We start from the raw sequence: 56,599 nt of genomic DNA on the forward strand, positions 1-56,599 counted from the left end.
CGAAAACCCTACCATCCCCCCGCCCTAGCCGGGCCCCGGGGGGGCGGCGGGGGGTGTGCGCTTTTTTTTTTGTTTTTCTTTTGGCGCGCCCGCCTTGGGGGGGCCCCGGGGGACCTCGACCTAAGACGGCAGCAATGAGAAGCTGATGATCTTGCCATGAGACACCATCGCCCAACAGGACAGCGTGTTATCATCAGACGAGATGTATCGTCATTAAATGATCAGCCGTTCACCGAGTCCTTGAGAGCCTTTGCCGGCTGGAAGATGATCTTCTTAGATGCGGCGATCTTGATCGTGGCGCCAGTCGACGGATTGCGGCCATCACGTGCTGGTTTGTTCTGTACCTTGAACTTGCCGAAGCCATTGAGGCTGATTTCCTCGCCCTTGGCAGTGGCTTCCGCAATGCCCTTCAACACATCCTCGACCACGGATTTCGCTTGGGTTTTCGACAGGCCGTGCGCGTCTGCAAGGCGTTCGGCAATATCGATCGTGTTTACAGCCATCGTTTCCATCCCTTCTGAGTTGGTTCAACGATTGGCCTTATGGCACAGGCAATTCCACACTGTCATCGCGTCAAGGAAGGGAATCCGGTGCAAACCAACGCTCAAACCGGGAATTTCCACCACTCTTATCGCGAAAGTCACGCAGCGCATCACCTCGGGATCAGACGCCCGGTGTGGAGGCGACACTTTCCCAGCAATGCCTCACCGTGCGTGAGGCGTGACCGCAGCGGGAACATTCGGCCATGCGGTGGAGGATCAGGTGTGACGCGGCTATCCTCGCCTTCGATCTCAAATCAGACTTGCACCGAATCGACGTGAGACAGGAAATCGTCGCGCTCCTTGGCGGCTTGGAAGCCGCTGCCCTCAGCAATCAATTGGTCGCCTTTGTAAGCCGCCCCGAACGCGATGACGATTCAGCCCAAAGATTAGGGAAATCGGACGTCCCTTCTTCACCGGTTGGAGTAGGACCAACACCGCCCTGGCGCGGGAGGAAGCGTCTTTGACCGAAATAGAGATGCGCAGCGGCGCAAGCGACAATGGCCGTGACTGATCTTTGCCACTGTGGCGTTCCTTCCGCGTATTCTTTCCAAGCCACGCCACGGCGTCCTCGAATGGATTGGGTCTGACCGAAGACCGCCTTCGCTGTGCTCAGTCTCGATCGTCTTCCCGCAACGACGGCGCTGCGTTTTCTTCCCCTGTCCGCTGCGCGTCCATTCCTCGCGATCCAAGAAAGCCTCGCGTCGCCGTCTTCCACTTCGTTTCAGCCCCTTCGGGGTGCGGACCGATCGTCTCCGGTCTCACGACCACCATCGAGGCCGCGATGGGCGCGGCCCGAGAAAACAGAAGGAACCACCACAATGGCTACGATCGGCACTTTCTCCCGCACCGCGAACGGCTTCTCCGGCTCGGTCAAGACCCTCAACCTTAACGTCAAGACGGTAACGTTCTCCCCGGCCGACGGCGACAACGAAAAGGGTCCGGACTTCCGGATCTTCGCCGGCGCCACCGAATTCGGGGCGGCATGGAAGAAAACCTCGCGCGAGGGCCGCGACTACCACTCCGTCAAGCTCGATGATCCAAGCTTCCCCGCTCCGATCTACGCGAGCCTGGTCGAGACCGACACCGAGGGCGATTTCTCGCTCATCTGGTCCCGCCGCGCCGCCGAGTGATCCGGCCACAAAAAGAAGCCTCGCCGCAAGGCGGGGCTTCTCCGTGTTCAGGTTCGCCACACCATGGCACCGTTGCCAGGTGCAGCATGCTAGGCCTTGGCGGCTGCCTTCCTTGCTTTCTTTACCGGCGACTTAACCGCTGTCGAGGTGGTTGTCGCCGCTGCGGCGCGAGCCGCTCGCTTTGGCTTCTCTGCCGCGGCTGGTGTAGGCGTCGTCGCCTTGCGCCCGAGCCCTATTGATTTCGCCAGAGCCGAGCGGGTGGCCGCGTAGTTCGGCGCCACCATCGGGTAATCGGCCGGCAGGTTCCATTTCTGCCGGTATTCGTCGGGGGTGAGGTTAAAATGCTGAAGATGCCGCTTGAGCGATTTGAATTTCTTTCCGTCTTCTAGGCAGATAATGAAGTCCGGCGTCACCGACTTCCTGACCGATACTGCCGGCTCCTGCTTGATCACAGGTTCTACCGCCGGCGTGCCGATGCCTTTCAGAGCGGCATGGATGTCGCCGATCAACTTCGGCAACTCGCCGACTGGCAATGGATTGTTCGACACATAGGCGGCGACAATGTCGGCCGCTATCGACACGGCACCCAGTTGGCCGTCTTGTTGGAGAGCAGTGGTCATGTAACTTCCTCTTATTGTGTCGGACGAATAGAGCGACGATTGATTTCCCCGTCCCGCCACCGAGGCAAATAGTACGTTTCTCTGTAAAAGCCAAATCTCGTGCACAAAACTGTAAGAGTAAGCTTCGCTTTCATCGTCCCGATCGACTGCGGATCCCCTTTTCGACCCGATGGAAGCGAGGAACTTCCCCTCGCTTCCCCGCCAATGCCGCCTGTGCAGAGCAGGGTCGCAGGCTCGCAAAGCGGTCGACTGCAGCAAAAGTGGCCATCAATTTCCATCCGCTGCGCTCGACCTTGCAACCCGGCTCCGCGCGCCGGCATTGGCCCCCATCACTCCCGCGCGCTCACGCGCCCCCGGAAGGCATGCCGGGGGACATGCCTTCGGCATTGACGGAAAAGGAGTGAGCACAATGAACATGAGCACCATTATCAACAGCGAGAGCAACAGCCAACAGCAGGCGATTTCCAGCGGCTTCCGCGTGGACATCTCGCGCGGCGAGCGGATCGGGCGGGTTTCCTCGGAATGGTTTTCGCGTCCCGATGACGAGCGCTTTTTGAGCCTTACTGAACTTTACGACGCTGTAAAGCAGCGAGCCGACCGTGCCACGGCCCGCACTATCGAGAGCCGTGCGGTTCGCGTGGAGGCTACCCGCGACAATGCAGAGCGGCTATCGATTGTCATCCCCGGACAAGAGCAACCGATTGCTCCCACGCATTGGTGTTTTGGCCAGCTTTGCAGCCTTGTCGGCGCGCCGGCAACCTACATGCGCCAGCTCCCTGCACCGATGGCAGGGATCAATTTGCAGCACGGCCTTTTGAGCCATCGGGCTGAATTGATGAAGACCCTCGAGACGGAGGACGGGCGCCTTGAGCTTCGCGCAGTGACCGGTCCTGACTATGGTCGCATATGGGATCATGAGCTTGTCGCTGCCGTCATGAAGATTGCGGGTAACGGAACCGGCAACACGATGTGGAAGGTGCCGGGCGTTCTGGACTGGGCGACCATGACCCACAATCCATGCGTGGACATCACCAAGGACACCACGACGCTTTACGCCAGCGACCGAGACGTGTTCCTGTTTCTGGTGGATGACACGCATCCGATCGAAGCCGGACGCCTTCCGAGTGGAGAGCCGGATTTGTATTTTCGCGGCTTCTACTGCTGGAATTCGGAAGTCGGCAGCAAGACGCTGGGAATTGCGAGTTTCTATCTCCGCGCCGTTTGCATGAACCGCAATCTGTGGGGCGTGGAGGGCTTCGAGGAAATCAGCATCCGGCATTCGAAGTTTGCAGCACTTCGTTTTGCTCATGAGGCAACGCCCGCCTTGACGAGCTTCGCGAACTCAAGCCCGGCGCCGTTCATCGCCGGCATCAAGGCCGCGCGTGAGAAGATCGTGGCTCGCACCGACGAGGACCGTGAAGCCTTCCTGCGCAAGCGCGGGTTTTCCAAGAGCGAAACGGGCAGGATCATCGAGGCAGTTTTGCAGGAGGAGGGCCGCCCGCCGGAAAGCATCTTCGATTTCGTACAGGGCATGACCGCGCATGCCCGCACCAAGGCGCATCAGGATAGCCGATTGGAACTCGAAGGCAGGGCGAAGGCCTTGTTGGAACGGGCGGCATGATCAAACGAAAGGCCGCGCAGCGAACGTCTCGCCGCGCGGCCTATCAGGTCCGCCGTGTCAACGAAACCGTCATAGCATAGCAATAACAATCGACCAGTAACCCGGATTGACGTATGCGCCCGTACCGAGATACGGGGGCCGCTCGCCGGGCTCCGCCCGGCTCGCGGTGCTACTGCTGTCATTGATGGCAACAATGAGCAGGTTTATTAGGGGGCGCCCAATCCCTGCACCCAAAGAGAAAATTAGTGAGAATGCGCGTTGAGGAGTTCCGCGCAACGTGTTTGCTATTTCTTGCCCTTTGGCTTGTCCGGCGACTGGGTGAGCACCGATCCGGCGAGCTTTTTGCTCTCGGCAAGGGTGGGCTTCTTTGCGCCGCTCAAGACCTTGGCTGCAAGCGTTGACACTTTCGAAGACGATTTCTCATTCTTTGGCATGAGGGCATCCTTTTACCGACTCAGGGAGGGGTATATTACACGCGACTGACCGCTTTGCTTTTCGCTGATCTCAGATGGGACTGTTCCGGTGGGAAAGAAACAACGGTGGGATAACTGCGCCTTGTGCGGCAAGTTTCGTCTGACGACACGTGAACACGTGGTGCCAAAGGGCCTGTATCCAGAGTCCAAAGGCGCGACCAGCACATTCCAACGGATTACCATCGCAGCATGCTTCGATTGCAACAACGGCACCTCGGACGACGATGTGCATTTCCGCAACGTTGTGGCGATGTCCGGTGACGCGAACCCGAGTGTCCGCGAAGTTTGGGAGGGGCCAATACGGCGAAGCTTTGAGAAAGTCGACGGTCGACGACGTGCACTCGATCTCTTCAAGCTAATGAAGCCCGCCCTCGAACTGGAGGGCGACAGATATATGATCTACCCTGGAAACGATCCAAGGGTGATAGGCACGATACGGAAAGTCGTTCGAGGGCTTTGTCACCATCACCAGCTGTTGGCCGTCGTGAAGAACGACAAGGTTTGGGCCGACGTGCTTAAATACGCAGTCCCGACAGAGTTTGCGGAGGCTATGGTCATTGCCCATGCCGAGCCGGACATACTGGACTACAAATACTTGGTCGTTGACGAGGGTGAGTTGCACTCGTTTTGGCTTCTTCGCTTTTACGAACGGACGACGTTCATCGCAGTTGTATTTAACACATCGATGGGGATTGAGGAGCCGGTGTCGATGTTGGAAGGCGCCTGTTAGTCCCACTCGTCAGAGGGCAAGGCGCAAGACCATCCTCCCGCTAACTCGATCAAGCCAACATTTCCCAGCGATCAGCGAGTTCGGGTCAGCGAACGCTGTCACCTGGGCACGGCTGCGGATCGCCGGAACGGCAATACTGTTGCGGCAACAAGGGACCAAAATTCCGCTACTTTGTGTCGCGAAACGGAGGTCGCCTTAGAAGGTCCGCAGCCTCAATCCCGAGAACATTTGCCAGCTTGTCAACGACGTCGATCGTCGCGCCGTAGACGCTGCGTTCTAATGCGCTGATATAGGTGCGATCGACTTCGGCGCGGTGGGCCAGCTCTTCTTGTGAAAGCCCAGCCGCCTGCCGATGCCGCCTCAGATTGCGGGCAAACACCTCACGTATTTCCATGCACGGGAGTGCAACGCCTTGTCGAGTATTCAACCACGGAGTATTCTCGACAAAATGCGTTCAACGATGGAAATCGCGCGTGCTCAAACCACTGCTTGATCCCGATGTTGCCGATGTTGCGCCAGACGCCTCGATCTTGACCGCGTATGATGAGGAGCGATTGCTCACCTATATCCGCCTGCTCGACGCGGCAGCTGAAGGTGCGGACTGGCGCGAGGTGGCCCGGATCGTTCTACATATCGATCCTGAGCAGGAACCGGAACGCGCATTCAGATCGTGGGAGACGCATCTCGCACGCGCCCGGTGGATGACGACGAACGGCTATCGATATCTCCTGGCGGGCGGTGCGCCCCACTGAGCTCAGCCTGCCCCTCACCACGCTTTGCTGAATCAGCACAGCGGTTTGCCGACTCTCTGACTACCCAATGTCCGTATCGCCCTCGATGCTGATTGCAAGGCCTTGGGGTCTGGTGCGGGCATCGGGAGAGGACTTGGCGCATTGCAAGGGGATTGGACCGATTCGGAAGCCTATGTGCACATGCAAGGCTACATGCCTGCACAGTTCGCTGCCGAGTATCTGATCAGGAATGACGACTTCATCGCCGAGTGCGGCCAGCTGTCGTCAAATCTCCCAGGTTCTGCAGAACCTGTTGGTCCGCCCGACTTCATCGCTCGTTGGGGCGCGCGATTTCACAGTCACCGGTGACGGGCTTCCACTAGCTGATAGCATCGTCTGGACGGAACAGGCCTCGCCGCGCGTGCTGCGAGCCACGCAAATCCGGTCCTCAGTCAGCCCTTCGCAACAGACTGTTCAACTTTCGAGAGGCAGCAGCGCCGCCGTTTGGCAAGCAGACGAGCTTCATATTCTTTGGCCGGCATCGGCCGGAACAAATAATCTCGTCACCGACATCCGCAGCGGCGCGACCGAATTCAACGCCATCGTCCTGCCACTGGATGCGGCATTCGAGACACGGCTCGATGCAGCGCGGCAGTTCTGGCGGGCGCTGAACGGCCGGCCGCCGGCGCCTGCATACGGCTCACTGCCGAAGCAAACCAAGACGAGGCACATCCTCAATCTGCGCGCTCATGACGCCCGTCGCGCAGGGGCCACCTACCGCGAGATCGCGGAGGTGCTTTTGTCGCGAGAGTCGATCGCGCCTCGAGACTGGCGCGATCATCATCTCCGGCACAAGGTTCGGGCGATCCTGCGAAGGGCGGATCGTCTTGCGGCTGGCGGCTACCGCGACCTTCTCTTCTATCCACACAGCCGCAGCCGAAAAGCCGACCACTGAAGCCCTTCTTCGCCGGGGTAGCAAAAACACATCCTCCAATCTTTGCCCTCCCTCGTCTTTTTCATTTCGACCATCGTCCGTTTCGCGCGTCCCGGCAGGCCAGGACGACAGCAGAACCGAATGGAGATCGAGCGATGTCGAAGGGTCCCGCGGACGCGCCCCAAAAATACCTGCGAACGAAGGAGGCGGCGCCAATCGTCGGCCTTTGCGCCCGCACGCTGGAAAAGCACCGGACCTATGGTACCGGACCAAAATACCGAAAGGTCGGCGGTCGCGTCCTCTATGACATCGACGATCTGCACGCCTGGATCGAGCTTGGTGCGCGCACGTCCACCAGCGATGCCAACGCGACCTTTGTTCCGCCTGCCAAGCCGCATGCCGCCCGCGCACCAGCCTATGCCGGCCGGCGCCATCGCGCCTCCTGATTCTGCGGGGCAAAGAAATGCAGCTTCGCTCGACCGATCAGGGGCAGCTTGATCTGTTCCGCGCGCGCCCCAGCGTGATCACGCCACGCGATGCGCAAGACCTGATGTCGTGGCCGTTTTTCTCACTCGCCAAATCCCGCCGCGTGACACCAATCGACTTTCGCATGGGCGAGGTTTCGATCCGCGTCGAGGCGACGATCGAACATGGCATGGCGACGATCTGGGACGCCGACATCCTGATCTGGGCAGCCAGTCAGATTGTCGATGCACGTGACAAAGGCCTTCGCACGTCGCGTCTGATGGCGGCCACGCCGTATGAGATCCTTGCCTTCATCGAGCGTGGCGACTCCGCCCATAGCTACGACAGACTGAAGGCAGCGCTGGACCGCCTGCAATCGACGACGGTCGCCACTTCGATCCGCCAGTCGTCCGAGCGGCGGCGACATCGCTTCTCCTGGATCAACGAATGGAAGGAGCGAATGGACGGCAGTGGGCGCCCGCTCGGGATAGAACTCATCCTGCCGGACTGGTTTTATGCCGGAGTTCTCGACGATGCCCTTATTCTCACGATCGACCGCCAATATTTCAGCCTGACGGGTGGATTGGAGCGCTGGCTGTACCGTCTCGTTCGCAAGCACGGTGGCCGCCAGACCTATGGTTGGAGCTTTGATCTCAGCCATCTCCACGTGAAGTCCGGCAGCCTGTCGCCCTTCAAGCGCTTCACCTTCGACTTGCGCGAGATCGTGCGTCGCCAGCCACTGCCGGGCTACCGGCTGGCTCTCTCGGTCGATCCCGACGGTCGGTCACGCCTGAACTTCCAACTCAACCCAGCCGATCCACTCGCGAGCGCCAGCGCAACGCCGTGCGCGCCACGTGGCCGCACCAGTAGGGCTGTGAAATGACTGTGGACAGGCCCGTGCTATCAAGAACCGCGACTCCCGTGCCATCGGGAACCCGATTCCCGTGCTATCAGGAACCGGAATCGGGCATAAGTCATTGCAGCGATTGCCGAACCCGCTCCTCTAACGTTTCTAACTGTGAATCCTTCGGATTCTTTCTAACGGAAAGCGCCGATCAGCGAGGCTGTGGACGGCAGCGGCGACATGATCATTCGGCTAGGCCGAGAACGATCGACGCCCGTTTTCCTTCCCGAAGCACGGCTGATTTCTCCCCTGCTCGTTTCGCCATGCTGACTGCTGACCTCAGGTCACGGGGGCCAGCATGAGCGATCTCACCCACGTCGAGCTGGTGTGGCTGAAGAAGCGGATCGAGAACTACATCCGGTTCGGCAAGGTTGCTTCCAACAGGAACATCGACGGTAGCCGTCGTGTCGTCTCCTTTACGCCAGGCAGCATCTTCGGCTTCGTTCGCTGGACCGCAAACGACTTCGGCACTGTCGCTTCCCGCATTGATATCCTGCGTGCGGTCGACATCGGCGGTCGCTGCTCGACCGTTGCCTATGTGCGGCCTGGTGCCGACATCCTGCTCACGGCGATCGGATGGCCGAATGTCGAGAAGGTGCTGAAGATCATCGACGCGATCGAAGCGGTCGGCATCGATCCCATTGATGTATCGCCGGACTACTGGCGGCATGCTCACAGCCGGTTTGCTGCGCGCGAGGCGCCCAGGCCCTACACACGCCAGCGCCATGAGGCATGGCTCCTCCGCCGCCGAGTTGAGCCATGAGCATGCGCGCAACGATCATCGTCGCTATGTTCGGCGGCGCTGTCCTCGTCGCCGCGCCGGCATGGATCGACCATCGACCGCAGTTGATCTGGAACGCGTCCGCCAGCGTCCCGGTCGGGCTCTACCGCGTCGAGCCGATCGACAGGATCGGCGTTTCCGATATCGCCGTTGTCGTGCCACCTAAGCCACTGGCGGATTTGCTTGCCCAACGCGAATACCTGCCGAACGGTGTGCCGCTGCTGAAGCATGTGTTGGCACTCGGAGGCACGATGGTGTGCCGGCGAGGCGGCTACATCATCGTCCATGGCGTGGCCTTTGGACGCGCGCTCGATCGTGACAGTCGTGGCCGGCCGTTGCCCGGCTGGCAGGGCTGCCGCATCATTGCCGCTCGTGAAGTCTTCCTCATGAACTGGAACTCGGTCGACAGTTTCGACGGCAGGTATTTCGGCCCACTCCCGCTCAATTCGATCATCGGCCGCGCGGTCCCGGTCTGGATCACCGACCGCACTTCTCCCGGCACGGACAGCTCCGTCGAACAAGTTTCCCGCGAGCCGTGACGGCTCACATCAAACCCTCGTCAACGCTCATGAAAGGAGCAACACAATGGCCCAGATCGGCACCTTCACCCGCAACGATGACGGCTTCTTCGGCAACGTCTCTACGCTGACGCTCGACGCGAAACTCGCCATCCTGCCTGCCGAGAAATCGGACGTCGAAAACGCGCCAGATCATCGTGTATTCTGCGAAGGCATGGAGGTCGGCGCGGCATGGGATCGCACCGGCGAGAAAGCTGGCGCCTATCTCTCCGTCTCCATCGATGACCCATCCTTCACGCAGCCGATCCGCGCCAATCTGTTCCAGTCCGATGCCGAGAAAAGTATCTGGGCATTGCACTGGAGCCGGCAGGCGAAGCGCGACGAACGAGGCTGATCGGATGCTCCGATTTCGCCTCAGCGGCCATTCTGAGCCAAACCCTTTGAACGATTGGGCGCCGGTCAAACCCTCCGACCCGATCGCCTGTCAGGCGGCCACCGCGCGCAGCGAAGGTCAAGGGCGGCCGGACGCTTGCCCGTCGTTCAGGACGTCCATGGCGCCGCAGTTTGCGGCATGCAAGTCCGGCCGGCGAAGCCTTGCCCTCGACGGAAGCGAGCACGGTGGCAGGCTGCAGGCGCGTCGGGATCGTGGTGCAGGTGCTTTTATCTGCCGAGGCATTGCAGCGCTGTCTGCAAGCGTCATGCTCGCCCTTACGGCGTCCATTGTCTGTGCCGAGCCTTCCGCGCATCGTGAGCGGCCGGCGCACTTCAGCAGTACCATCTCGTCCGCTGATCCCTGGTCGTCGCATATCCGGGAGGCGGCCAAACACTTTGCCATTCCCGAGCGACTACTTGGCGCCGTCATGCATGTCGAGAGCGTTGGTGATGTTCATGCGGTGTCGAGAAAAGGCGCAATGGGCTTGATGCAGATCATGCCGGCGACATGGGACGATCTGCGCGCCAAATACCGCTTCGGTGACGATCCTTATCAGCCACGCGACAACATTTTTGCAGGTGCAGCGTATCTGCGCGAGATGCTCGACCGCTTCGGCCGCAACGGCTTCCTCGCTGCTTACAATGTCGGTCCTGGGCGATACGAAGAGCATCTTGCAACTGGCCGGCCGCTGCCGCGCGAGACGATCGACTACGTCAGGAAACTGGCGCCCCTGATCAATGGTTCGGTTCCCATTCCGATGCGCGCACGTCAAGGAGCGGGCAGGGCGAGCGCACTCGAAGCGGCGATTTTCGCGCACGTCGCGAATACACGGAATAGCTCGGCGCCGCAGGGTGAGCGCGAGACTAATCTTCCCGTAGAGACCGTCTTCACGGCGATCCGTTCACCCAGCGTGCGAGCACCGGTGGACAAAGGGGTCACCGATCTTACGGCGCTCGTACCGCAACCGGACGGCTCGCGCAGTGAAGGCGCATCAGTTCTGAACTCCGCTATTCGTAGTGCGTTTGTGCAGACCTTCGCCGCGACTCCACAATGATCGTTGCATTCCTGGTCAATCGCATTCCGGCCTGTTCCGTCGTGGAAATTGCGGCGGGAGGGTTGGCCGTGAGAGAGGACGAAGAGGGATGGCAGGATAAAGGGCCGCGATGTGCGGCTCGGTCGGTTGTTTGTTTTTCTTATGGTTTTCGTCTGGCTTTGCAATGTGGCTGCCCAATTGGCGATGTGCGCACTCGCAATTTTGGCAATCTTTTCAATAGAAATCACACCTCGTGCCAAATGGGCCATGAGCAGGGATGATGATTTACGTGTCCGGCCTGGTCGCATCCGCTCTCGCGCGGGCCAGCGCGCACGCCCTTTCATCGTTCAGGCGCTTGTGGCCGCACAACGAGCCGGCGGCCGCATCTCGCGCAAGGGTAGGATCATCTCGCCGCGCGCCTCGACGTTCGGCCGAGGCAGATCGGCGAGCATCCGGGCCAATCGCCTTATCACCGGCCGCTCGCGCGGCACCGTCATCAAGGCTCGCGTCGTCCGACAGTTCAGGGGATCGGTGCCGCTCGCCGCGCATCTCAAATATCTCCGTCGCGAAGGCGTGACTCGTGACGGCGAGAAAGCAAAAATGTTCGGGCCGGACAGTGACGAGGCCGATCACGACGTCTTTGCAGATCAGTGCAAGGACGACCGGCACCATTTCCGTTTCATCGTATCGCCCGACGACGCCCACGAGTTGGGCGACCTCAAAGGCTTTGCCCGAGACCTGATGATAGACATGGAGCGCGATCTCGGCACGAAGCTCGATTGGATCGGCGTTGACCATTGGAACACCGAACATCCGCACGTTCATATTCTTGTGCGCGGCGTTTCCGACGATGGCGAGAACCTTGTCATCTCACGCGACTACATCCGCCAAGGCATGCGCGACCGCGCAAGTGACATCCTCACCCAGACACTCGGGCTACGCACCGACCACGACATCCGTCGGACCATCGAGCAGCAGATCGACACCGAGCGCTGGACGCAACTCGACCGTCAGCTCGTTCGCGACGCAGATCGCCATGGCATTATCGATCTCGCACTTCACCCCGATAGCCAGCCGGACGAATTTCTGACGCTCAAGGTAGGGCGGCTCCGCAGGCTTGAAAGCCTCGGCCTCGGCAGCGAGGTCGGCCCGGGCCAATGGATCATGGCGGATGAAGCCGAACCCACCTTGCGCGCGCTTGGCGAGCGCGGTGACATCATCAAGCGCATGCATCGCAGCCTAACCGGCCATGGCATCCACAAAGGCACAGCCGATTATGTCCTTGCGGCCGAGCAGATCGACAAACCTATCATCGGTCGGCTGTTGGAGCGGGGCCTCGACGATGAGCTACAGGGCTCGGCTTATGCCATCGTGGACGGTATAGACGGTCGTGCCCATCACATCCGGTTTCAAGATCTAGACGCTACCGGCGATTCCGCCCAGGGCTCGATCGTCGAGCTTCGTCGCTACGAGGATGCGAAGGGCCGCGGCCGCGTTGCACTCGCCGTCCGCTCCGACCCCTCGATTGAAGAACAAATCCACGGCCATGGCGCGACCTGGCTCGACCGTCAGCTTGTCGCCCGTGCACCCTTCGAAGTTGGGGAGGGCGGCTTCGGCAGGGAAGTGAAGCAGGCGCTAACGGATCGCGCCGATCACCTTATTGAGCAGGGCCTCGCACGGCGCGAAGATCAACGCATCGTCTTCGGTCGCAATCTGATCGACACGCTACGCGACCGTGAGGTGGACGCCTTCGGCGCTCAGCTCGCTGCCAAGATCGGCCTGCCGTTCACGAAGGCTTCGGAAGGCGACCAAATAGCTGGCATCTACCGGCAGCGCTTCTCGCTCGCCTCCGGCCGCTTCGCGATGATCGACGATGGGCTCGGTTTCAAGCTCGTGCCATGGGCGCCATCGCTCGACAAGCAACTAGGCGGCCTTGTCACGGGCGTTGCCCGATTCAAGGATGGCGTCGATTGGAATTTCGGAAGGAGGCGAGGAATCGGGCTTTGAGCGATCCCAAGTTGAGGTTTGGTAGAGATTGGAACCCACTCTGAACGGCATACCTTAGGCAAGTCTTTGTACGTCAGCACTCGACCAGTTGCCTTGATCGCCCATTTCTTCTTGCGTGCGCGAGGTCCCAACATTTTCTATCCGCTCCTGACCGTTCAGCCCCGGAGACGAAAACATGCCGGCAACCAAGATATTGTGGGGTCAAGTCCTCACCGTCCTTCTGATCGTGCTCGCCACCACTTGGTGCGCGACGCAGTGGACGGCATGGCGGCTCGGCTTCCAATCGCAACTCGGCTCGCCATGGTTCGACCTTGCCGGCGAATCCGTCTATCCGCCTCTCGCATTTTTCTGGTGGTGGTTTTTCTACGACGCCTATGCGCCAGAGATTTTCCTGGAGGGTGCACTGGTCGCGGTGAGTGGCAGCTTCATTGCGATCACTGTGGCCATCGGGATGTCGGTGTGGCGGGCACGGGAGGCGAAGAACGCAGCCACCTATGGTTCGGCACGCTGGGCGACGCGCAAGGAGATCCAATCCGAGGGCATGGTCGGTCCGGATGGCGTTGTGCTTGGAAAACTCGACCTCGACTATCTCCGTCACGACGGTCCTGAACACGTTCTGTGCTTCGCGCCGACCCGAAGCGGCAAGGGCGTCGGCCTCGTCGTTCCGTCCCTGCTGACCTGGCCGGGCTCGGCGATCGTCCACGACATCAAGGGTGAGAACTGGGAACTGACGGCCGGATGGCGGTCGCGCTTTGGCCGCGTGCTGCTGTTCGATCCGACCAATCCCGCATCGGCTGCCTACAATCCCCTGCTGGAAGTCCGGCGAGGCGAATGGGAAGTGCGAGATGTGCAGAACGTGGCCGACGTGCTCGTTGATCCCGAGGGGTCGTTGGAACGCCGGAACCATTGGGAAAAGACCAGCCACGCGCTGCTGGTCGGCGCCATCCTGCATGTTCTCTATGCAGAGAAGGACAAGACACTCGCCGGCGTTGCGAACTTCCTCTCCGATCCGCAACGGGCGATCGAAACGACATTGCTCACCATGATGCGCACGCGGCACATGGGTGAGGGCGGCCCGCATCCGGTCGTGGCATCGGCGGCGCGAGAACTGCTTAACAAGTCGGAGAACGAGCGCTCTGGCGTGCTGTCCACTGCCATGAGTTTCCTGGGTCTCTACCGCGATCCGGTCGTGGCCAAGGTGACGTCTCGTTGCGAATGGCGCATTTCCGATCTTGTCGAGGGCGAGCGGCCGACGGCGCTCTACCTCGTTGTTCCACCATCGGACATCAGCCGCACAAAGCCACTGATCCGCCTTGTGCTCAACCAGATCGGCCGCCGGTTGACGGAGGATCTCCATGCGAAGGATCGACGGCAGCGTCTGTTGATGATGCTCGACGAGTTCCCGGCGCTCGGGCGACTTGATTTCTTCGAAAGCGCGCTGGCCTTCATGGCGGGCTACGGCATCAAGTCTTTCCTGATCGCGCAGTCGCTCAACCAGATTGAAAAGGCCTATGGGCCGAACAATTCCATCCTCGATAATTGTCATGTGCGGGTGAGCTTTGCCACCAATGACGAACGGACGGCCAAGCGCGTGTCGGACTCGCTGGGAACAGGAACCGAGATGCGAGCCATGAAGAACTATGCCGGGCACAGGTTATCGCCGTGGCTCGGACATCTCATGGTCTCGCGGCAGGAAACGGCGCGTGCGCTGATGACGCCGGGCGAGATCATGCAACTTCCGCCGACCGATGCCATCGTCATGGTGTCAGGCCTGTTCCCGATTCGGGCGAAGAAGGCGCGGTACTTCGCCGATCCGCGCCTTGCCGAGCGTGTCCTGCCGCCGCCGAAGCCTGGAGAGAGCAAAAACACGTCACGAGCCGACGATTGGACTGGCGCATCAGTTCCCGCGGCACCGGAAGGCAATTCTCTGCAATCGAAGCCCTCCATAGGTCTACAGGACGAGGATCCGGCAAATGGCGGCATACGCCGCCAGCCCGAGATTCCCGAATACGAAGACATCGCGCCGGAGCAAACAACACAACGCGACGATGAGTTCGACCTTGACCGGGACGAACCTGACGACGACGCCGTCCGTCGGCGCTCGGTCGACCAGGTCATGCGGCGCGCCGCACGGCAGGCCGCCCTTGACCCCAATGACGGCATTGAGTTGTGAAGAACGCGAAGAAGAAACGGCTCTCGGCCTATCTCGATCCAGACGTCATGCACGCGCTGGCCGACTACGCCGCGCGCCGCGACGTCTCACTGTCGCTGATCGCCGAGGCTGCAATCGCCTCCTTGCTTTCGCCGGATGCGGACGAGCGAAAGGAAGCAGCGATCACCCGACGCCTGGACCAGATCGACCGGCGCGTGCAGCGCGTCGAGCGCGACGTCGGCATCGCCATCGAGACGCTGGCGCTATTCGTCCGCTTCTGGCTCACCTCAACTCCGGCTTTGCCGGAATCCGCCCAGGCTGAAGCCCGCGCGAAAGGCCTGCAGCGCTACGATGGTTTTGTCGACGCGCTCGGTCGCAGGCTGAGCAAAGGACCAAAGCTCCGGCAGGAAATCGCTGACGACGTCCCGCCGGCACTGCCGGCCGATGAGGATGAATCGCAGCCGAGATAGACTGTCAGAGGAAGCCGGCGATGTCGCCGCATCGAATTTTGCAGGTCAATTCGCGTCGCATCACGATCGCCCGTTTTGCTTGTTGCAAGGCCGGTATTCCTGCCTCTTCTAATCATCCCCGACCGCGGCCGAACCAGCTCGCCGCAAGGAATGGGGACCATCGTGACAATCAATCATCAGCCTGGCAGGGAAGCGGTATCCCGCAGCGCGCGCATGCTGCGCACGGCCCTTGGTCCCGCCATTGCCGGCTTCCTTGAAGATCCTGATATCGTCGAGGTGATGCTCAATCCGGACGGGCGGCTCTGGGTCGATCGGCTGAAGAGAGGGCTTGTCGCCACCGACGAAATCCTTATCCCGGCCGATGGCGAGCGGATCGTTCGGCTGGTCGCGCATCATGTCGGCGCGGAAGTACATTCCGGCAGCCCCCGTGTTTCGGCCGAACTGCCGGAGACCGGGGAGCGTTTCGAGGGCTTGTTGCCGCCGGTTGTCACGGCGCCGACCTTTGCTATCCGCAAGCCGGCCGTCGCTGTGTTTACGCTCGAGGATTATGTCGCGGCCGGCATCATGACAGAGAGCCAAGCCGGCGTGCTGCGGCTTGCGGTCGAAAGGCGGAAGAACGTGCTCGTCGCCGGTGGCACGTCGACAGGCAAGACCACGCTGGTCAACGCGCTGCTGGCCGAGGTGGCGAAGAGCCCCGACCGCGTCGTGTTGATCGAGGACACGCGCGAGCTGCAATGCGCCGCCCCGAACCTTGTGGCGTTACGCACCAAGGATGGCGTCGCCTCGCTCTCTGATCTGGTGAAGTCGTCGTTGCGGCTTCGCCCCGATCGCATCCCGATCGGCGAGGTGCGTGGTGCTGAGGCACTTGACCTGCTCAAGGCCTGGGGCACCGGCCATCCGGGAGGGATCGGCACCATCCATGCCAGTTCCGCCCTTGGCGCACTGCGCCGGCTCGAACAACTCGTGCAAGAGGTCGTCGTCACGGTCCCGCGCGCCCTCATTGCGGAGACGATCGACATTGTTGCCGTGCTCGCCGGCCGAGGCTCGTCCCGCCGCCTCGTTGAAATCGCTCTCGTAGACGGGCTCGATCCTGCCACCGGCGATTACCGCACGCTCGAGGCAAAGCTCGAGACCACACCAATCGCGAATCCCCAGTCGCCCATGGAGTTCCAAAATGAATCCGATCCGCTTCACTTCGTCATCTATCCGTAAGCTCGGTGCGGTGCTCCCGCTGGCCACTGCGACTGCTGCGGTCGCGGCCATAATGATCGCACCCGCCCACGCGGCAGGTTCTTCCATGCCGTGGGAGCAGCCGCTTCAACAAATCCTCGAATCCGTCGAAGGACCAGTCGCCAAGATCGTGGCGGTGATCATCATCATTGTCACCGGGTTGTCACTCGCCTTCGGCGACACGTCGGGCGGATTCCGCCGGCTGATCCAGATCGTGTTCGGACTGTCGATCGCCTTTGCGGCGAGTTCGTTCTTCCTGTCGTTCTTCTCCTTCGGCGGCGGAGCGCTCGTCTGATGGGAGGCTCCCTGCTGGAAGACGACGACATCCGCGGTTTTTTCGCGCCGGTACACCGGGCGCTCACCGAACCGATCCTGCTCGGTGGCGCGCCGCGCGCGGTCGCCATTACGAACGGGACGCTGGCCGGCGCGATTGGGCTTGGCCTCCGCCTCTGGATCGCGGGCCTCCTCATCTGGGCGGTCGGCCATTTCGCGGCTGTCTGGGCAGCCAAGCGCGATGCGCAGTTCATCGACGTCGTTCGTCGGCACCTGCGCTATCCCGCACATTTTGGCTGTTGAGAAGTTTTGCTCATGATGAACCTCGCCGAATACCGCAAACGCTCATCCGACCTCGCCGACTATCTGCCGTGGGCTGCGCTGGTCGCGCCGGGCGTTGTATTGAACAAAGACGGCTCCTTCCAGAGGACCGCCCGTTTTCGCGGTCCCGATCTCGACAGTGCGACGCCGGCGGAACTGGTCGGCACGACGGCGCGGCTGAACAGCGCGTTGCGCCGTCTCGGCTCCGGCTGGGCGATCTTCGTCGAAGCCGTTCGGCTTGCCGCGCAACACTATCCCGAAGGCCTTTTCCCCGACAGCGCCTCGGCGTTGGTCGATCTCGAACGTCGTGAACAGTTCGAGGGTGAGGTCGATCAGGAATCGTCCCAGTGGGGCGGTCGCCGGCCGAACGGTGAGCTGTTCGAGAGCAGCTACTTTCTCACCTTCGTTTGGATGCCGCCCGCTGAGGAAGCTTCTCGCATCGAGAGCTGGCTGTACGAAGGTCGGGAGAAGAGCGGCGTCGATCCGTGGGAACTCCTGAACGGCTTTGTCGACCGCACCGACCGGGTGCTGAACCTGGTCGAAGGTTTTGTCCCGGAGGCCGCATGGCTCGACGACGCCGAGACGCTGACCCACCTGCATTCCTGCATTTCCACGAAGCGGCATCGGGTCCGCGTGCCTGAGACGCCGATGCATCTCGATGCGCTGCTGGTCGATCAGCCGCTTGCGGGCGGGCTGGAGCCGAGGCTCGGCGATTTCCATCTGCGGACGCTCACCATCATTGGGTTCCCGACGGCAACCTTTCCGGGGATCCTCGACGATCTCAATCGGCTTGCCTTCGTCTATCGCTGGTCGACGCGGGCGATCATGCTCGACAAGTCAGACGCCACGCGCCTGCTGACGCGCATTCGCCGTCAATGGTTCGCCAAGCGCAAGTCGGTCGCCGCCATCCTCAAGGAGGTAATGACCAACGAGGCATCCGTTCTTTTGGACACCGACGCCGCCAACAAGGCGGCCGATGCTGACGCCGCCCTTCAGGACCTCGGCTCCGACCAGATCGGCCAGGCTTATGTCACCGCGACGGTGACGGTGTGGGATGCCGATCAGTCAATCGCCGACGAGAAGCTTCGGCTGGTGGAAAAAATCATCCAGGGCAGGGACTTCACAGCAATCGTCGAGGGCGTCAACGCCATCGAAGCATGGCTCGGTAGCATTCCAGGCCACGTCTATGCGAACGTCCGCCAGCCGCCACTGTCGACACTGAACCTCGCCCACATGATCCCGCTCTCGGCGGTCTGGGCGGGACCTATCGAGGACGAGCATTTTGGCGCCCCGCCACTGTTCTTTGCCAGGACGGAGGGTGCTACGCCATTCCGGTTCAGCCTGCATGTGGGCGATGTCGGCCACACCCTCGTCATTGGCCCTACCGGCGCCGGTAAGTCAGTCCTGTTGGCGATGATGGCGCTGCAGTTCCGGCGCTACGAGAACAACCAGATTTTTGCGTTCGACTTCGGCGGCTCGATCCGCGCTGCCATGCTCGCGATGGATGGCGACTGGCACAATCTCGGCGGCAATGCGTCGAGCGGGCAAGGGCCGGACGATCCGCTCGCTCTGCTCACCTTGGCGGACCTGTCGGATGACGTCGACGCCGTTTCTCTACAGCCGCTTGGCCGCATCCATCATACACCTGAGCGTGCATGGGCGGCCGACTGGCTCGTCGATATTCTTGTGCGAGAAGGCGTCCCCGTCACGCCGGAGGTGAAAGAACATCTGTGGTCGGCGCTGACCTCGCTGGCCAGCGCGCCGGTCCAGGAACGGACGCTGACCGGCCTATCGGTGCTGCTGCAATCTTCGCCACTGAAGCAGGCACTCCGGCCTTACTGTATCGGCGGTCCCTATGGCCGGCTGCTCGATGCAGAGCACGAGCGTCTTGGTGATGCTTCCGTCCAGGCATTCGAGACCGAAGGCCTGATCGGTACTGGTGCGGCGCCCGCCGTACTTGCCTATCTCTTCCATCGGATCGAGCAGCGGATGGACGGGCGGCCGACGCTGCTGATCATCGATGAAGGTTGGCTGGCGCTCGACGATGGTGGCTTCGCCGATCAGCTCCGCGAATGGCTAAAAACCCTTCGCAAGAAGAACGCTTCAGTCATCTTTGCTACGCAATCGCTCTCCGATATCGACGCCAGCAGGATCGCGCCCGCCATCGTCGAGAGCTGTCCGACGCGGCTGTTCCTTCCGAACGAGAGGGCGATCGAGCCGCAGATCACCGAGATCTACCGGCGCTTCGGTCTCAACGATCGCCAGATCGAGATCGTGGCCCGCGCGACGCCGAAGCGTGACTATTACTGCCAGTCGCGGCGCGGCAACCGGCTATTCGAACTGGGCCTTGGTCCGATCGGGCTGGCGCTGTGCGCCGCATCGTCCAAATCCGATCAAGCGGCAATCGACCGGATCATCATCGAGGGCGGTCGAAAACATTTCCTCGAGGCCTGGCTCACCGACCGCGGTCTCGGCTGGGCCGCCGACCTCATTCCCGATCTCACCAATGTCATCGACCAATCCGCCAAGGAGATCTTGTCATGAATTGCCTCCCGAAGAATCTTCGCCTCCGCCACATGACAGCGGCGAGCGTCATCGCCATGGCAGTAAGCCTGTCGTCGCAGCCGGCATCAGCGTTCATCGTCTTTGATCCCACCAACTACAGCCAGAACCTTCTCCAAGCCGCTCGCGCCCTGGAGCAGATCCAGAACCAGATCACCTCGCTTCAGAATGAGGCGCAGATGCTGATCAACCAGGCAAAGAACCTCACCTCGCTGCCGACCTCGCTGCTTGGCCAGATCGAAGGCAATCTCTCTCAGATGAAGAGCCTGCTCGGTGAGGCCGACAAGCTCGCTTACAGCGTCCAGGACATCGACAGCCAGTTTACCTCAACCTACGAGAATTTCGGCTCGGACCTTTCAAGCCAGCAGCTTGTCGATGGCGCGCGCGAACGCTGGCAGACATCGGTTTCGGCCTTCGAGCATTCTATGAAAGCCGGAGCCGTCGCTGTCGATAACATCGAGGGGACACAGGAACAGACCAGCGCGCTGGTCGGCGCCAGCCAGTCGGCTGTGGGCGTGCTGCAGGCGACGCAAGCCGGCAATCAGCTTCTCGCCGTGCAGGCAAAGCAGGTCGCTGATCTCACTGCGTTGATGGCAGCGCAGGGACGCGCCAACGCACTGGAGCAGGCGAGGCGGGCGGCTGCACAGGAACAAGCACGTGAACAGTTCAGCCGCTTCATGACGGGTAGCGGTTACAGCCCGTCATCCGTGAAGATGTTCCACGATTGAGGCCTGTCGCCATGGATCTCAAGATCGCGGCCCGGATGACAGCCGTTCTCGCCCTTGTCGCCTCCATGACCGCCGTCTTCATGGCGTTGCGCGGCGACGGCTCGCAGGACGCGTCCTCCCCGCGCTCCGCACATCCGGGCGGCGAGCCGGCAGGAGTCGAACTTGCGCGATGCCGGAACATCGGCATGGCCGCCATCGCCGACGAAGCCTGCAGGAAGGCCTGGGCGGAAAACCGCCGGCGTTTCCTTTGGCCGGCACAGCACGTGTCACCATATGCGGCTCCTTCGGTCGACAAGGACCAGAGCCGGCTCCTGCCCCTTCAGCCGTCGGCGCCGCCGGGCGCAGAAGACCAACGCCGCCCGAACACGGTGGCTCCATGAACGATACTGGCGTCATCGATCGCTTCCTGGAAACCTTCACTCATTACATCGATTCAGGCTTTGGCCTGCTCGGTGGGGAAGTCGCGTTCCTCACCTCCACGCTGATCGTCGTAGATATCACGATCGCCGGGCTGTTCTGGGCCTGGGGCGCGGACGAGGACGTGCTGCACCGGCTGGTGAAGAAGACGCTCTATATCGGCTTCTTCGCCTTCATCATCGGCAACTTCAATCGTCTCGCCGGCATCGTCTTCGAGAGTTTTTCCGGGCTCGGCCTGAAGGCCGGAGGATCAGCACTTTCGGGTTCCGCGCTGCTTCAACCGGGACGCGTCGCGCAGGTCGGCATTGACGCCGGCAATCCGATCCTTGAGGCTGCCAGCCAGTTGATGGGCTACGTCTCCTTCTTCGAGAATTTTGTTCAGATCGCCGTGCTGATGATCGCTTGGGCAATCGTCCTGATCGCCTTCTTCATCCTCGCCGTGCAGATCTTCGTAACCCTGATCGAATTCAAGCTGACCACGCTTGCCGGCTTCGTGTTGATCCCCTTCGCCCTATTCAACAAGACCGCCTTTCTCGCTGAAAAAGTGCTCGGCAACATCGTTGCCTCCGGCGTCAAGATCCTGGTGCTCGCCGTCATCGTCGGCATTGGCTCGGGTCTCTTCGGCGAATTCACCCAAGGTTTTGGGGCTGAACAACCGACGATCACGGATGCGCTGCCGCTCGTTCTCGGCGCTCTGTCCCTGATGGGGCTTTCGATCTTCGGTCCCGGCATCGCGACCGGCCTGGTTTCCGGCGCACCACAGCTTGGCGCGGGTGCTGCTGTGGGCACCAGCCTCGCAGCTGCAGGCCTAGGTGCCGCCGGCGCCATGGGCGCCCGCGCCGGATTGAGCGGCGGCGCAAGTGCAATCAGTGCAGGTGGGCGCATGTCGGCGGCCGCCGCGCGTGGCGGCGCGCATTTAGCCGGCAGCACCTCGACAGCTTACGGCCTCGCCGCCGCAACATCCGGACAGAGCGGTGCAGGCTCGATCGCCGCCGGCATTGCTGGTGTCGCCAAGGCCGGCGCCGGCGCAGCCGTTCAGCCGGTGAAGCAGGCAATGTCGCGCGCGGCTTCAGCCCTGTCTTCCAGCCAGCAGGCTGGCCGCTCGGCCGCATGGACCGCAACGGGTGGAGAGCAGCCAGCAGCAGCTGCTGCTTCAGGACGTGCGTCGACGGCTGAAACCAGTGCAGGATCGCCGCCGGCATGGGCCAACCGCATGAAGCGCGGCCAGGCCATGAGCCATGGCGCGAGCATGGCCGCGCATTCCGTCCGCTCCGGCGATCACGGCGGCGGCTCCATGAATGTTTCCCTCAATCAGGACGACCGCCGATGAACCTCTTCAAACGACCTTCCGTTCGCTACGGAAAAACGCATCAGCCACAGACGCCGTATCAACGTGCTGCGCAAGCCTGGGATGACCGCATCGGCGCGGCCCGTGTGCAAGCGAAAAACTGGAGGCTGATGGCCTTCGGGTCGTTGATTCTAGCCAGCGGCTTCGCTTCCGCCTTGGTCTGGCAGTCGACGCGCGGCACGATCGTGCCCTGGATCGTGCAGGTCGACAAGCTCGGCGAGGCACAAGTGGTCGCTTCAGCTGTCGCCGACTATCGGCCGACCGATCCGCAGATCGCATGGCATCTCGCCCGCTTCATTGAACAGGTCAGGAGCATCCCAGACGATCCCGTCATTGTCCGCCAGAACTGGCTGCGCGCCTATGACTACACGACCGACCGCGGCGCCATTTCTCTGAACGACTATGCCCGCCTGAACGACCCTTTTGCCAAGGTCGGCAAGATTCAGATGGCGATCGAGGTGTCCAGCGTCATCCGCGCCTCGCCAGACTCGTTCCGTGTCGCCTGGATCGAACGTCGATACGAGAACGGCAGCCTGGGCAGCACCGAGCGCTGGACCGCGATCCTCACCATCGTAATTGAACAACCCCGCGATGCCGACCGGCTGAAGGCCAATCCGCTCGGCGTCTATGTCAACGCCATCAACTGGTCGAAGGAACTTTCATGATGTGTGCGGCACGAACAGACAAGAAGACGGAACATACAGCGCGCTCCATGACGAAGGCGCGTGTGCTTGTCCTGGCACTGCTGTCGGCGACAGCACTCGCCGGCTGCGCCTCGAAAAAATACATTTCGCCGGAGATCCAATACGACGATGCTGTGCCTGCCGTGCAGAGGGCCGATCCGCCTGGTGCGGTGAAGGTGGTGGAGCTGCCGAAACCGCTTCCGCTGCCCGGCCAGTTGAAGCCGATAGAGACCAGTAAGGCTAAGGCGGAGCCGGCCGATCCCAAACAGAGGATCAGCCAGGCCAATGAGGCCGCACGAATGCAGCCTGTCCGCGATGGTTTTATCAACGCGATCCAGCTGTATCCCTGGAGTGAAGGCGCGCTCTATCAGATCTATGCCGCGCCCGGCCAGGTCACCGACATCGCGCTGCAGCCGAGCGAGCAGCTTGTTGGCTCCGGTCCTGTCGCTGCCGGCGACACTGTGCGCTGGATCATCGGCGACACGCAGAGCGGGGCAGGGGATCGGCTTCAGGTCCACATCCTCGTCAAGCCGACGAGGCCCGATCTCCAGACCAACCTTGTCATCAACAGCGATCGTCGTACCTATCATCTCGAGCTGCGATCGACCGAAGGCACCTACATGGCATCGGTTTCATGGCAGTATCCGCAAGATCAGCTGATCGCGCTCCGGCGCCAGAACGCACAGGTTTCCGCCGCGCAGCCGGTCGCTGCCGGCGTCGACATCCAGAAACTCAACTTCCGCTACCGCATCGAGGGCGACACGGCGCCGTGGAAGCCGATGCGTGTGTTCGATGACGGCACAAAAGTCTATATCGAATTCCCGTCCGGCATCGCTCAGGGTGAGATGCCGCCGCTCTTCGTCATCGGCCCATCGGGCGGCTCGGAACTGGTCAACTACCGCGCTCGGCAAAACTACTATGTCGTTGACCGGCTGTTCGCCGCAGCTGAACTGAGGCTCGGCGACAAGACGAGCGAGAAGCGTGTCAGAATCGTGCGCAGTGACGGGAAAAGACCGCAGCGTAGCGCGGGGCTGTTCCGATGAGCGACGTTGCAGATCCCCCGAACGTCGACATCAGGGCCGAACTACGTCTGAGGCCCGAGCCCGCCAGGGTCACGCGCCTTTCGCGCAAGGTGCTGATCGGTCTTGGTGGAGTGGCCAGCGCTGCGATCCTTGGCACACTGATCTGGGCGCTCGACATCAGGCGGCACAGCAACGATGAGCCGTCCGAACTCTTCACCACTGAAAATCGATCGACCGCCGACGGGCTACAAACCCTGCCGAAGGATTACGCCGGCGTTCCAAAACTCGGGCCGCCTTTGCCCGGCGATCTCGGACGGCCGATTCTGCGTGCGCAGGAGCGCGGTCAGTCGATCAAGGTGCCCGACAGCAGTACGCCGCGCGCCGATCCCAACGAGCAGCGTCGCCTGGCAGAGATTGAGGCCGCGCGTGTCGCAAAACTCTTTACCGAAACCAACCCGCGAGCGAACCCCGCGCGGCAGGATACTGGCACAGGGAATGCCGTGGCGAGCGCTATGTCCGGCTTGACACCACCGACCGAACAGCCTCCGCTCGATCTTGGCGCTGCGCAAAACATGCAGGACCGCAAAGCCGCATTCGTCAACGCAGAACCGGATCGGCGCACTGTCAGTTCCGATCGTCTCGCCGGAAAGGCCTCGCCCTATGTCGTGCAGGCCGGCACGGTCATTCCGGCTGCACTCATTACCGGTATCCGTTCCGATCTTCCCGGTCAGATCACCGCTCAGGTCACGGAGAACGTTTACGACAGCCCGTCAGGAGCGTACCTCCTGATTCCGCAGGGTGCGAGGCTGATCGGCCAGTACGACAGCCAGGTCGCCTTCGGACAGTCACGCGTGCTTCTGGTCTGGAATCGGCTCATTCTGCCGGACGGCGCCTCGATCGTCCTGGAGCGCCAACAGGGTGCGGATGCGCAAGGTTTTTCCGGGCTGGAAGACGAGGTCGATCATCACTGGGGACAATTGTTGCGGGCCGCGGCGGCCTCGACCTTGCTCAGCATCGGGACATCATTTGGCTCCAGCAGCGATGAGAGCGACATCGCCAAAGCCATCCGCGAAGGCGCGCAGGATTCGGTGAGCAATATCGGTCAGCAGATCGTGCGCGACCAACTGGACGTCCAGCCGACGCTTACCATCCGGCCCGGGTTCCCGGTCCGTGTCATCGTCAATCGCGACCTTGTAATGGCGCCCTATGGCACAGCAAAGGAGCCGTCATGATCAAACTGAAACTTTCCGCCATTCCCGATGATCGGCCGATCAAGATCACGGTCGAACTGCCCGCCACCGTTCACCGCGACCTCGTCGCCTATGCCGAAGTGCTCGGCCGCGAGGCGTGCCAGACGATCACCGATCCGGCAAAGCTGATTGCACCGATGCTCGCGCGGTTCATGGCGACAGATCGGGCATTCACCCGATCCCGGCACGGTCCTAAAGATAGCTAATTCCGTGCGCGGCCGAAGAAGAGTATCAGGACGCAGGATCCCACTTCCGAAGAAGCGCGATGAAGGCAGCCACGTTGGGATCGCGGCCCATCGACCCAGCGACGGCCTTGAGAAACGCGCATTTGCAAGGTGACGCATCCAACCCGATCGGTGATTGGACACTCTTCCCCGACCCCGGTGCTCCAACCTGTTCAAGCGCATCATCCAGATCGTTGAGAATGCGGCGCAGGTTGGCCAGGAAACGTTCGCCGGCGGCCGTTGCCTTGACCCCGCCGGGATGGCGTTCGAACAAAGCCACGCCCAACATCAATTCAAGATGCCTGATACGCCTGCTGAGCGCGGAATGATGAATTCGCAGTTGCCGGGAGGCACCGAGAAAGCTGCCTTCCTCGGCGATAGCGATCGTACAGTAAAGCGTGATCAGCTGAATGGAGCGCCACATTGCAACTCCTTTTGTGCGGAGACGATGTCTCGTGGTCACGAGTTTGATTTGTTGGTGCCGGGCCTGCCGGTCTCGCGAAGCCTTTGCAGCGTGCGTTCATCGAAACGCGCCGTCACCGCGACTGTCTCTTCGCCGCCGATGAGCTTGGGTAGCCCAAGCGGTGTCACCCTGAAATGCAATTGAACCAGGCGTAGCAGCCAAAGCGGGTTCATTTCGATGATGATTGTGTCGACGCCTCTGCCCATGCCCCACTCGACGATACCGGACAAAAGTGAATTCGCCACCGGACTGAGCATGCGTCCGCGTTCCCGAAATTGCGGTTCGACGCAGTAGCGCGTCCATTCCCAGATGTTTGCGCCAGCAGGCCGCTCGCCTTCGCAAAGATCGGACAGGATCTCCGACAAAAGGTGCGGTCGGGTTGAAGGCAGCATGCGCTGGTAGCCGACAACTCGATTTTCGGTGAGAAAGAGCATGTGAACTGCGTGCTCATCGTCGAAGCGGTCGATCTCACGACCACTTTCGCGCTGCAGATCCGCCCAGCCTCTTTCTTCGACAAATACCTTGTGGCGCAGACGGAACGCCTGATCCAACTCCGCTTGATATTGTTCCGCATTCTGCGCTGTAACGATAAGAAACATCTTGGTTGACCTCCAGTTTCGAGGTCAACCAATGGTCTTTGCTAGTACAAGCCGGCATCACGTATTTGCGCGAGGCTAGGCTATCAGACCCAGGCGGAAAGCTTCAGCGACAGCGTGTATGGTGCTCGTCACGCCGAGTCTCTCACGTACTAAGCGCAAGTGGGTATCGGCTGTGTTGCGGCTGATGCTGAGGTGATCGGCGATTTGGTCCACTGTGAGGCCTTCCGACGCCCAACGCAGGACGTCCTGCTGCCGAGGAGAAAGTCGCACGGGCTTCGAGATCCGTTTTCCATCCGCGAGAATAGCCGCGCAGCCGAAAGCGCAGGCGGCAACAAACTGAAAGGCGAGACGGTCGTGAGGGTCGGGGTCCAGCTTTTCGCCGGCGACGGAAAAGCCGACCACCTGTCGTTCCAACGTCGCAAACGGTATTGTGAAACCTTCGCACAATTTGAACTCAGTTGCCTCGTCCATGATCCGCCGACCAAATGGGCGGACCGCGCCCATTTGATTCATTTCGCTCCAACGGAACGGGCTGCTACCACGACTTACAAGCTGGATGGTTGGATCACGATAAAGGTAGCCCTGTGAAAAATAGCGCTCGGACCATTGTTCTGGCCAAGCGTCGAGAAGGACATGTGCTAGCTGCTCACGCCTTAAGGCATGTGGTGGAGGTATTGGCCCTGCCAGCATGTTCGTGGCGCCAAATCGGTTAGCATAACGAAGCGCGTACCGACAGATTTCCTGCTGGGTTGAGCTCTTCCGTATGTCGTTCAAAAACTCGAACGTATCATCAAGGCGACTGCGCCAAGCCCTAGTCGGCGATCCTGGATTGTTGATCCGACCGTCGCTGTGAGCGCGCCGTCCCTCACGTTCCTTCCCGATATCTCGCGGACTGTTACCTGACATCACAACATTGAAGGCTTGAACCGCGCCAGATTTTCCGGAGGCCATTTCGTTTGGTCACTCGGCCGTTTCTTCCTGCATGGCGTACCGCTCTTTGGTTTCGGCCGGCGGGATGTTGCCGTCGGGCTCCAGCCAGGAAAAGGGTATTCGCGACGACTACGTCGTTCTGGTCGGCGTGCCGCTCAACAAGGAATTCGGCAAGGCCGTCGGCGCCGACTTCTATTGCCGCGATCCGGCGGTGGCGGTCGAGACCGCCAAGGACTTCATGAAGCGCAAGCACAAAGTGCGGGTATCATCATAGCTGCAAGGCAACCTTTCTCGGTGGAAGTCGTAGGCGTCTGGCGTGGAGCGACGGCATCCACGTGGGCCAACAGCTCTCGCGACGGCCCGTCGATCGGGCAGCGCTCCGGCAGCCAGATGTCGCTCACGAATGGACATCGCCCGGTTATCGCCAAGCGGCCGTGTGGACGGTTGTGGTGTTCACTCACGCTCTGCTTGATCTCCCAAGCTACGCACGCGGCGATGGCTAATTTGAGTTGGTGGAGTGGCTGGGAATTCCTGCGGGCATCCCACAACCACTCCACCTCACGTAGGGTTCCTCATGCGTGCGGAGCCGGCCTCCCGGTTAGTGCGAATAACCGGCGGCTGTCTCGCTGAGGCTCTTCCCTTTGGTCTCGGGCGCCAGCCACTGCGACAACCCGGCTCCGACACCGGCGATGCCGGCGGCGATCAGCATGGTTGTCGAAGTGCCGAGGTTGGACATTGACCACGGCAGCAGAAACGTGCCGAGGCCGGCGCCGATCCGACTGATGGCGGCCGCGAAGCCCGTTCCGATCCCGCGGACCTCGGTCGGGAAGACCTCGCCCGGGTAGATGCCGGTCAGCGTGGTGTACCCCGCGTTGAAGAAGGAGAAGGCAAGGAATAGGCTCAACACGACCATCGCCGGCGCGTCCCCCCACAATCCGATAATCGCGAGGAGCACGGTGCACAGCCACTGCGTCGGAACGGTCAGCACGCGGCGGCCGGCCTTGTCTATCAACAGCACCGTGATCACCACCCCCGCGGCAGCGACCGCGGAGAGCCCGACTCCGCCGGCAAACCCACCACTGAGGCCGTATCTCTCCAGCACGCTGTCGGCGAAGGTGGCGATCGCGAAGTACGGTGTGACGGCGCAGAACCAGAACCCCGATGTGAACAGCGTGGCCCGCCAATACTGTGCGGAGAACAGCGTCCCCACACCGCCCTTGGCAGTGTCCCCGTGCTCGACATCAACCATGTCGGCGGAGCTCTCCATGTACCGGTGGGCGATGTCACGGGCCTCGTCCTTGCGGCCTTGGTTCCATAGCCAGTGCGGCGACTCGGGCAGGCCGATCCGGGCGATGAGCAAGACCACCGCGATCAAAGTGCTCGAGCCCAGGATGACCCGCCAGCCCAGGCCAGTCATCTCGACCAGCAAGTGACCCACGATGAATGCGACCATGAACCCGACATACCAGGCGATTACGGTTACGCCCAACAGCCGACCCCGCAACCGGGCGGGAGAGAACTCGGACATCAAAGGCCAGCCGATGGAGTATTCACCGCCGATCGCGATGCCCATCAACAGCCGGATCACGAATAGCTGCATGGCTGAATCGGCGAAGAACTGCATTGCTCCGGCGAAGAACTGCAATGCCGACGCAATCACGAAGAGGGCCATGTCCACCAGGAACATCGGCTTGCGACCGAACTTGTCGGTGGCCCAGCCCCCCAGCGGCGAGCCTATGAAGATGCCGAACAACGGGGCCGCTGCAATCAGGCCCATCCAGAGTTCCGAGATGCCCATATCGGCGGTCATCTCACCGGTCACCGGGCCGATGATCCCGAGGATGTAGCCGTCGAGGAACATCCCGCCGATCATGACGGCGATCAGCCTCCTCATGAACCGTCGTTTGAATGCTGCCGAGGCCTCGCCAGGCTCGGCGGCGGTAGCCGCTATAGATGACATATATAGTTTCCTCCCTATTTCTCGGTTTGATTTTCGGCAAATGGATGAGTGGGGTGAGGTTGCTCCGATCGCGTTGCGCAGCAGCTAAGGAATCCAAGATCGTGGTGTTCACGCCCCCGGTTGACGAATGCGTCCCCGACCCGGGCGACGACAACTCAAAATGGAAGAGTTCGCGCGGGCCGAGCTACGGCCGAAAGAAAAGTTCGCAATGTCCCGCAAAAGGCACGTTCGAGGTGATGCCCGAGAGGAAGTAACAAATCGCCTGGGCCGGCCTCAGCCTCGCGATCGCTGTCATCACGCCAAACGCATCCTCGGTGAGCATGACGATATTCTTGGGATGGTCTGCTTTGGCTGTCGACGAGGCGTTGGTGATGAAGGTCAGTGGGTAGGCGGCGCGGGTGTTCTCGGTCTTGCTGCCGTCCGTCGATGCGGGCTTCCAGTAGCGTGAAATCGGAGATAGAAGCCTTTCCTGCATGACGTTTCCTTATGTCTCTCTGAGACAAGAAATGCAGGAAGAGTTGTTTATTTTCAACGGCATAAATAATTGTGTCGTGAGTAAGAAAATGTTATGCGTAAGTGGATCGATGGGGATGCCATGTATTTTCGAAGGAAACTTCCCTCCCTTACAGCCCTAGTCGCGCTCGAAGCGGCTATCCGGCATAGAAGCGTCACGGTGGCCGCGAAGGAACTCGGCGTCACACAGGCTGCTGTGAGCCGACAGATCGCCCTACTCGAGGAGCAGTTCGGCAGGCCGCTCTTCCGCCGCGGGCACCGAACGATCGAGCCCACTCCGTCCTGTTTGATTCTCGGCGATGCGTTAGCCGAAAGCCTCTCCGCAATCGCCGATGCCGTGGACGTCGTCAGGAGCAATGGGAGCGATGTCGTGACGATCGGTGCGACAATCGCCTTTTCCTCGTTCTGGTTGCTGCCCAAGCTGGCCGAACTCAGACGGTTGCACCCCCGCGTCCAGATACGGGTGATATCGCAGGACACCAGGTTCAATCTGGAAGCCGGAGAGGTGAATATGGCCTTTCGGTACGGCTCACCCCCCTTCCACGATGGGATGGCGATCGCGGGACGCGGAGACAGGATATTTCCCGTCTGCTCGCCGGGCTACGCACGCGCCCGTGACATCGGCTCATTTCCGACAGGCACGTTCGAGCTCATCGAAACCGACGTGCCCGACCGCAGTTGGTATCGGTGGGCTGAGTGGTTTGCGCGGTCTGGTCGAAAATCCGATGGAAGGGCGGCGGCCCTGTGTTTTAGCCATTATACCGAAACGATATCGGCCGCCCGGGCGGGCCAAGGCGTCGCTCTGGGATGGGAAACACTGATCAGGTCGTTTCTGGACGACGGAAGTCTCGTGAAGGTGGGCGATACGGAGTTCGAAGCGGAAGGCCGCCACAACGTCGTCATCTCCGCGGCCTCGAAGCGATCCGAAGTGTGCGATCTCGTGGCCGGATGGCTCACTCAAGCGCTCCAGCGGCCCTAGATCGGGGGCCAGTCGACGAATGAAGTTCGTCGAGCCGCGTTCAAGGACGCCTTGTGCGGCAGGGCGGTCGCCTCCGACGCCTGTTGCCGCGACGGCTGTGGCGCTCGAGGCCGCCAAGGACTTCATGAAGCAGAAGCACACCGTTCGCGTATCAAAGCAGCAAGGCAACTCCTGCGGTGTTGGAGGTGGGGCTCAGGTGGACTGTCCCATGCTCACGGATTTCTGAAGCGCTGCAGCAAGGCCATCTGCAACGGCCGCTTCAAACCCGGCCGCGCGCATGGCCTCGATTGCCGCTGCGGTGGTGCCGCGGTAGTCGAGGAAGGTCTGGACGATGTCTTTGGGATTGTCTGCGCGAGCCTCGATGAGTTTTCCCGCTCCAATCAGCACCGCGATGACGCTCCTTCGGGCAAGGTCCGGGCTTATTCCTCGCCTGACGGCATCGTCCATCATCGCCGCCGCCAAAAGCGCCGGAAACGCCGGGCCGGATCCGGTAAGGCCGGTCATGTAGTCGATATCTCCTTCGGTTTTGACTTCGTCGGCGGCGCCACAGGCTTCTAGAATCCGGCGAACGACATTGCGGTCATCCGCGGTGACGCCCTGGGAGCCTATCCAGGGAGTATAGGAATTCCGCACCTCTGCGGCTGCATTCGGAAGCGTGCGGACCACGCGGTCGGTCTTGAGACGTCGAGCCAATTGGTCGAGAGGGATCCCGGCCATGACCGACATGACAAGCTTGCCGGACGCAGAAATGTCGATGGCAGGCCAATCCTGGGGCCGGACCGAGACGATGATGACATCAGATCGATCCACCAGTTCCTGGTTGTCCCTGGTCCAGGTAGCGTTTGGCAGAAAGTCGGGTTCCTCGCTTCTGTAGGAGAGCGTGAGGTGCTCTGCGGCAACTACTTGTGCATCGACAATAGCCTCGGCGAAGGCGCGTCCCAGCCAGCCTCCTCCACCAATTATCCCGATGCTCATGGATTCGCTCATTGTCGCAACTCTTCCTCAGTCCGCCAAATAGTCATGTCTGGCGAAAAACCGATCCAGTTCGCGCTGCTGCGGGGCCTCGCCCGTAAAAATCTCCACGTAGCCGGGAATGCGCTTCATGCGGGCCGTGAGATCTTCCCTGGTCTGCATTGAGATGTAGCCGATCTGCACGAGGTAGACGGTGCGCGCTCGAACATCGGCCAAGCTTTCCTTGTAGCCGAAGCGGACGAACATCTGGCTCATGGCATCGAGACGCGTCTGGTCGGCTTTCTGGACCTCCGCCAGAATGTCAGGGGATTGAATCGCCCAGCTTCTGACTGCGAACTCGAACTGGGCATCGAACAAGGACTTGTCGAGCCAGCAGTCGAAAACGTTCAGCATCGCTTCGGCAACCGTTTCGGCATAGGCCTCGGCCTGCTTGACGAGGTTGCCAGTGTTCTTGTCCCGCCAACGCGTCACGAGGCCAGCCAACAGTTCTTCTCTATCCCTAAAGAACCAATAAAAGCTGGTGCGCGACAGGCCCAGCTTCTTGGCCAATGGCGAAATTCTCACCGTGTCGACGCCAGATTCCAGAAGCAGGTCATAGGCGGCTTCGAGCCATCCCTCCGGCGATCCACGCCATCCGCTATCGTTCGAAATCTGCTCCATGAGCGGCCAGCCTAACAAAAGGTCAAACTGAAAACCAGCAAAATGTACACCTATGTCGACTCTGTCGACTTACTGGAAGCTAAACTTGACATGCATGTACATTTCCAGATAGCGTTCGCACCTGCCATCCCAGTCCGGAGTCCGTCTGATGTCGAGCGATCCCCTTCTGCAGCCATACAAACTCAAGCATTTGACGCTGCGCAATCGCATCATCGTGACGTCGCATGAGCCGGCTTATCCGGAGGACGGGATGCCTAAGGAGCGCTATCTTGCCTACACAGTTGAAAGGGCGAAGGGCGGTGTGGCGATGACGATGACAGCCGGGTCCGCGGCGGTCTCGAAGGACAGCCCCCCGGTTTTCAACAATCTGCTCGCCTACAAGGACGAGATCGTGCCGTGGATCCGGCAGATGACCGATGCGGTGCACGAAGAGGGCGCCGCCATCATGATCCAGCTAACCCACCTTGGACGTCGCACACGCTGGGACAAAGGCGACTGGCTTCCCGTCGTGGCGCCGTCCCATCATCGGGAAGCCTCACACCGCGCGTTTCCCAAGAAAATTGAAGACTGGGATATCGAGCGCATCATCAAGGACTTCGCGGACGCCGCCGAGCGGATGAAGGCGGGCGGGATGGATGGCGTCGAGCTGGAGGCTTACGGCCACCTGCTCGAACAGTTCACGTCTCCTCTCACGAATGACCTTGACGGTCCCTATGGCGGTTCCCTTGATAATCGCATGCGCTTTTGCATGGACGTCTTGAAGGCGATCCGGTCCCGGGTCGGCGAGGACTTCATCCTGGGCGTGCGCTATACGGCGGATGAACGTCTCCCCGGCGGCACTGGCAAGTCGGAGGGCATTGAAATCTCCAAGCGGCTCAAGGAAAGCGGACTTATCGATTACCTCAACGTGATCCGCGGCCATATTGACACCGATGCGGGCCTGACGGACGTCATTCCGATTCAGGGAATGGCGAATGCGCCGCACCTTGATTTTGCCGGCGAGATTCGTGCGGCAACCAACTTCCCAACCTTCCATGCAGCGAAAATACCGGACGTCGCGACAGCGCGCCACGCGATTGCATCGGGTAAGGTCGACATGATCGGCATGACGCGCGCTCACATGACCGACCCACACATCGTGCGCAAGATCATCGAAAAACGCGAAGACGAAATCAGGCCCTGCGTGGGTGCCAACTATTGCCTGGACCGCATCTATCAGGGCGGAGCGGCATACTGCATTCACAACGCCGCGACCGGCCGCGAACTGACCATGCCGCACATCGTCCCCAAGGCAGAAACCCGCAAGAAAATTGTCATCGTCGGTGCAGGTCCGGCTGGCCTCGAGGCCGCCCGCGTGGCGGGCGAGCGAGGACACGAGGTGGTGGTCTTCGAGGCCGCCAGCGACCCTGGCGGGCAGATCCGCCTGACAGCGCTGAGCCCGCGCCGCAAGGAGATGATGAGCATCATCGACTGGCGCATTGCCCAGTGCGAAAAGTACGGAGTGACCGTCAAGTTCAATAGCTGGGCGGAAGCAGAAACCATCGCGGCGGAAAATCCTGATGTCGTCATCGTTGCGACGGGCGGGGTGGCGCACACCGACGTCCTTTCCAAGGGCAACGAGTTGGTGGTGTCCTCATGGGACATCATCTCCGGAGACGTAAAGCCAGGAACCAATGTTCTGATCTTCGATGACGCCGGTGACCACGCGGCACTTCAGGCCGCGGAATTCCTCGCGGGAGCGGGAGCGAAGGTCGAGATCATGACACCGGACCGGTCGTTCTCACCCGAGGTCATGGCTATGAACCTCGTGCCCTACATGCGGTCTCTTCAAAAACTCGATGTGACCTTCACGGTTACCTATCGGCTCGAGTCTGTTGAAAAGAACGGTAACCAGCTCATTGCAAACGTCGGCAGCGACTACGGCGGCATATCGAGACAGCGGGTCGTGGACCAAGTTGTCGTCAATCACGGCACCATTCCACTCGATGACATCTATTTCGAACTGAAACCGAAATCGACCAATCACGGTGAGATTTCGCAAGATGAGCTCATCGCCGGACAACCGCAGTCGGTGGTGCGGAATCCGCAGGGCCAGTTCCAACTCTTTCGTATCGGCGACGCCGTTTCAGCGCGCAACACCCACGCCGCGATCTACGACGCACTGCGACTGGCGAAAGATATCTGACGTCCGGCAACGGACCAAAGCGTCCGCTCACAACAAGGACTGCGAGATGAACAGAAGTGAGGCCCTGCAATATTTTGTAGACACGGCGTTCGTGGCCTTCGACCAGTTCTCACACGACCTGCGATCGCGCAGATCGATCATCCAGCTCTTCGCCCAATCGGAAGTTCCCGGGCTGGAGCGGACCAAGGCAGGGAGCCGTTTGCCGGTCTGTTCTTATCTTGGCTCGGCGTTGGCAGAAGAAGCGATCCCGTCCACGCTCCGCAACTTGATCGAACGCTTCAAGGCGATTGAGCCGCTGCTCGAATGGCGGCCGAAATCAAATCCCGCCCAGTCTGCCAGCAGCAATTTCAGCGACGGTCACGCCAACGCGATGATCCTTGGCCCGGGCGGCATCGAGGACAGAAACGATCTGTGGCTCGGCGTCACGTTGATGGCTCCTCACGTTCGGTATCCCGACCACGATCATCCGCCGGAAGAGACCTACCTTGTGCTCTCGCATGGCGAGTTCAAGCAGGGTGACAAGGCTTGGTTTTCGCCGGGCATCGGTGGTTCATTCTACAATCCGCCAGGCATCAAACACGCAATGAGGTCGCTGGATGGGCCGCTGTTCGCTTTCTGGGCGCTCTTGGTGGATCAGACGCATCACTGAGCTCGGCCAGGACCCGCTACAGGTCGAGAAATGCCAGGACCGCCGTGCGGGTGAAGCGAGTCAATCATCATAGCTTCATCCATCGACTTCGATTGGCCGCGGACCGACAAGGCGCTGCCGATCTCGCAGGGGCGCCTCAGATCGTGGAATGGTTGCTAGGCGTCGATTTTCACATGGCCGACCGGATTGGAACAGCAAGCAAGGATATAGCCGTCGGCAATCTCTTCGTCAGTGATGCCCCCATTGTGGACCATATGCACGTCGCCTTCGGTCTTGCGAACCTTGCATGTCCCGCATATCCCCATACTGCAACCCGATCGGATCACCAGGCCGGCAGCCCGTGCTGCAGCCAGGATCGTATCCGTCTCGACGCATGTCGCGGAGACACCGGATAGGACAAATTCGATCTCGGCCTCGTTGTTCTCGGCGGGAACAAAGTCATCCGGGACCTTCTCGGCCTCAGGAAGAGGCGCGCGGAAGCTTTCCTGATGGTAATGCGCCATGTCGAAACCGAGACCGGCCAGCGCCTCGCGGACGGCTTGCATGAAGGGCTCGGGCCCGCAGCAGAAAACCTCGCGCTCAAGATAATCCTGCGCCATCAGTCCGAGCATCAGCTGGTTGAACATGCCTCTGTAACCGGTCCACGGCCTGTATGGATCGGTCTGTTCAACCACCCATTTCAGGTCAATGCCGGTTACGCGCGACGCCATATGCTCCAGCCGTTCGCGGAAGATGATCTCAGAAGGGCGGCGCGCGCAGTGGACAAAGACGATGTCCGGATCAACCCCGGAATCATACAGGTGTGTAGTCATGGACATCATCGGTGTGATGCCCGAGCCGGCTGAGATGAAAAGATACTTTTCGGCTGGCTGATGTGCCATCGAGAAGGTGCCGCCCGGACCGATTGCCCGCAGGCGCATTCCCGGACGGAGGCTGTCAAACATCCACTGCGTTCCGACAGAGTCGGCCTGCGCTTTCACGGTAATGGTCAGCGAGGTCGGCCGCGACGGAGATGAGGATATCGTATAGGTCCGGTAGATCGGACCGCCGGGAGTGGGCAGTTCCAAAGTGAGGAACTGCCCCGGATCAAAATTGAACAGCGATCCGGTCGGCGACCGGAAACAAAAGGTCAGGACGTTCGGCGCCTCCGGCAGAAAGGAGGCACATTCGAGTTCTTCCGCGTCGGTCCAGAAAACCAGCCTGGGTTTTGCGACCACGTTCATTGGATCACTCCGCGGCCAATTGCATCGAGGCCTGAGAGCGCTCAAGCCAGTTCGCGTACCAATCGACGAATTGGGTCACACCGCTTTCCTGAACCGGCGAATATGGTCCGGGAACATAGGCGGGAGAAAAGATCCCTTGCTGATTGGTCTCGACGATCTCGCGGTCTTCATCATTGGTTGAAATCCAGACCTCGGTCAGGCGCTTGAGATCGTAGTCGACCGCTTCGACGGCATCTTTGTTGACAAGCCAGGTGGTTGTGACCTCGGTTTCCGTGGCGCTGATTGGCGTGACTCGGAAGGTCAAGGAGTGATCCGGCAGGAAGTGGCTCCAGGTCGTTGGATAATGGAACATCAACAGCGAGCCTGCTTCGGGCAGAGCTACCCGGCCAAGATTCTTGTGAACGGCCGCCTTACCGTCGAGCGTGTAGCTGACGGCCCCTTGCTGCAGCGGCATCCGCGCCAGTCGAAACTGACCGCTGCCGCCAAGGCGGAACTGCGATGGCGCGCCCGAGCCTTCACAACGGTCAAAATGCGCCTGAAGCGTCGCCGAGACCGACCCGTCAGCAGACACTCCCGCCACTTCCGGGTCGAGTGAGAAGGAGAGGCAGAGCGACGGATGGTTGCTGCTGCAGTGGTAGCATTCGCGGTTGTTTTCCCACACAAGCTTCCAGTTGGCCTTCTCGATGATGGTCGACGTATGCGCGACCTTCGCATTGTTGAGGTCATGGACGTCAAGGTAGGGAAGGGCCAGCTTGGCAAACGGTTCAAAGTCTGGGGGCGTTTCGGACAGACAGACGTAGACCAGGCCGGCTAGATTGCGCAGTTGGACGGGCTTCAGGCCGTGTTTGGACATGTCGAAATCGGGGCCCATGTCATTTGCCCAGATGAGCTTGCCGTCAAGCTCATAGGTCCACTGGTGATAGGGGCAGACGAGTTTGGCCACTTGGCCTTCGCGCGCCTTGCAAATCATCGATCCGCGATGGCGGCAGGAATTGTGGAAGGCGCGGATTTCACCATCGCGGGCGCGCACGATGATCACCTCATAGGCGCCCACGCGCGTCGTCACATAGCTACCGGCTTTTGCAAGCTGGCACGCCGGGATTGCGTAGAGCCATTCCTGATAGAAGATGTGCTCAAGATCGAGCTGGTAAACCGTCGGCGACGTGTAAAAGGGCTGCTCGAGGGCATAGCCCGAGACGCGGCGCGCTAACAATTCTTGGATCGGCGGCGACGAGGCGTTCATGCGAAAATTCCACGGATGGCGTACATTTTGAGTTGAAATTTTCTTATCTCAATCTTTTGCGCAATAGCATTTATTTTCACCTCGATTTACTTCAGCTAACCTCTTGCGTGCCGCCTGCGCTTGCTGCACGAAAAGAAAAGCCATGACTCCAGGACCGAATGGTCTCCCTTCTGGTAACCGCCTCATCTGCTTTGAGGTGGCGCCTGAACTGCGAGTTCGAATGCCGCTGAGGAATTGAACGTGGTGCCCAGGGTGTCAGCCGCCAGATCAAGGCCCCTATCGCGACTGGAACCTGGTCGACTGCGAGCTTCCGTGAACCAATAGTGACCGTCAGTTCGGTACCTCGGGTCCCTTGGACTTGTGAATTGTCGCGCCTGAGCCGCGCGGCGCGTCTTCCGGCACGCCCTCATGCGCTGCATGTTCCTTGTCGAATTTGATCACCGGCTCCATTTTTGCCAGCACGTCGTCGGCCAGCCAGCACAGGCTCATATGACCGTCGCCGAGATGTTTGACCGGCGGCACCTTCGTCTCGCACAGATTGTCCGGCACCAGCTTCTTGTAGCCGCAGCGCGTCTGGAACGGACAGCCCGAGGGCGGGTTCATCGCCGAGGGGATGTCGCCCTCCAGCACGATGTGCCGCTTGACCACGCTGGTGTCGGCGATCGGGATCGCCGACAGCAACGCCTCGGTATAGGGGTGATAGGGCGGCGAAAAGATCTGGTCGGTCGTGCCCTGCTCGACGATATAGCCGAGATACATCACGACGACGCGGTCGGCGATGTAGCGCACGACAGACAGGTCGTGGCTGATGAACAGCATCGTCGTCTTGTTCTTGCGCTGGATGTCCATCAGCAGTTCGGTCACCGCTGCCTGCACGGAGACGTCGAGTGCCGACACCGGCTCGTCGGCCACCACCACCTTGGCATCGCCGGCGAAGGCCCGCGCCACGCCGATGCGCTGCTTCTGGCCGCCGGAAAGCTGGCGCGGCTTGCGGGTTTCGAACGCCCGCGGCAACTTCACCAGGTCGAGCAGTTCCAGCATGCGCTTGCGGCGGTCGGCCACCGTATTGCCGACATTGAACTTTTCCAGCGTGCGGATGATCTGCGAACCGACCGAATGGCTGGGGTTCAGCGTGTCGAACGGATTCTGGAACACCATCTGGATCGACGACACGGTTTCGACGCTGCGCCTTTCGATGCCGGTCGATTGGATCTCCTTGTTGCCGAGCGTCACGGTGCCCGAGCTTGCCGTCTCCAGGCCGAGCAGCACCTTGGCCAGCGTCGACTTTCCGCAGCCGGATTCGCCGACGATGGCGACGGTCTCGGATTCGCGCGCCATGAACGAGATCGTCTCGTTGGCCTTGACGACGCGGCCTTCGCTCGAACCGAACACCTCGCTGCCGCCGACCTTGTAGTATTTCCTCAGATCTTCGATCTTGAGCACCGGCGCGCCGGGCACGACGCGCTCATTGACCTTCTTGGCGCCGGGCGGCAGCGCTTCCCAGTCGATCTCGTTGAAGCGCACGCAGCGCGAAAAATGGCCGTCATGGCCGTCGACCGCAATCATCGGGATCTCGGCAGCGTTGCAGACGCCTTCGACGAAATGGTGGCAGCGCGGACCGAAATTGCAGCCCTTGGGGCGCTCATGCGGCAGCGGCAATTGCCCGGGGATGGAGATCAGCGGCCGTGAATTCTTGTCGGCGCCCGGCAGCGGGATCGAGCGAAACAGCCCTTGCGTATAGGGATGGCGCATCCGGTCGAACACATCCTTGATCTTGCCGGTCTCCACCGCTTCGCCGGAATACATCACCGTGATGCGGTCGCAGGTCTCCAGGATCAGGCCGAGATTGTGCGACACGAAGATCATCGAGGTGCCGAACTTCTCGCCGAGGCCCTTGACCAGGTCGACGATGCCCGCCTCCACCGTCACGTCGAGCGCCGTCGTTGGCTCGTCGAGCAAAAGCAGCGCCGGCTTCGACAACAGCGCCATGGCGATGACGATGCGCTGCTGCTGGCCGCCGGAAAGCTGGTGGGGGTAGGAGCGCATCATGCGCTCGGGATCGGGCAGCTTGACCGAACGCACCATATCCAGCGCGCGTGTATAGGCCTCCTCCTTCGACACCTTGTCGTGGATCAGCGGCACTTCCATCAATTGCTGGCCGACCTTCATCGCCGGATTGAGGCTCGCCATCGGCTCTTGATAGATCATGGCGATCTTGTTGCCGCGGATGGCGCGCAGCTCCTCGTCGGACAGCTCGCCCATGTCCTTGCCCTGGAACTTGATCTTGCCGCCGACGATCTTTCCGATGTTGGAGAGGTCGCGCATGATACCGAGCGACACGGTCGACTTGCCGCAACCGGATTCGCCGACGATGCCCATCGCCTCGCCGGGCATGACCGTGCAGGAAAAATCCATGACGGCCGGTATCTCGCCTTTGCGGGTGAAGAAGGAGATCGACAGGTTTTCGATCTCGATGATCGGCGCAACGGTTGGCCCAGGGGTCGGCTTGCCGGGATTTCGAACTGCCTCATTCATGGGTCGCTCCAATCCTATTTTCATGCTCGCGGGGCCGAAACCCGCAGATCAGTCTTTCATCGATTGTTCGCGCAGCGAGTCGGCAAGCAGGTTCAAGCCCAGCACGAACGACATCAGCGCGATCGTCGGCGGCAGCGCCGGGTGGATGAAGGAGCGCAGCAGGCGGCTGGCGTCCTTGATCGCGGTGCCCCAATCCGGGCTCTCCGGCGCCAGGCCCAGCCCGAAATAGCCGAGCGTGCCGAGCAGGATCGTGGTGTAGCCGATGCGCAGGCAGGCATCGACGATCAGCGGCCCGCGCGCATTGGGCAGGATCTCCCACAGCATGATGTACCAGGGCGATTCACCGCGCGTCTGCGCCGCCGCCACATAGTCGCGCGTCTTGATGTCCATCACCAGGCCGCGCACGATGCGGAATACGCCGGGGCTGGAGGCGAACACTACCGCCACGAAGATGTTGAGCTGGTTGGGATCGATGTGGATGATCTTGAACGGATCGGCGTCGAACACCAGGCCGGCATAGACCCAGCCGCCGATGATCAGCGTCAGCCCGAGCAATATATAGAGGCGGTCCGGCCGGTTCTTGTAGCGGGTCCAGAACAGCACCGAAAAGAAGATGATCGGGAACAGGAAGAACAGCCCGGCCATGGCGTATGGGATCGGCGTATCCATGATGCCCGGCGTCACCAGCAGGTAAAACAGCAGGATCACCGGGAAGGCCAGCACCAGATTGGCCAGGAACGACAGCACGGTGTCGATCCTGCCGCCATAATAGCCGGCCGGCAGGCCAAGCGTGATGCCGACCATCAGCGCAAAACCAGTCGCCGCCGGCGCGATGATCAGCACGATCTGGCTGCCATAGACCATGCGGGAAAACACGTCGCGGGCGAGCTTGTCGCCGCCGAACAGATAGGCGAGCCCCGACTGCGGTTCGATCGCACCCGGCAGCATGTCCTTCATGATCGGAATCTGGGCCAGCGGATCGAAGGGCGAGATGGTCGATGCGAAGATCGCCGTGAACAGCCAGAACAGGCAGATACCGACGCCGACAATGCCGACGCCGCTGTCGAACAGCTGGCCGTAGAGACCGAGCCTCTTCTTGTAGGTAAAGCTCGCCCCCATCACCAGAGCGAGTGCGATCCAGACCGGCCAGAAACGCGCCAGAACGCCAAGCACGACATTGAAGCCGCTGAGATATTCGACCTGCATCCGCCCGACCCCCTACTGAACTCTGATACGCGGATTGAGAAACGCGTAGCCGACATCGGAAATGAGCTGGGTGATCAGGACGATGAACACCGAAACCAGCGAACAACCGAGCAAAAGATCGATGTCGTTGTTACCGGCCGCCTCGACCAGCGTGTAGCCAAAGCCCTGGTAGCGGAACATCACCTCGACGATGACGACGCCGGTGAGCAGCCAGGGAAATTGCAGCATGATGACCGTGAACGGCGCAATCAGCGCGTTGCGCAGCGCGTGCTTGACCACGACGCTGCCGAAGGACAGGCCCTTCAGCCGGGCCGTGCGGATATATTGCTGCGTCATCACCTCGACCATCGAGGCGCGCGTCATGCGGGCGATGTAGCCGATGCCGTAGATCGCCAGTGTCATCACCGGCAGCGTGAAATTATAGAAGGTTATGCCCTGGCTTGCCGAGGCCGCCGAGCCGTTCAGCCAGCCTAGCCACGAGGCGAAGATGACCGTGAAGATGACACCCGACACATATTCAGGCGTCGCCGTCGAGGCAATCGAGGCCACCGACAGCACCCGATCGGTTCGGGAGCCTTCGCGCATGCCGGCAAGGATGCCGATGAGCAGCGATATGGGCACCATCACCAACAGCACACAGAGCATCAGGATGCCGGTGGCGCTCAACGCCGGAAACAGCTTCGACGCGACAGTCGTCTTGAACTTGGTCGAGCAGCCGAAATCGCCTTCCAGGATGCCGGAGAAGGTTGGCACCAGCGGATCATTGCAGAAGGAGAAGCGCTGTATGGGCTTCCCCGTCGCCGGGTCGGTCACCGGCTGCTTGGGCATGAGGCCGAGCCACTGGCCATAGCGGACAAAGAAGTTCTGGCGGTAGCCATGGTTGACCAGCCAACTCTCGAGCTGCTCGGCGGAGGTATGCATTTCCGTCTGGCCGATCGCCAGCTTCTTCAGGTTGGGTTCGAGGTTGATCAGGAAAAAGACGACCATCGTCAGGCACAGCATCGTCAATGCCATGGTGCCGAGACGCCTGATAACGAAAGAAAGCATGGCGGCCCCCTGCCGATGGGGTTGGGGTTTGAGCCGGCTCCAACGCCTTGCCTGCCGTCGCGGGCGGGCTGGTCGTCAAACAGGCTTCGGATGCGATCAGCGGGTAACTTGCTTGCTCAAAGGATCGTTCTTCTCGCCCGGACCAAGCAGAAGTTCGCTAACATGGAACCGCGATAGTACACATCGCAAAAAAGTAACCTGCCGATTGACTTTTTTTCGAGAAAAGATTTGCCTCCCACTTGCAGGATCGCCCTTGGATCGCTTGCCAGCCCGACCTGAGAGAAGTTCATGCACCTCGGGAGGAAAACTTCTCACCACCGCAAATCGGCCCCTCGGCATCATAGCCAGCAACAGCCACGATAGAGCTGCACATTCGCTCGCTTCTATAGTCTTTCCGAAGGTCCGCCACTGCTCTCGACCGCCTTTCTCGAAGTGGCGGACATGCAAGCGCGACGGACAATCCGAACCGCAGACATGTTGTCAGGAGCCGAGTGCGTTTTAGTCAACACGGGCGTGAGATTTTTGCATTAGGGCAATCGCCGCGCATCCAGCAATAGTCGGGCGCTGAGCGGCTCACGCGCCGGCTTCTTTCTTCTCCGCCTGTCGAGGACACTACGAGAGGAATTGAGAACGTCAACTGGGGAATTTAACAATGAGCTTTTTTCGAAGCAACGGCGATCGTGTTCCAAGCGCCATCGATGCGATGGCACTAGAGACGCGCGCGGGCCGTGTGGACCGACGCGAGTTTTTTGCGCTGGCAAGCGCCTTCGGCGCATCGACGGCCCTTGCCTACGGCATGATCGGCCTTGCCGTGCCGCAACAGGCCCTGGCCGAAGAGCCGAAGAAGGGCGGGACGCTGCACATATCGATGTCGGTGAAGGGACAAAAGGATCCGCGCACCTATGACTGGGTGGAGATGGCAAACATCACCCGCACTTGGCTGGAGCCGCTTGTCCGCTATACCAGAGAATTCACTTTCGAGCCGGTGCTGCTCGAAAGCTGGGAGGTCAACGACGACGCCACCGAATATGTCCTGCACGTGCGCAAGGGCGTCACCTGGAACAATGGCGATGCGTTCAATGCCGACGACGTGGTCTACAATCTGACGCGCTGGTGCGAGAAGGCTGCCGCGGGCAATTCCATGGCCGCGCGCGTCGGGGCGCTGATCGACGCCAAGACCGGCAAGGCCAGGGACGGTGCGATCACCAAGGTCGACGACAACACGGTCAAGCTGAAGCTGAACGAACCGGATATCTCGCTGATCCCGAACTTCACCGACTATCCAGCACTTGTCGTCCATCGCAATTTCGATGCCGACGGTGCTGATCCGATCAAGAAGCCGATCGGTACCGGGCCTTTCGAACTGGTGTCCTATGCGGTCGGCCAGAAGGCGATGGTCAAGCGCCGTGAAAACGGCAAATGGTGGGGCGGCGAAGCGCCGCTCGACAGTGTCGAGTTCATCGACTACGGCACCGACTTCAACGCCTCGATCAATGCATTCGACTCTGGCGAGATCGATCTCAATTTCGAAACACCGGCCGACTTCATCGACATTCTCGACAAGATGGATCTGGTGAAAACAGAGGTGGCGACCGCGACGACACTCGTTGCCCGCACCAACATCACCCACAAACCCTATGACGACCAACGGGTGCGCAACGCGCTGCAAATGGCCGTGGACAACAATGCCGTGCTCGAACTCGGCTATGCCGGGCGAGGGACCGTCGGCGAGAACCACCACGTCGCCCCGATCCACCCGGAATATTACGCGCTGCCCAAGAAGGCGCGCGACGCCGCCGGCGCCAAGAAGCTGATGGCCGAGGCCGGACAGGCCGACTTCGAGCATGAACTGATCACCGTCGAGGACGATTGGCAAAAGAACACCGGCGACGCGATCGCTGGCCAGTTGCGCGATGCCGGGATCAAGGTGAAGCGCACGGTGCTCCCGGGTTCGACCTTCTGGAACGACTGGACGAAATATCCCTATTCGATGACCATCTGGTACATGCGTCCGCTTGGGGTCCAGGTGCTGGCGCTCGGCTATCGCACCGGCGAGGCCTGGAATGAATCGGCCTATTCGAATCCGGATTTCGATGCCAAGCTCAAGCAGGCTCTGTCGCTCGTCGACTTAGAGAAGCGCCGCGAGGTGATGAAGGACGTCGAGCAGATCCTGCAGGATTCGGGCGTTATCATCCAGCCGTTCTGGCAGAAGCTCTACAGCCACACGAACAAGAAGGTGAAAAACTACAGCATCCATCAAACCTTCGAGATGGATCTCCAGAACGTCTGGCTGGACGCCTGAGTTAGCTCCCAAGGCTGGCCATGACCCGCCGGCACCTGTAGCAGAAGACAGGTGCCGGCGGGCCAAGAGTGGAGCCATGTGCACTCTACCCACCACGGTCTCAGTCAGACGAAGGCGAGCAACCAATGGTTCTGAACTAGCCTTCGGCGACCTCTCAGGTAACCCTGGAGAGATCGTCTTGAAGTTCGAAAGTATCTCCACTCGGCCCACATCGCCTCTGGGCCCCGACAGTCAGATAGATCGCAATGGCTTCGCGGCTGTGTTGGAGCCGCTCGTCCAAGCCGGCGTGCACGGTATGATCGGTGGCGGATCGAAGGGTGAGACCACGCCCAGAGCGCCCGGGAAGGCTTCGATCTCACCGTGTTTGCCGAGGAGGTTTTTGGCAGCCGGATTTCGCGGCCGGAACAGGCACTATCAATCGCTAGCATTTGTTCTCATCCCAATTTAGTTCAGCTAATCTCTTGCGCTCCGCCCTCGCATGACCCTGAAGCCAGGTCCGAAGAGCCCCGATGCCAAGACCGTACGATCTCTCCTCGGTGACCGCTCTCATCTGCTTCGAGGCGGCCGCCCGAAATGCGAGTTTCAAGAAGGCTGCTCAGGAATTGAACGTGACACCCGCGGCGATCAGTCATCAAATCAAGGCGCTTGAGGGTGACTTGGGATGCAACCTGTTTCTGCGCATGAGCCGCGGTGTCGAATTGACTGAGAAAGGGGCATTCTTGTTCGTTGCGGTTCAGCGCGGGCTTGAGACGATTTCCGACGCCGTTACTCACATGCGTGACCGCCCGGAAACCGCTGACGTGACCATCCGGACAACGACGGCCGTCAGTTCGCTCTGGCTTACACCGAAGATTTCAGCCTTCTGGAAAAGCCATCCCACCATCACTGTCTCACAGATCGTCAGCGACGTGCCTGGAACAGCTATCCGCTGCGATCTAAGTATTCAATACGGGGATGAGCAGGAGAATCAGGAGGAGTGTCACAAGCTCTTTCAAGATCGCATTGTCGCGCTCGGAACCCCAAAATTCGCGGCCGAGCACGGCATTGGGCGCGTTGAGGATCTGCTCAAGGCGCCCTTGATTCATACGAACAACGAGGAAACCGACTGGACGAACTGGCCGGACTGGTTTCAAGCGCTTGGACACACCATCCCAAAGGGCCGCAGGTTTTCCGTGAACAACTACATGATTGCCCTCCAAGCCGCCCAGGATGATATCGGGGCGGTATTGGGGTGGGATGGATTGGTCAAAAGCCTGATCGAACAGGGTCGGCTTGTCACACTTGTGCCCGACAATATTCCCTCACCCAGGGCATTTTTTCTGAAAATCCATCCCAGGGCAGGTTCGAAAGCGCGGCTTTTTGCGAGTTGGCTCGCCAAAGGCTCTTGAGCAGCGGCTCTCTTGCTCGCTGACTTTTTCGGGCGCCTTCACATCACCGCGCCCGCTATGCCTTGGCCAAGTGGGCGTAGCTTGCTGCGAAACGCCCGAATTTGTGCTCTCCACAAGTCACCGGCTTATAGCGACGCGGGTTGCCATCCGTGACGCATGACGCCAGGGGTTCGATGATTGCATCGAAATCAGCATCGATAAAGAACGGGATCGAATAACGCTCCCGCCCAGTGGTGTTGACCACGCGGTGCATGTTCGCCAGATAGACATCATTGGTGAGCCGTTGGATCAGGTCGCCAATGTTGATGACGAAGGTGCCGTGGATGGGCGTCCCCTCTACCCAGTCGCCATCTCGGTTCATGACCTGCAGGCCGCCGACGTCGTCCTGCGCCAGAATGGTCAGATTGCCATAATCGGTGTGCGCACCGATACCGATGATGTTTTCCCCGACATAACCCCCTTGCGGAGGGTAGTGGAGAAGGCGCTGGATACTGATCGGGTTTTGCATCAGTTTCTCGAAATGATCTTCCTGCAAGTCCAGACTGAGCGCGATGCCCCTCAACAGCGTTTTCGCGAGGACGACCATTTTCTGATGGTATGCGTATGTCAGCTCGGAAAACTCGGGCAGAGTTGAGGGCCACTGGTTGGAGCCAAAAAACGGACCTTCCAGGGTCGAGCGCTCAGGGCCGATATCAAAGCACTCTTTGAGGTCTTTCGTCTTGCCTGGATCGGTGTTTTCCCCGAATGGCTCGATGTATCCGCGCAGCGCGACATCCGATTTGCTTACGTGCAGCTCCATCTTCTGGGTCATGGGCAAATCAAAAAACCGGCGGCTCACGTCGAACACCGAATCGACGAACTCCTGGGGGATCCCATGGTTCTTCACGTACATGAAGCCAGTGTTCGACAGCGCCCAACGTATCTGCTTGGCCACCGCCTGCTTGTTGCTACCATCGAGAAGTGGGGCGATGTCGATCACCGGAATCTTTTCGAAGCTTTCGCGCTTCGCACGCAGCTTGTCGTCCAGTTTGGCAACGAGATCTACGGACATTGAGCACCTTGGTTTGATGGAGGGAGACAGGCGGACCTTGGCCCATTCGGTCCGATCTCCTCAACTGCAATAATATTGCTTTCGGATTACTTCTAATAACCTGGTGTTACCTCGGAAGACCGCTGCCTATGCGACGTTGACGACAGGATCGCCGTGACATCCAAACCAGGAGCGCTTTGGTGCGGAAGAACTTTAGGTGCTTCGTTCCTGCGCAGCGATTTCTCGTATCCAGCTTCGCAGGATTTCGGCAGCGGGCGAAAGCGTGCGGTTATCGTTCCAGGTGAGATAATAGGCCCCTGGCGCCGGAAGCTCGAGTTCGGTCAGCCTGACTAGTTTGCCGTCCTCGATCTGTGACTTCACGAGCCGATGCCAGCCCAGCGCAACGCCCTGGTCAGCCTGAGCCGCCTGCATGGCTACAAGGAACTTGCCGAATCGGCGGCCGCGGGTCGGACCGTGAGGCACGGCCGCACGACGCAAGACCTCGTCCCAGACCGCCCAGTTTGGGTCAACCCAGTCGACATGCAGCAGGGGAAGATCCGGCAAGGATGCTGCCGTCGCGTCTCGATGCACTGTGGCAAATTCCACCCCGCAGACCGGATAGATGGTTTCGCTGAAAAGAAGCTCGGCATTCTCGTCAGGCCACGAGCCGAATCCGTATCGGATGCGCAACTCCACCTCGGCCCTTCGATAGTCGCGCGGATTGTCGGAAATCAGATGATCGACCGCAATCTCGCCGTACCGTGTCCAGAAATCGGGCATGCGCGGTATCAGCCACATTGTAGCAAAGGCGTCGGAACAGGCGAGCGTGACGTTCTTGGAGCGATCGCCGCGCTTGACGGTGCGCACAATTTCGGCTGCGCGCGAAAAGCCGCTCGCCAGAACGCCATAAAGTTCCTCGCCGGCGCTCGTCAGTATCACCCCTGAGCCCAGCCTCACAAACAACTGAACGCCAAGTTCGTCCTCGACCGCCTTGACCTGCCTGCTGACCGCTCCGGGAGTCACGTTCAGCTCTCCTGCCGCCAGTTTGAATGACAGGTGCCTGGCGGAAGCTTCGAAGACGGCGAGAGCTGTCAGGGAAGGCAGGTCATAGTATCGGCGAACCATCTTGGGCTCCAAACATTCCAAAACCGAGCCGCGCAGCGATTTCGGCAAGACGTAGGCGAGACGTCGACACGACGTAGCGATCTTTGCCATGCATACACCAGATCGCACCTTCCGAAAGCTGGCGCCGTCGGGACTGCAGGTATTTTCACGCTGAACATGCTGACCGTCGCAACTCATTAAAGGCGAGAGTTCTGCAGGGGGTGTTACGGGCCAGCTTTCAGTGATGAGCTGCGTTTCTCCTGACGATGGTGATCCATCGCGAGCGACGTGGCGAAGCCACGGACTTCCGCAGATAAGTCAACCCGCGCGTGAGACTTTTGCAGTAGGTCAAATCGGCGGGTTGCAGCAATAGTCGCGCGCGGTCCGGCTGCGGCCCGCATTGTTGTATCTTTTTGGAGGCCCGCATGACCGTAGACGCGCAACTCTCTCGAAGGGGAGGGCGCGATGCGCGCCGGATTATTCGGACCGCGCCCAAAGTGGAGATGCTGCCGACGCTCAAGCGCGGGCTACCCGTAGTCGAGCCCATGGATGCAGAGCAGGTAGAACGTATTCACGAAGCGTCGCTGGCGATCCTGGAAGAGGTAGGGGTGGTGTTCCGCGACCCGATCGCTCTTGAGGACTGGAAGAGAGCAGGCGCCGACGTTCGCGGTGAGCGGGTCCATCTGGATCGCGGGTTGGTAATGAATCTGATCAAAACAATCCCGGCCGACATTGAGTATTTCGCTCGTAACCCGGCGAAAAACGTCCAGCTGGGAGGTCCGAATTCGATCTTCGTGCCGATGACCGGCGCGCCTTACATGCGTGATCTTGACGACGTGCGTCGCGGCCCGACCATTGCGGACCTGGGAACCTTCCACAAGCTGGCGCACATGATGCCGGCGCTGCACTCATCGGCGCACCACATCGTCGAGCCGATGGATATCGTCGTAGCGCACCGACATCTGCACATCACCTACTCGTCGATGAAGCATTCCGACAAGATTTTCATGGGCATGACCACCTCGCCCAAGAACGCCGAGGACGTGCTCGACATGTGCGAGATTCTCTTTGGCAAAGGCTTCATGGAAACGCATGCGGTCACGACAGGAAACTGCAACGGCAATTCTCCGCTCGTGTGGGACCAGGTCATGCTCGGCGCCATGCGGGCGTTCTGCCGGCGCAACCAGCCAGTGCTGTGCTCGCCATTCGTGCTGGGCGGCGCAAACACGCCCGCGTCGACGGCGGCTGCGGTGGCGCAGCTTAATGCCGAGGCACTGTCGGCACTCGCCTACACCCAAGTGATCCGCAAGGGCTGCCCGGCCATCTACGGGCATTACCTGTCGACGGTCTCCATGCAGTCCGGCGCCCCGATGGCTGGAACGCCCGAGATATCGCTGATGAACTTCATGATCGGCCAGATGGCGCGACGTTACAACGTCCCGTGGCGCACATCGAACCTGCTCGGCGGCGCCAAGATTTTCGATGCGCAGGCCGGCTACGAAAGCGCCATGACAATGATGGCGGTGCTGATGTCCGGCGCCAACTACATCTGGCACTCGGCGGGCTGGAACGAAGCCGGGATGCATTGTTCCATCGCGAAGTTCGTCGTCGATGCCGAGGTTTGTGCCATGGGCTATCGCATGACCCAAGGTATCCACTGGGATGATTTCGACGAGGCCTTGGCCGCCATCCGTGACGTTGGACCCGGTGGCCACTATCTCGGCCATCCGCATACCCAGGCCAACTTCGAACGCGCATTTTTCATACCAAAACTGTTCGACAACAATTCGATCGAGCAATGGAAGGTCGACGGGTCCAAGGACATAAAGCAAAGGGCGCTCGACCATGCGAAGCACCTTTTGGGAGAGTACCAGGAGCCCACGCTGGACCAGGCCAAAGATGAAGAACTGCGCGCCTATATTGATCGACGCTCGCGCGAAATCCCGGCGGTAGACGCACTCAACGACGATTATTGAGCGTCGTCATGCGCATCAACAGGATCAACGTCTACTCGGCCCAGCTTCCCATCAAGGGTGGCGCGTACAAGATGGCGAGCGCCGACGTCCACTCATTGGACAGCACACTTGTCGAGGTTGTGACGGATGACGGCACTACGGGATGGGGCGAAACCTGCCCCGTCGGATCAGTCTATCAACCCCATCACGCGCTGGGCGCTCGGGCGGCGATAGCGGAGATCGCGCCGGGCCTGATTGGAGGGTCGACCCAGTCGCCGCGACATCTTGCCAAGCGGATGGATGAGAGACTGAATGGGCACAACTATGCCAAGGCCGCGTTCGACATAGCGTTCCTCGACCTCATTGGCCAGCGTCTTGATGTGCCGGTGTCGACGCTGCTGGGCGGAGCACTTACAGACCGCGTGCCGTCTTACTACTCCCTGATTGTGGGCTCTCCAGACGAAACCGCGCGTATCGCGGCAGACAAGGTCAGAGCGGGCTACCCGCGTATCCAGATCAAGATTGGAGGTCGCAACCTGGAGAAGGACGCAGCAACGGTGCATAAGGTCTGGGAAGCTGTGGGCCTCAAGGCAAGCATCGTTGTGGACGGCAATCGTGGCATGTCCGTTGCGTCTGCGCTGCAATTGGATCGGCTTTGCCAAAACATCCCATGTGTGTTCGAGCAGCCCTGCAACAGCATGGAAGAGGTCGCGACTCTGCGGGGAAGGTTTACCCATCCCATCTATCTGGACGAGAACACCGAAGATCTGAATGCAGTATTGCGGGCCATCTCATCCGGCATCGCCGATGGTTTTGGCTTCAAAGTCACACGGCTGGGCGGACTAACCAAAATGATGACCGCCCGCGACATGTGTTCGATCCGGTCGCTGCCGCACACTTGCGACGACGCTTGGGGCGGCGACGTTATCGCAGCCGCCTGCGCTCATCTTGCTTCCACGGTCGAGCCACGTCGCTTTGAAGGGGCGTGGATCGCGCAAGAATACATCGATGGGCACTACGACAATACGAACCCCGTGGTCATAGAAAACGGTTATATCGCCGTGCCGCAGCGATCGGGCCTCGGGGTCAAGCCAGAAGCCGGCGTCTTTGGCGTCCCGGTAGCGAGCTATGGTTGCTGATGAACGCTCCGGCCCGCATCCACGAAACCAGCAGCCCCGTCCACCTTGACGCTGCGCTTCAGGAGTCGGGGGAGCCGCATGAAATTGCCGTGCTCGTGTTGCAGGGATTTTCCCATCTGGCGCTTCACGCCTATATCGAGCCCTTCCGCATAGCCAACACGGTTTCCCGGCTTCCTCTCTTCCGCTGGCGGATTGCTGGGATCGACGGCCAAGCGGTCTTGGGCGCCAACGGGCTTTCGATACCGGTGGACGTGACAGTCAAGGAATTGACAGCGGGCGGGTCCAACAGCTGCAGGCTGAACCAGTTCGCCATCGTGGCGGGGGAACCGGTCGACAATCAGATGACGCCTCAGCTGAACGCGTTCCTCCGGCTTCTGGCGCGGCGCGGGGTATCGATATCGGCGGTGGGCACGGCGACGTGGCTGCTCGCCCAGACGGGCCTGCTCACGGATACCCGTTGCACCATTCATTGGTCACGCCTCGCGGCTTTCTCCGAGATTTTTCACAAGCCACGCATCCGTGATTCCCTGTTCGTCAGGGATGGCCAATATTCAAGCTGCGCCGGTGAATTGGCGGCCTTCGACCTCGCGGTGGATCTCATCGCCAGTCACGCGGGCGCCTACATCGCCCAGGAGGTGTGCCGTCATGCCACGGTAGAGGGCCAGCGATCCGGTTCGAACCGCCAGACGGGTCCTTCAGGTCTGGCGTTTGCAGGCGTCTGCGACAAGCTGGCGATGGCAATGCGCATCATGGAAGAGAATGTCGAAATTCCGCTTTTGATGGGTGATATTGCGGATCGGGTTGGAATTTCCCGCCGGCAGCTTGAACGCCTGTTCGCAACTCACATAAATCAGCCACCTGCTCGTCACTACCTCCGGATCAGGGTCGACCAAGCCAAGCGCCTGATCGAAGGCACGCGAATGCCCATCATCGATATTGCCGTTGCCTGCGGGTTTATGTCGGCGTCACATTTTGCCAAATGCTTCCGCATCATCAATGGCCTTTCGCCGCAGGAATGCCGGGCAATGGTGCCAGTTTGGGTCGGGCCGGGACTAGGGTGAAAAGCCCAGCTGCAGCGAAAGCTTCGTCTCGCCGGCAAGTTTTTTCGTCCGACTAGGACGGGTGCCTGACAGAATAGGTTGAGGAGAATTTGATGAAATTCGAAGGGATATACACTCCCGTCATCACGCCACATCGTGACGATGGTTCAATCGATCGCGATGCGTTCTCCAAAATTGTCGAGCACCTAATAGCATCAGGTGTGCACGGCATCATCAGCGGCGGGTCGACGGGCGAATACTATGCGCAGTCGATGGACGAACGCGTCGAAATGGCTAAGTTCGCCAAGGAAGTCATTGGCGATCGCGTGTCTCTTACCATCGGCACAGTCGCTATCCGTCTCCCGGACTCGATCCTGATGGCCGAGACAGCAGCCAGGATCGGCGCTTCGGCCATTCTCGTCGGATCGCCGCCCTATTCGGTGCCAACGGAGCGCGAAAACGCCCTCAACGCCTTGGCGATCGACCGGGCGGCGGACCTCCCGATCATGCTCTATAACTACCCGGGCCGCATGGGGATTAACATGGGCGAGGATTTCCTCGACCGCGTCGCCCGCAGCCGAAATTTCTGCGCCATCAAGGAGAGCTCCGGCGACATCAACCGGGTACATCTGCTCGCCCGCGACTATCCGCACATCCAGATGTCCTGCGGAATGGACGACCAGGCCTTGGAGTTCTTTGCCTGGGGAGCGCGCAGTTGGGTCTGCGGGGGCTCGAACTTCCTGCCGAAGGAACATCTCGCGCTTTACCGCGCATGTGCGGTCGAGGGCAATTTCACCAAGGGGCGTCGCATCATGTCCGCCCTGATGCCTTTGATGCGCGTGCTGGAGCAGGGGGGGAAATTCATTCAATGCATCAAGCACGGCTGCGAAATGGGCGGGTTCCATGCCGGCCCCCCACGGCCACCGCTTAAGGGATTGAACAAGGACGATAGGCGCCAACTGGAACAGGTTGTGCGGGTTCTGAAGCGCACGATTGCGGACATAGAAGCGGAGGCATGAGCATGGGCAATCTTCTGACACACGACGAATATGTGGCGATTGCCGCCAAGTTGGAGTTTCCGACACAGGCCTTCATCGACGGCAGCTTCAGACCGGCAATCTCGGGGAAAACATTCGAAACGACCAACCCGGCCACGGGCAAGGTGCTGGCAAAGGTTGCCTCCTGCGGTCCCGAGGACGTCGACTTTGCCGTACAAAAGGCGCGAGACGCGTTCGAGGACGGTCGGTGGTCGCGCCTTCATCCGTCGGCACGTAAGGACGCCCTCATCCGTCTCACCAAGCTCATGAGGCGCAATGCCCACGAACTGGCCGTTCTGGAAAGCCTCGACAGCGGCAAGACGATCTACGATTGCGAGAACGTCGATGTCCCTGAAACCATCTACTGCCTTGCCTGGCATGCGGAACTGATCGACAAGATCTACGATCAGGTGGCGCCGGCCTCAGACAACCACATTGCGATGATCGTCCGCGAACCCGTCGGCGTGGTGGGCTTGGTCCTGCCCTGGAATTTCCCGCTGCTGATGCTGGCCTGGAAGATCGGACCGGCACTCGCCGCGGGCAACTCGATCATCGTCAAGCCGGCCAAGGAAACGACCTTGACCGCGCTGCGTGTCGCCGAGCTTGCGATGGAAGCGGGCATCCCCTCCGGCGTCTTCAACGTGCTGCCGGGCGGTGGCTCCGAAGTCGGGGAGCCGCTTGGGCGGCACATGAACGTGGATATGGTGTCGTTCACGGGCTCGACGGAGACCGGCAGACGCTTTCCGCGCTATTCGGCGGACTCGAACCTCAAGGAAGTGACATTGGAGATGGGCGGCAAGAACCCGGCCATCGTGCTGGACGACGCGGAGAATATCGATCGCGTCGCCGCCCACGTCGTGAACGGCGCGTTCTGGAACATGGGGCAGAACTGCTCTGCCTCGTCGCGGCTCATCGTTCAACGCGGCATCAAGGACGAACTCCTCAAGCGGGTTATCGCGCATGCCCGGGAGTGGCCGATGGGCGATCCGCTCAATCCCGAGAATCGGGTGGGTGCGCTGGTTTCCAAGGCGCACTTCGAAAAAGTCTGCTCCTATTTCGAAAAGGGCCAGAAGGTGCTGCTCGGCGGAAAGGCCAAGGGGGCGTTCGTGGAACTCACGATCCTGGACGTCAGCGACCGCAGCGCGAAGGTCGCGCGGGAAGAGATCTTCGGACCGATCCTTACGGTGCTGACTGTCGAGAGCTTCGATGAAGCGATCACGCTCGCGAACGACACAGAATACGGACTGTGTGCGTCGATCTACACATCGAACGCGAAACGAGCCATAAGGGGAGCCCGGGCGATCCGGGCGGGTACCGTGACCGTCAACAGCTTCGGGGAGGGAGACATCACAACCCCCTTCGGAGGCTTCAAGTCTTCCGGCTTCGGCGGCCGCGACAACGGCATCCACGCCCACGACCAGTATACCAGAATCAAGACTATCTGGCTTAATCTCACCGATGACGCGGACGAGGCGGTCGCGTGACTGTCCATAAGGCTGAAAGGCTGCCGGTCCAACGGGGGCCGGCAGCCTGGAACGCCATCCTCCCGGCCCAGCCCTGTTCCGCGCCCCTCGAAGGCAACATCCGTATCGATGTCGCCATAATCGGCGGCGGCTTTGCCGGTCTTTCAGCCGCCAAACGCCTGCGCCAACAAGACGCGAGCCTTCGTATAGCGGTTCTTGAGGCCGGTGGTCTCGCGGAAGGCGCTTCCGGCCGCAACTCCGGCTTCATGATCGATCTGCCTCACGATTTGCAGTCCGATGATTACGCCGGAAAAGGTGTGGAGGAGGACAAGAAAATGATCGCGCTGAATCGCGCGGGCATTCGCTTCGCCAAGGAATGCGTCGAAGAGTACGGAATGCACCCCGCCTATTTTGATCCAGCGGGCAAGATCAACGGAGCAGCCAGCGGGACCGCGCACAGCCTCAACGCAAGTTACGCCAGACACCTTACCGACTTGGGCGAACCCAGCGAGATCCTCGACGCAAAGGCGATGCAAGAGGTAACGGGAAGTCGCCACTACACCTCTGGCCTTTACACGCCCGGAACCGTGATGATCCAGCCGGCGGGCTATATCCGGTCGCTGGGTACAGGCCTTCGACGCGACGGCGTGTTCGTGTTTGAGAGATCCCCTGTGTCAAAGTTCGTAAGACTGAACCAGGATTGGATACTTACAACGCCAAGTGGCCATGTCACCGCCGCGAAGGTCATTCTTGCCAACAACGGACACCTTGAGAGCTTCGGCTTCGCACGCAAGCGCCTCATGCACGTTTTCCTGTACGCCTCGATGACTTCCGAACTCGACGCTGAAGCCCTTTCCAGGCTGGGAGGGCAACCTCGTTGGGGCATTACCCCATCCGACCCGATGGGTACGACGATGAGGCGTATCGACACTGCACAGGGCGGAAACCGCATCATTACCCGGACCTGCGCCAGCTATCTTCCTGGAATGGTGCCGTCGAAGTCAGCGGTCGCCCGTGCGGCAAAGGTTCATCGGCGAAAATTCGCCGACCGCTTTCCTGCCATCGCCGATGTTCCGATGGAATACAGTTGGGCTGGACACCTGTGCCTCACCTGGAACGGCGTCTCGGTGATGCGCGAACTTGAGCCGGGTCTTTTCTCGGCCTGCTGCTGCAACGGTTTGGGAACGGTGCGCAGCACGCTAACCGGCATCGCCGCCGCGGATATCTTGCTAAACCGGCCCTCGAAGATTTCCGCGCATTTCATGGCTGAACCGGAACCATCAAAGCTCGTACCGTCGCCGTTCGCCGAGATTGGCGCGAACCTCTACTTCCGTTGGAAAGAGTGGAGGGCCCGTGAGGAATAACGTTACCAAAG

At 60.5% G+C, this 56,599-nt stretch carries 54 protein-coding genes and 2 pseudogenes; 38 read left to right on the forward strand and 18 right to left on the reverse strand.

The genetic code is table 11. The features are described 5' to 3' along the window. Positions 1-221: 221 nt before the first annotated feature. Positions 222-503, reverse strand: a complete 282-nt coding sequence (locus NKI20_RS07145; RefSeq protein ID WP_352829411.1) for an HU family DNA-binding protein — start codon at positions 501-503, stop codon at positions 222-224. Between the two features lie 857 nt (positions 504-1,360). Between NKI20_RS07145 and NKI20_RS07150 the strand changes: the two genes are divergently transcribed. Continuing rightward, positions 1,361-1,672, forward strand: coding sequence for a DUF736 domain-containing protein (locus tag NKI20_RS07150; protein ID WP_095088921.1), 312 nt, complete (start codon positions 1,361-1,363; stop codon positions 1,670-1,672). An 89-nt stretch (positions 1,673-1,761) separates the two neighbouring features. On the opposite strand, the gene NKI20_RS07155 is transcribed toward NKI20_RS07150, so the two are convergent. After that, positions 1,762-2,292, reverse strand: a complete 531-nt coding sequence (locus NKI20_RS07155; protein WP_352829414.1) for a Ros/MucR family transcriptional regulator — start codon at positions 2,290-2,292, stop codon at positions 1,762-1,764. A 415-nt stretch (positions 2,293-2,707) separates the two neighbouring features. Between NKI20_RS07155 and NKI20_RS07160 the strand changes: the two genes are divergently transcribed. Continuing rightward, positions 2,708-3,913: a DUF932 domain-containing protein gene (locus NKI20_RS07160; protein WP_352829599.1), complete on the forward strand. Its 1,206-nt coding sequence runs from the start codon at positions 2,708-2,710 to the stop codon at positions 3,911-3,913. A 284-nt stretch (positions 3,914-4,197) separates the two neighbouring features. Here the strand turns inward: NKI20_RS07160 and NKI20_RS07165 are convergent, their stop codons facing one another. After that, positions 4,198-4,347 carry a hypothetical protein gene (locus NKI20_RS07165; RefSeq protein WP_352829416.1) on the reverse strand — a complete coding sequence of 50 codons (150 nt, stop codon included), beginning with the start codon at positions 4,345-4,347 and terminating at the stop codon, positions 4,198-4,200. Positions 4,348-4,435: 88 nt separating this feature from the next. Between NKI20_RS07165 and NKI20_RS07170 the strand changes: the two genes are divergently transcribed. Then, positions 4,436-5,116: a hypothetical protein gene (locus NKI20_RS07170; protein ID WP_352829417.1), complete on the forward strand. Its 681-nt coding sequence runs from the start codon at positions 4,436-4,438 to the stop codon at positions 5,114-5,116. A 166-nt stretch (positions 5,117-5,282) separates the two neighbouring features. Here NKI20_RS07170 and NKI20_RS07175 read toward each other — a convergent pair whose 3' ends face one another. After that, positions 5,283-5,510 carry a helix-turn-helix domain-containing protein gene (locus NKI20_RS07175; RefSeq protein ID WP_352829419.1) on the reverse strand — a complete coding sequence of 76 codons (228 nt, stop codon included), beginning with the start codon at positions 5,508-5,510 and terminating at the stop codon, positions 5,283-5,285. Between the two features lie 79 nt (positions 5,511-5,589). Between NKI20_RS07175 and NKI20_RS07180 the strand changes: the two genes are divergently transcribed. From NKI20_RS07180 to NKI20_RS07290, 23 genes are all read left to right on the forward strand, one after another. Further along, positions 5,590-5,868, forward strand: coding sequence for a DNA -binding domain-containing protein (locus NKI20_RS07180; RefSeq protein WP_352829421.1), 279 nt, complete (start codon positions 5,590-5,592; stop codon positions 5,866-5,868). A gap of 192 nt (positions 5,869-6,060) precedes the next feature. Then, a complete protein-coding gene (locus NKI20_RS07185) occupies positions 6,061-6,216 on the forward strand; it encodes a transcriptional regulator domain-containing protein (protein ID WP_352829601.1) in 156 nt (51 codons plus the stop codon). Then, complete coding sequence (locus NKI20_RS07190; protein WP_352829423.1) at positions 6,161-6,802, forward strand: DUF2285 domain-containing protein; 642 nt, start codon at positions 6,161-6,163, stop codon at positions 6,800-6,802. Before NKI20_RS07185 ends, NKI20_RS07190 begins: the two co-directional genes overlap by 56 nt. A 134-nt stretch (positions 6,803-6,936) precedes the next feature. Then, a complete protein-coding gene (locus NKI20_RS07195; protein ID WP_352829424.1) occupies positions 6,937-7,227 on the forward strand; it encodes a helix-turn-helix transcriptional regulator in 291 nt (96 codons plus the stop codon). A 17-nt stretch (positions 7,228-7,244) separates the two neighbouring features. Next, positions 7,245-8,129 carry a replication initiator protein A gene (locus NKI20_RS07200; protein WP_352829426.1) on the forward strand — a complete coding sequence of 295 codons (885 nt, stop codon included), beginning with the start codon at positions 7,245-7,247 and terminating at the stop codon, positions 8,127-8,129. Between the two features lie 319 nt (positions 8,130-8,448). After that, positions 8,449-8,913: a DUF2840 domain-containing protein gene (locus tag NKI20_RS07205; protein WP_352829428.1), complete on the forward strand. Its 465-nt coding sequence runs from the start codon at positions 8,449-8,451 to the stop codon at positions 8,911-8,913. Next, positions 8,910-9,470, forward strand: a complete 561-nt coding sequence (locus tag NKI20_RS07210; RefSeq protein WP_352829429.1) for a S26 family signal peptidase — start codon at positions 8,910-8,912, stop codon at positions 9,468-9,470. Before NKI20_RS07205 ends, NKI20_RS07210 begins: the two co-directional genes overlap by 4 nt. 46 nt (positions 9,471-9,516) lie before the next feature. After that, positions 9,517-9,843, forward strand: a complete 327-nt coding sequence (locus NKI20_RS07215; RefSeq protein ID WP_352829430.1) for a DUF736 domain-containing protein — start codon at positions 9,517-9,519, stop codon at positions 9,841-9,843. Positions 9,844-9,847: 4 nt separating this feature from the next. Next, a complete protein-coding gene (locus NKI20_RS07220; RefSeq protein ID WP_352829432.1) occupies positions 9,848-10,936 on the forward strand; it encodes a lytic transglycosylase domain-containing protein in 1,089 nt (362 codons plus the stop codon). A gap of 246 nt (positions 10,937-11,182) precedes the next feature. Then, entirely contained in the window at positions 11,183-12,922 is a 1,740-nt protein-coding gene (locus NKI20_RS07225) for a relaxase/mobilization nuclease domain-containing protein (protein ID WP_352829434.1), read from the forward strand. A gap of 175 nt (positions 12,923-13,097) precedes the next feature. Next, entirely contained in the window at positions 13,098-15,095 is a 1,998-nt protein-coding gene (locus NKI20_RS07230; RefSeq protein WP_352829436.1) for a conjugal transfer protein TraG, read from the forward strand. 47 nt (positions 15,096-15,142) lie between these two features. Continuing rightward, the gene (locus NKI20_RS07235) at positions 15,143-15,544 is read left to right on the forward strand and encodes a CopG family transcriptional regulator (protein WP_352829603.1); all 402 of its coding nucleotides are present in this window, start codon (positions 15,143-15,145) and stop codon (positions 15,542-15,544) included. 213 nt (positions 15,545-15,757) lie between these two features. Next, positions 15,758-16,756: a P-type conjugative transfer ATPase TrbB gene (trbB, locus tag NKI20_RS07240; protein ID WP_352829605.1), complete on the forward strand. Its 999-nt coding sequence runs from the start codon at positions 15,758-15,760 to the stop codon at positions 16,754-16,756. Positions 16,757-16,808: 52 nt separating this feature from the next. Then, positions 16,809-17,069, forward strand: coding sequence for a TrbC/VirB2 family type IV secretion system protein (locus NKI20_RS07245; RefSeq protein ID WP_352829607.1), 261 nt, complete (start codon positions 16,809-16,811; stop codon positions 17,067-17,069). Beyond that, complete coding sequence (locus tag NKI20_RS07250) at positions 17,069-17,350, forward strand: VirB3 family type IV secretion system protein (RefSeq protein WP_352829438.1); 282 nt, start codon at positions 17,069-17,071, stop codon at positions 17,348-17,350. The genes NKI20_RS07245 and NKI20_RS07250 overlap by 1 nt, the downstream gene beginning before the upstream one ends. A 12-nt stretch (positions 17,351-17,362) precedes the next feature. Beyond that, a complete protein-coding gene (trbE, locus tag NKI20_RS07255; RefSeq protein ID WP_352829440.1) occupies positions 17,363-19,912 on the forward strand; it encodes a conjugal transfer protein TrbE in 2,550 nt (849 codons plus the stop codon). Next, a complete protein-coding gene (gene trbJ, locus NKI20_RS07260) occupies positions 19,909-20,658 on the forward strand; it encodes a P-type conjugative transfer protein TrbJ (RefSeq protein WP_502898046.1) in 750 nt (249 codons plus the stop codon). The genes trbE and trbJ overlap by 4 nt, the downstream gene beginning before the upstream one ends. An 11-nt stretch (positions 20,659-20,669) precedes the next feature. Next, positions 20,670-21,038, forward strand: coding sequence for a putative entry exclusion protein TrbK-alt (gene trbK-alt, locus NKI20_RS07265; protein WP_352829442.1), 369 nt, complete (start codon positions 20,670-20,672; stop codon positions 21,036-21,038). Further along, positions 21,035-22,405 (forward strand): P-type conjugative transfer protein TrbL, encoded by a 1,371-nt coding sequence (gene trbL, locus NKI20_RS07270; RefSeq protein WP_352829444.1) that lies wholly within the window; start codon positions 21,035-21,037, stop codon positions 22,403-22,405. The genes trbK-alt and trbL overlap by 4 nt, the downstream gene beginning before the upstream one ends. Beyond that, complete coding sequence (trbF, locus tag NKI20_RS07275) at positions 22,402-23,088, forward strand: conjugal transfer protein TrbF (RefSeq protein WP_352829446.1); 687 nt, start codon at positions 22,402-22,404, stop codon at positions 23,086-23,088. Before trbL ends, trbF begins: the two co-directional genes overlap by 4 nt. Before the next feature lie 47 nt (positions 23,089-23,135). Continuing rightward, on the forward strand, positions 23,136-24,149 hold the full coding sequence (gene trbG / locus NKI20_RS07280; RefSeq protein WP_352829448.1) for a P-type conjugative transfer protein TrbG: 1,014 nt from the start codon (positions 23,136-23,138) through the stop codon (positions 24,147-24,149). Beyond that, positions 24,146-25,360: a TraB/TrbI/VirB10 family type IV secretion system protein gene (locus NKI20_RS07285; RefSeq protein ID WP_352829450.1), complete on the forward strand. Its 1,215-nt coding sequence runs from the start codon at positions 24,146-24,148 to the stop codon at positions 25,358-25,360. The genes trbG and NKI20_RS07285 overlap by 4 nt, the downstream gene beginning before the upstream one ends. Continuing rightward, the gene (locus NKI20_RS07290) at positions 25,357-25,584 is read left to right on the forward strand and encodes a DUF2274 domain-containing protein (protein ID WP_352829452.1); all 228 of its coding nucleotides are present in this window, start codon (positions 25,357-25,359) and stop codon (positions 25,582-25,584) included. The genes NKI20_RS07285 and NKI20_RS07290 overlap by 4 nt, the downstream gene beginning before the upstream one ends. A 25-nt stretch (positions 25,585-25,609) precedes the next feature. Here the strand turns inward: NKI20_RS07290 and NKI20_RS07295 are convergent, their stop codons facing one another. From NKI20_RS07295 to NKI20_RS07305, 3 genes are all read right to left on the reverse strand, one after another. Continuing rightward, positions 25,610-26,026, reverse strand: coding sequence for a LysR family transcriptional regulator (locus NKI20_RS07295; protein ID WP_352829454.1), 417 nt, complete (start codon positions 26,024-26,026; stop codon positions 25,610-25,612). A 35-nt stretch (positions 26,027-26,061) separates the two neighbouring features. Beyond that, positions 26,062-26,664 (reverse strand): acyl-homoserine-lactone synthase, encoded by a 603-nt coding sequence (locus NKI20_RS07300; RefSeq protein WP_352829456.1) that lies wholly within the window; start codon positions 26,662-26,664, stop codon positions 26,062-26,064. Positions 26,665-26,739: 75 nt separating this feature from the next. Continuing rightward, positions 26,740-27,615, reverse strand: coding sequence for a helix-turn-helix transcriptional regulator (locus NKI20_RS07305; protein WP_352829458.1), 876 nt, complete (start codon positions 27,613-27,615; stop codon positions 26,740-26,742). 85 nt (positions 27,616-27,700) lie between these two features. Between NKI20_RS07305 and NKI20_RS07310 the strand changes: the two are divergent. Further along, positions 27,701-27,868 (forward strand): annotated as a pseudogene (locus NKI20_RS07310) (cobalamin-binding protein); the annotation flags it as partial. A gap of 324 nt (positions 27,869-28,192) precedes the next feature. Here NKI20_RS07310 and NKI20_RS07315 read toward each other — a convergent pair. Both NKI20_RS07315 and NKI20_RS07320 read right to left on the reverse strand, forming a co-directional pair. Next, the gene (locus NKI20_RS07315) at positions 28,193-29,554 is read right to left on the reverse strand and encodes an MFS transporter (RefSeq protein WP_352829460.1); all 1,362 of its coding nucleotides are present in this window, start codon (positions 29,552-29,554) and stop codon (positions 28,193-28,195) included. Between the two features lie 223 nt (positions 29,555-29,777). Further along, a pseudogene (locus NKI20_RS07320) lies at positions 29,778-30,014 on the reverse strand (phosphoenolpyruvate carboxykinase (ATP)); the annotation flags it as partial. Positions 30,015-30,149: 135 nt separating this feature from the next. Between NKI20_RS07320 and NKI20_RS07325 the strand changes: the two are divergent. Further along, complete coding sequence (locus NKI20_RS07325) at positions 30,150-31,046, forward strand: LysR substrate-binding domain-containing protein (protein ID WP_352829611.1); 897 nt, start codon at positions 30,150-30,152, stop codon at positions 31,044-31,046. Between the two features lie 192 nt (positions 31,047-31,238). Here the strand turns inward: NKI20_RS07325 and NKI20_RS07330 are convergent, their stop codons facing one another. Both NKI20_RS07330 and NKI20_RS07335 read right to left on the reverse strand, forming a co-directional pair. Then, positions 31,239-32,033, reverse strand: a complete 795-nt coding sequence (locus tag NKI20_RS07330) for a pyrroline-5-carboxylate reductase family protein (protein WP_352829464.1) — start codon at positions 32,031-32,033, stop codon at positions 31,239-31,241. A 15-nt stretch (positions 32,034-32,048) separates the two neighbouring features. Beyond that, positions 32,049-32,678, reverse strand: coding sequence for a TetR/AcrR family transcriptional regulator (locus NKI20_RS07335; RefSeq protein ID WP_352829466.1), 630 nt, complete (start codon positions 32,676-32,678; stop codon positions 32,049-32,051). Positions 32,679-32,826: 148 nt separating this feature from the next. Here NKI20_RS07335 and NKI20_RS07340 point away from each other — a divergent pair, with 148 nt between their 5' ends. After that, on the forward strand, positions 32,827-34,863 hold the full coding sequence (locus NKI20_RS07340) for an oxidoreductase (RefSeq protein WP_352829468.1): 2,037 nt from the start codon (positions 32,827-32,829) through the stop codon (positions 34,861-34,863). Positions 34,864-34,909: 46 nt separating this feature from the next. After that, positions 34,910-35,512 carry a dimethylsulfoniopropionate lyase gene (locus NKI20_RS07345; protein WP_352829470.1) on the forward strand — a complete coding sequence of 201 codons (603 nt, stop codon included), beginning with the start codon at positions 34,910-34,912 and terminating at the stop codon, positions 35,510-35,512. A gap of 155 nt (positions 35,513-35,667) precedes the next feature. On the opposite strand, the gene NKI20_RS07350 is transcribed toward NKI20_RS07345, so the two are convergent. The 5 genes from NKI20_RS07350 to NKI20_RS07370 form a co-directional block, all read right to left on the reverse strand. Next, complete coding sequence (locus NKI20_RS07350; protein ID WP_352829472.1) at positions 35,668-36,735, reverse strand: FAD-binding oxidoreductase; 1,068 nt, start codon at positions 36,733-36,735, stop codon at positions 35,668-35,670. 4 nt (positions 36,736-36,739) lie between these two features. Beyond that, the gene (locus NKI20_RS07355; RefSeq protein WP_352829474.1) at positions 36,740-37,978 is read right to left on the reverse strand and encodes an aromatic ring-hydroxylating oxygenase subunit alpha; all 1,239 of its coding nucleotides are present in this window, start codon (positions 37,976-37,978) and stop codon (positions 36,740-36,742) included. Positions 37,979-38,308: 330 nt separating this feature from the next. After that, on the reverse strand, positions 38,309-40,513 hold the full coding sequence (locus NKI20_RS07360; protein ID WP_352829475.1) for a dipeptide ABC transporter ATP-binding protein: 2,205 nt from the start codon (positions 40,511-40,513) through the stop codon (positions 38,309-38,311). A gap of 48 nt (positions 40,514-40,561) precedes the next feature. Then, the gene (locus NKI20_RS07365) at positions 40,562-41,719 is read right to left on the reverse strand and encodes an ABC transporter permease (protein WP_352829477.1); all 1,158 of its coding nucleotides are present in this window, start codon (positions 41,717-41,719) and stop codon (positions 40,562-40,564) included. A 12-nt stretch (positions 41,720-41,731) separates the two neighbouring features. Then, the gene (locus NKI20_RS07370) at positions 41,732-42,766 is read right to left on the reverse strand and encodes an ABC transporter permease (RefSeq protein WP_352829480.1); all 1,035 of its coding nucleotides are present in this window, start codon (positions 42,764-42,766) and stop codon (positions 41,732-41,734) included. 652 nt (positions 42,767-43,418) lie between these two features. Here NKI20_RS07370 and NKI20_RS07375 point away from each other — a divergent pair. Both NKI20_RS07375 and NKI20_RS07380 read left to right on the forward strand, forming a co-directional pair. Then, positions 43,419-45,068, forward strand: a complete 1,650-nt coding sequence (locus NKI20_RS07375) for an ABC transporter substrate-binding protein (protein WP_352829482.1) — start codon at positions 43,419-43,421, stop codon at positions 45,066-45,068. Between the two features lie 509 nt (positions 45,069-45,577). Next, entirely contained in the window at positions 45,578-46,456 is an 879-nt protein-coding gene (locus tag NKI20_RS07380) for a LysR family transcriptional regulator (RefSeq protein ID WP_352829484.1), read from the forward strand. Between the two features lie 55 nt (positions 46,457-46,511). Here the strand turns inward: NKI20_RS07380 and NKI20_RS07385 are convergent, their stop codons facing one another. Together NKI20_RS07385 and NKI20_RS07390 are read right to left on the reverse strand one after the other, a co-directional pair. Further along, positions 46,512-47,507: an isopenicillin N synthase family dioxygenase gene (locus tag NKI20_RS07385; RefSeq protein WP_352829486.1), complete on the reverse strand. Its 996-nt coding sequence runs from the start codon at positions 47,505-47,507 to the stop codon at positions 46,512-46,514. A 192-nt stretch (positions 47,508-47,699) separates the two neighbouring features. Further along, positions 47,700-48,611, reverse strand: a complete 912-nt coding sequence (locus tag NKI20_RS07390; protein ID WP_352829488.1) for a LysR substrate-binding domain-containing protein — start codon at positions 48,609-48,611, stop codon at positions 47,700-47,702. A gap of 404 nt (positions 48,612-49,015) precedes the next feature. On the opposite strand from NKI20_RS07390, the gene NKI20_RS07395 reads away from it, so the two are divergent. The 6 genes from NKI20_RS07395 (at position 49,016) to NKI20_RS07420 (ending at position 56,588) form a co-directional block, all read left to right on the forward strand. After that, positions 49,016-50,566 carry a trimethylamine methyltransferase family protein gene (locus NKI20_RS07395; RefSeq protein WP_352829490.1) on the forward strand — a complete coding sequence of 517 codons (1,551 nt, stop codon included), beginning with the start codon at positions 49,016-49,018 and terminating at the stop codon, positions 50,564-50,566. Between the two features lie 8 nt (positions 50,567-50,574). Further along, entirely contained in the window at positions 50,575-51,684 is a 1,110-nt protein-coding gene (locus NKI20_RS07400) for a mandelate racemase/muconate lactonizing enzyme family protein (protein WP_352829492.1), read from the forward strand. Beyond that, positions 51,684-52,745, forward strand: a complete 1,062-nt coding sequence (locus NKI20_RS07405) for a GlxA family transcriptional regulator (RefSeq protein WP_352829613.1) — start codon at positions 51,684-51,686, stop codon at positions 52,743-52,745. Before NKI20_RS07400 ends, NKI20_RS07405 begins: the two co-directional genes overlap by 1 nt. 92 nt (positions 52,746-52,837) lie before the next feature. Then, positions 52,838-53,743 carry a dihydrodipicolinate synthase family protein gene (locus tag NKI20_RS07410; RefSeq protein ID WP_352829494.1) on the forward strand — a complete coding sequence of 302 codons (906 nt, stop codon included), beginning with the start codon at positions 52,838-52,840 and terminating at the stop codon, positions 53,741-53,743. Positions 53,744-53,745: 2 nt separating this feature from the next. After that, positions 53,746-55,245 carry an aldehyde dehydrogenase gene (locus NKI20_RS07415; protein ID WP_352829496.1) on the forward strand — a complete coding sequence of 500 codons (1,500 nt, stop codon included), beginning with the start codon at positions 53,746-53,748 and terminating at the stop codon, positions 55,243-55,245. After that, positions 55,242-56,588: an NAD(P)/FAD-dependent oxidoreductase gene (locus NKI20_RS07420; RefSeq protein ID WP_352829498.1), complete on the forward strand. Its 1,347-nt coding sequence runs from the start codon at positions 55,242-55,244 to the stop codon at positions 56,586-56,588. The genes NKI20_RS07415 and NKI20_RS07420 overlap by 4 nt, the downstream gene beginning before the upstream one ends. The last annotated feature ends 11 nt before the right edge of the window (positions 56,589-56,599 follow it).

Source organism: Mesorhizobium sp. M0830 (genome assembly GCF_040319965.1).
GTDB lineage: Bacteria > Pseudomonadota > Alphaproteobacteria > Rhizobiales > Rhizobiaceae > Mesorhizobium.

Bases quoted from the DNA above. Each gene is read 5' to 3' on its own strand.
- NKI20_RS07220 (WP_352829432.1), top strand. From the start codon at position 9,848: ATGCTCCGATTTCGCCTCAGCGGCCATTCTGAGCCAAACCCTTTGAAC.
- trbL (WP_352829444.1), top strand. From the start codon at position 21,035: ATGAACGATACTGGCGTCATCGATCGCTTCCTGGAAACCTTCACTCAT.
- NKI20_RS07345 (WP_352829470.1), top strand. From the start codon at position 34,910: ATGAACAGAAGTGAGGCCCTGCAATATTTTGTAGACACGGCGTTCGTG.
- NKI20_RS07390 (WP_352829488.1), bottom strand. From the start codon at position 48,611: ATGGTTCGCCGATACTATGACCTGCCTTCCCTGACAGCTCTCGCCGTC.
- NKI20_RS07215 (WP_352829430.1), top strand. From the start codon at position 9,517: ATGGCCCAGATCGGCACCTTCACCCGCAACGATGACGGCTTCTTCGGC.
- NKI20_RS07375 (WP_352829482.1), top strand. From the start codon at position 43,419: ATGAGCTTTTTTCGAAGCAACGGCGATCGTGTTCCAAGCGCCATCGAT.
- trbB (WP_352829605.1), top strand. From the start codon at position 15,758: ATGCTGCGCACGGCCCTTGGTCCCGCCATTGCCGGCTTCCTTGAAGAT.
- NKI20_RS07300 (WP_352829456.1), bottom strand. From the start codon at position 26,664: ATGTTTCTTATCGTTACAGCGCAGAATGCGGAACAATATCAAGCGGAG.
- NKI20_RS07330 (WP_352829464.1), bottom strand. From the start codon at position 32,033: ATGAGCGAATCCATGAGCATCGGGATAATTGGTGGAGGAGGCTGGCTG.
- NKI20_RS07400 (WP_352829492.1), top strand. From the start codon at position 50,575: ATGCGCATCAACAGGATCAACGTCTACTCGGCCCAGCTTCCCATCAAG.
- NKI20_RS07160 (WP_352829599.1), top strand. From the start codon at position 2,708: ATGAGCACCATTATCAACAGCGAGAGCAACAGCCAACAGCAGGCGATT.
- NKI20_RS07365 (WP_352829477.1), bottom strand. From the start codon at position 41,719: ATGCAGGTCGAATATCTCAGCGGCTTCAATGTCGTGCTTGGCGTTCTG.
- NKI20_RS07195 (WP_352829424.1), top strand. From the start codon at position 6,937: ATGTCGAAGGGTCCCGCGGACGCGCCCCAAAAATACCTGCGAACGAAG.
- NKI20_RS07305 (WP_352829458.1), bottom strand. From the start codon at position 27,615: ATGGCCTCCGGAAAATCTGGCGCGGTTCAAGCCTTCAATGTTGTGATG.
- NKI20_RS07295 (WP_352829454.1), bottom strand. From the start codon at position 26,026: ATGTGGCGCTCCATTCAGCTGATCACGCTTTACTGTACGATCGCTATC.
- NKI20_RS07350 (WP_352829472.1), bottom strand. From the start codon at position 36,735: ATGAACGTGGTCGCAAAACCCAGGCTGGTTTTCTGGACCGACGCGGAA.
- NKI20_RS07245 (WP_352829607.1), top strand. From the start codon at position 16,809: ATGATCGCACCCGCCCACGCGGCAGGTTCTTCCATGCCGTGGGAGCAG.
- NKI20_RS07205 (WP_352829428.1), top strand. From the start codon at position 8,449: ATGAGCGATCTCACCCACGTCGAGCTGGTGTGGCTGAAGAAGCGGATC.
- NKI20_RS07250 (WP_352829438.1), top strand. From the start codon at position 17,069: ATGGGAGGCTCCCTGCTGGAAGACGACGACATCCGCGGTTTTTTCGCG.
- NKI20_RS07335 (WP_352829466.1), bottom strand. From the start codon at position 32,678: ATGGAGCAGATTTCGAACGATAGCGGATGGCGTGGATCGCCGGAGGGA.
- NKI20_RS07200 (WP_352829426.1), top strand. From the start codon at position 7,245: ATGCAGCTTCGCTCGACCGATCAGGGGCAGCTTGATCTGTTCCGCGCG.
- NKI20_RS07380 (WP_352829484.1), top strand. From the start codon at position 45,578: ATGCCAAGACCGTACGATCTCTCCTCGGTGACCGCTCTCATCTGCTTC.
- NKI20_RS07410 (WP_352829494.1), top strand. From the start codon at position 52,838: ATGAAATTCGAAGGGATATACACTCCCGTCATCACGCCACATCGTGAC.
- NKI20_RS07165 (WP_352829416.1), bottom strand. From the start codon at position 4,347: ATGCCAAAGAATGAGAAATCGTCTTCGAAAGTGTCAACGCTTGCAGCC.
- NKI20_RS07210 (WP_352829429.1), top strand. From the start codon at position 8,910: ATGAGCATGCGCGCAACGATCATCGTCGCTATGTTCGGCGGCGCTGTC.
- trbK-alt (WP_352829442.1), top strand. From the start codon at position 20,670: ATGGATCTCAAGATCGCGGCCCGGATGACAGCCGTTCTCGCCCTTGTC.
- NKI20_RS07185 (WP_352829601.1), top strand. From the start codon at position 6,061: ATGCCTGCACAGTTCGCTGCCGAGTATCTGATCAGGAATGACGACTTC.
- NKI20_RS07175 (WP_352829419.1), bottom strand. From the start codon at position 5,510: ATGGAAATACGTGAGGTGTTTGCCCGCAATCTGAGGCGGCATCGGCAG.
- trbF (WP_352829446.1), top strand. From the start codon at position 22,402: ATGAACCTCTTCAAACGACCTTCCGTTCGCTACGGAAAAACGCATCAG.
- NKI20_RS07155 (WP_352829414.1), bottom strand. From the start codon at position 2,292: ATGACCACTGCTCTCCAACAAGACGGCCAACTGGGTGCCGTGTCGATA.
- NKI20_RS07315 (WP_352829460.1), bottom strand. From the start codon at position 29,554: ATGTCATCTATAGCGGCTACCGCCGCCGAGCCTGGCGAGGCCTCGGCA.
- NKI20_RS07395 (WP_352829490.1), top strand. From the start codon at position 49,016: ATGACCGTAGACGCGCAACTCTCTCGAAGGGGAGGGCGCGATGCGCGC.
- NKI20_RS07145 (WP_352829411.1), bottom strand. From the start codon at position 503: ATGGCTGTAAACACGATCGATATTGCCGAACGCCTTGCAGACGCGCAC.
- NKI20_RS07230 (WP_352829436.1), top strand. From the start codon at position 13,098: ATGCCGGCAACCAAGATATTGTGGGGTCAAGTCCTCACCGTCCTTCTG.
- NKI20_RS07290 (WP_352829452.1), top strand. From the start codon at position 25,357: ATGATCAAACTGAAACTTTCCGCCATTCCCGATGATCGGCCGATCAAG.
- NKI20_RS07360 (WP_352829475.1), bottom strand. From the start codon at position 40,513: ATGAATGAGGCAGTTCGAAATCCCGGCAAGCCGACCCCTGGGCCAACC.
- NKI20_RS07385 (WP_352829486.1), bottom strand. From the start codon at position 47,507: ATGTCCGTAGATCTCGTTGCCAAACTGGACGACAAGCTGCGTGCGAAG.
- NKI20_RS07225 (WP_352829434.1), top strand. From the start codon at position 11,183: ATGAGCAGGGATGATGATTTACGTGTCCGGCCTGGTCGCATCCGCTCT.
- NKI20_RS07340 (WP_352829468.1), top strand. From the start codon at position 32,827: ATGTCGAGCGATCCCCTTCTGCAGCCATACAAACTCAAGCATTTGACG.
- NKI20_RS07405 (WP_352829613.1), top strand. From the start codon at position 51,684: ATGAACGCTCCGGCCCGCATCCACGAAACCAGCAGCCCCGTCCACCTT.
- NKI20_RS07415 (WP_352829496.1), top strand. From the start codon at position 53,746: ATGGGCAATCTTCTGACACACGACGAATATGTGGCGATTGCCGCCAAG.
- NKI20_RS07150 (WP_095088921.1), top strand. From the start codon at position 1,361: ATGGCTACGATCGGCACTTTCTCCCGCACCGCGAACGGCTTCTCCGGC.
- trbE (WP_352829440.1), top strand. From the start codon at position 17,363: ATGATGAACCTCGCCGAATACCGCAAACGCTCATCCGACCTCGCCGAC.
- NKI20_RS07235 (WP_352829603.1), top strand. From the start codon at position 15,143: ATGCACGCGCTGGCCGACTACGCCGCGCGCCGCGACGTCTCACTGTCG.
- NKI20_RS07355 (WP_352829474.1), bottom strand. From the start codon at position 37,978: ATGAACGCCTCGTCGCCGCCGATCCAAGAATTGTTAGCGCGCCGCGTC.
- NKI20_RS07325 (WP_352829611.1), top strand. From the start codon at position 30,150: ATGTATTTTCGAAGGAAACTTCCCTCCCTTACAGCCCTAGTCGCGCTC.
- NKI20_RS07285 (WP_352829450.1), top strand. From the start codon at position 24,146: ATGAGCGACGTTGCAGATCCCCCGAACGTCGACATCAGGGCCGAACTA.
- trbG (WP_352829448.1), top strand. From the start codon at position 23,136: ATGACGAAGGCGCGTGTGCTTGTCCTGGCACTGCTGTCGGCGACAGCA.
- NKI20_RS07370 (WP_352829480.1), bottom strand. From the start codon at position 42,766: ATGCTTTCTTTCGTTATCAGGCGTCTCGGCACCATGGCATTGACGATG.
- trbJ (WP_502898046.1), top strand. From the start codon at position 19,909: ATGAATTGCCTCCCGAAGAATCTTCGCCTCCGCCACATGACAGCGGCG.